The organism is Micromonospora sp. WMMA1996, assembly GCF_002573675.1.
Lineage (GTDB): Bacteria > Actinomycetota > Actinomycetes > Mycobacteriales > Micromonosporaceae > Micromonospora > Micromonospora sediminicola.
Window position 1 is genome coordinate 224,713 of the sequence record NZ_PDHU01000005.1, and the last position, 57,126, is coordinate 281,838.

Annotated in this window: 52 protein-coding genes (1 of these 52 only partly in view); 32 read left to right on the top strand and 20 right to left on the bottom strand. The window is 74.4% G+C overall.

Annotated features, from left to right (window positions below):
* Positions 1-379: 379 nt before the first annotated feature.
* Both COO58_RS26605 and COO58_RS26610 read right to left on the bottom strand, forming a co-directional pair.
* Entirely contained in the window at positions 380-1,168 is a 789-nt protein-coding gene (locus COO58_RS26605) for an SAM-dependent methyltransferase (RefSeq protein ID WP_091569265.1), read from the bottom strand.
* Between the two features lie 2 nt (positions 1,169-1,170).
* Complete coding sequence (locus COO58_RS26610; protein WP_098747728.1) at positions 1,171-1,935, bottom strand: SDR family NAD(P)-dependent oxidoreductase; 765 nt, start codon at positions 1,933-1,935, stop codon at positions 1,171-1,173.
* Between the two features lie 171 nt (positions 1,936-2,106).
* Here COO58_RS26610 and mshA point away from each other — a divergent pair, with 171 nt between their 5' ends.
* From mshA to COO58_RS26625, 3 genes are all read left to right on the top strand, one after another.
* On the top strand, positions 2,107-3,468 hold the full coding sequence (gene mshA, locus COO58_RS26615; protein ID WP_091569275.1) for a D-inositol-3-phosphate glycosyltransferase: 1,362 nt from the start codon (positions 2,107-2,109) through the stop codon (positions 3,466-3,468).
* Between the two features lie 48 nt (positions 3,469-3,516).
* Entirely contained in the window at positions 3,517-4,050 is a 534-nt protein-coding gene (locus tag COO58_RS26620; protein ID WP_098747729.1) for a YbjN domain-containing protein, read from the top strand.
* Positions 4,051-4,242: 192 nt separating this feature from the next.
* Complete coding sequence (locus COO58_RS26625) at positions 4,243-5,106, top strand: hypothetical protein (RefSeq protein ID WP_255292791.1); 864 nt, start codon at positions 4,243-4,245, stop codon at positions 5,104-5,106.
* A gap of 378 nt (positions 5,107-5,484) precedes the next feature.
* On the opposite strand, the gene COO58_RS26630 is transcribed toward COO58_RS26625, so the two are convergent.
* Positions 5,485-6,735 (bottom strand): MFS transporter, encoded by a 1,251-nt coding sequence (locus COO58_RS26630; protein WP_098747733.1) that lies wholly within the window; start codon positions 6,733-6,735, stop codon positions 5,485-5,487.
* Between the two features lie 80 nt (positions 6,736-6,815).
* Positions 6,816-8,141, bottom strand: a complete 1,326-nt coding sequence (locus tag COO58_RS26635) for an MFS transporter (protein WP_098747734.1) — start codon at positions 8,139-8,141, stop codon at positions 6,816-6,818.
* A 151-nt stretch (positions 8,142-8,292) separates the two neighbouring features.
* Between COO58_RS26635 and COO58_RS26640 the strand changes: the two genes are divergently transcribed.
* Complete coding sequence (locus COO58_RS26640; protein WP_091569294.1) at positions 8,293-9,060, top strand: phosphoglyceromutase; 768 nt, start codon at positions 8,293-8,295, stop codon at positions 9,058-9,060.
* Between the two features lie 102 nt (positions 9,061-9,162).
* Here the strand turns inward: COO58_RS26640 and phoU are convergent, their stop codons facing one another.
* The gene (gene phoU / locus COO58_RS26645; RefSeq protein WP_091569299.1) at positions 9,163-9,807 is read right to left on the bottom strand and encodes a phosphate signaling complex protein PhoU; all 645 of its coding nucleotides are present in this window, start codon (positions 9,805-9,807) and stop codon (positions 9,163-9,165) included.
* A gap of 201 nt (positions 9,808-10,008) precedes the next feature.
* Between phoU and COO58_RS26650 the strand changes: the two genes are divergently transcribed.
* The 3 genes from COO58_RS26650 (at position 10,009) to COO58_RS26660 (ending at position 13,492) form a co-directional block, all read left to right on the top strand.
* On the top strand, positions 10,009-11,301 hold the full coding sequence (locus COO58_RS26650) for a cell wall metabolism sensor histidine kinase WalK (protein ID WP_176558984.1): 1,293 nt from the start codon (positions 10,009-10,011) through the stop codon (positions 11,299-11,301).
* A gap of 21 nt (positions 11,302-11,322) precedes the next feature.
* Entirely contained in the window at positions 11,323-12,006 is a 684-nt protein-coding gene (locus COO58_RS26655; RefSeq protein ID WP_098747736.1) for a response regulator transcription factor, read from the top strand.
* Positions 12,007-12,940: 934 nt separating this feature from the next.
* Positions 12,941-13,492 (top strand): hypothetical protein, encoded by a 552-nt coding sequence (locus COO58_RS26660; protein WP_098747738.1) that lies wholly within the window; start codon positions 12,941-12,943, stop codon positions 13,490-13,492.
* A 49-nt stretch (positions 13,493-13,541) separates the two neighbouring features.
* Here COO58_RS26660 and COO58_RS26665 read toward each other — a convergent pair whose 3' ends face one another.
* Positions 13,542-14,195 (bottom strand): NADPH-dependent F420 reductase, encoded by a 654-nt coding sequence (locus tag COO58_RS26665; protein ID WP_098747739.1) that lies wholly within the window; start codon positions 14,193-14,195, stop codon positions 13,542-13,544.
* Between the two features lie 138 nt (positions 14,196-14,333).
* On the opposite strand from COO58_RS26665, the gene COO58_RS26670 reads away from it, so the two are divergent.
* On the top strand, positions 14,334-14,912 hold the full coding sequence (locus COO58_RS26670; RefSeq protein WP_098747741.1) for a TetR/AcrR family transcriptional regulator: 579 nt from the start codon (positions 14,334-14,336) through the stop codon (positions 14,910-14,912).
* Between the two features lie 45 nt (positions 14,913-14,957).
* Here COO58_RS26670 and COO58_RS26675 read toward each other — a convergent pair whose 3' ends face one another.
* Entirely contained in the window at positions 14,958-15,764 is an 807-nt protein-coding gene (locus tag COO58_RS26675) for a hypothetical protein (RefSeq protein ID WP_091576909.1), read from the bottom strand.
* A gap of 74 nt (positions 15,765-15,838) precedes the next feature.
* Between COO58_RS26675 and COO58_RS26680 the strand changes: the two genes are divergently transcribed.
* On the top strand, positions 15,839-16,783 hold the full coding sequence (locus tag COO58_RS26680; RefSeq protein ID WP_091569317.1) for a Ppx/GppA phosphatase family protein: 945 nt from the start codon (positions 15,839-15,841) through the stop codon (positions 16,781-16,783).
* Between the two features lie 75 nt (positions 16,784-16,858).
* Entirely contained in the window at positions 16,859-17,665 is an 807-nt protein-coding gene (locus COO58_RS26685; protein WP_172967911.1) for a sugar phosphate isomerase/epimerase, read from the top strand.
* Between the two features lie 118 nt (positions 17,666-17,783).
* Here COO58_RS26685 and COO58_RS26690 read toward each other — a convergent pair whose 3' ends face one another.
* The 3 genes from COO58_RS26690 to COO58_RS26700 are packed head-to-tail and all read right to left on the bottom strand — an operon-like array spanning position 17,784 to position 19,813.
* On the bottom strand, positions 17,784-18,350 hold the full coding sequence (locus COO58_RS26690) for a CGNR zinc finger domain-containing protein (protein ID WP_091569324.1): 567 nt from the start codon (positions 18,348-18,350) through the stop codon (positions 17,784-17,786).
* Between the two features lie 19 nt (positions 18,351-18,369).
* Entirely contained in the window at positions 18,370-19,536 is a 1,167-nt protein-coding gene (locus COO58_RS26695) for a glutathionylspermidine synthase family protein (RefSeq protein ID WP_098747742.1), read from the bottom strand.
* Position 19,537: 1 nt separating this feature from the next.
* Positions 19,538-19,813, bottom strand: a complete 276-nt coding sequence (locus COO58_RS26700) for a hypothetical protein (RefSeq protein ID WP_255292777.1) — start codon at positions 19,811-19,813, stop codon at positions 19,538-19,540.
* Between the two features lie 117 nt (positions 19,814-19,930).
* Here COO58_RS26700 and COO58_RS26705 point away from each other — a divergent pair, with 117 nt between their 5' ends.
* From COO58_RS26705 to COO58_RS26760, 12 genes are all read left to right on the top strand, one after another.
* Positions 19,931-20,851 (top strand): proline dehydrogenase family protein, encoded by a 921-nt coding sequence (locus COO58_RS26705; RefSeq protein ID WP_091569337.1) that lies wholly within the window; start codon positions 19,931-19,933, stop codon positions 20,849-20,851.
* Between the two features lie 33 nt (positions 20,852-20,884).
* Entirely contained in the window at positions 20,885-21,685 is an 801-nt protein-coding gene (locus tag COO58_RS26710) for an alpha/beta fold hydrolase (RefSeq protein ID WP_255292778.1), read from the top strand.
* Positions 21,678-22,247 carry a TetR/AcrR family transcriptional regulator gene (locus COO58_RS26715; protein WP_091569345.1) on the top strand — a complete coding sequence of 190 codons (570 nt, stop codon included), beginning with the start codon at positions 21,678-21,680 and terminating at the stop codon, positions 22,245-22,247. The genes COO58_RS26710 and COO58_RS26715 overlap by 8 nt, the downstream gene beginning before the upstream one ends.
* The gene (locus COO58_RS26720; protein ID WP_098747747.1) at positions 22,244-22,579 is read left to right on the top strand and encodes a YrdB family protein; all 336 of its coding nucleotides are present in this window, start codon (positions 22,244-22,246) and stop codon (positions 22,577-22,579) included. Before COO58_RS26715 ends, COO58_RS26720 begins: the two co-directional genes overlap by 4 nt.
* 1,458 nt (positions 22,580-24,037) lie before the next feature.
* Positions 24,038-25,288, top strand: a complete 1,251-nt coding sequence (locus COO58_RS26725) for a hypothetical protein (protein WP_255292779.1) — start codon at positions 24,038-24,040, stop codon at positions 25,286-25,288.
* A 29-nt stretch (positions 25,289-25,317) separates the two neighbouring features.
* Complete coding sequence (locus COO58_RS26730) at positions 25,318-26,715, top strand: efflux RND transporter periplasmic adaptor subunit (RefSeq protein ID WP_098747750.1); 1,398 nt, start codon at positions 25,318-25,320, stop codon at positions 26,713-26,715.
* Positions 26,712-27,569, top strand: coding sequence for an ABC transporter ATP-binding protein (locus COO58_RS26735; RefSeq protein ID WP_091569360.1), 858 nt, complete (start codon positions 26,712-26,714; stop codon positions 27,567-27,569). Before COO58_RS26730 ends, COO58_RS26735 begins: the two co-directional genes overlap by 4 nt.
* On the top strand, positions 27,566-28,750 hold the full coding sequence (locus COO58_RS26740; protein WP_091569365.1) for an ABC transporter permease: 1,185 nt from the start codon (positions 27,566-27,568) through the stop codon (positions 28,748-28,750). The genes COO58_RS26735 and COO58_RS26740 overlap by 4 nt, the downstream gene beginning before the upstream one ends.
* Positions 28,751-28,973: 223 nt before the next feature.
* Positions 28,974-29,183 (top strand): helix-turn-helix domain-containing protein, encoded by a 210-nt coding sequence (locus COO58_RS26745; protein WP_013288759.1) that lies wholly within the window; start codon positions 28,974-28,976, stop codon positions 29,181-29,183.
* A 220-nt stretch (positions 29,184-29,403) separates the two neighbouring features.
* Entirely contained in the window at positions 29,404-29,505 is a 102-nt protein-coding gene (locus COO58_RS26750; RefSeq protein ID WP_007465623.1) for a 30S ribosomal protein bS22, read from the top strand.
* Between the two features lie 120 nt (positions 29,506-29,625).
* Positions 29,626-30,699 carry an NAD-dependent epimerase/dehydratase family protein gene (locus COO58_RS26755; protein WP_091569368.1) on the top strand — a complete coding sequence of 358 codons (1,074 nt, stop codon included), beginning with the start codon at positions 29,626-29,628 and terminating at the stop codon, positions 30,697-30,699.
* A 389-nt stretch (positions 30,700-31,088) separates the two neighbouring features.
* A complete protein-coding gene (locus COO58_RS26760; RefSeq protein WP_091576911.1) occupies positions 31,089-31,946 on the top strand; it encodes a lysophospholipid acyltransferase family protein in 858 nt (285 codons plus the stop codon).
* A 21-nt stretch (positions 31,947-31,967) separates the two neighbouring features.
* Here the strand turns inward: COO58_RS26760 and COO58_RS26765 are convergent, their stop codons facing one another.
* From COO58_RS26765 to COO58_RS26775, 3 genes are all read right to left on the bottom strand, one after another.
* The gene (locus tag COO58_RS26765) at positions 31,968-32,843 is read right to left on the bottom strand and encodes an HAD family phosphatase (protein WP_098747752.1); all 876 of its coding nucleotides are present in this window, start codon (positions 32,841-32,843) and stop codon (positions 31,968-31,970) included.
* Between the two features lie 111 nt (positions 32,844-32,954).
* Positions 32,955-33,815: a DUF5667 domain-containing protein gene (locus COO58_RS26770; protein WP_091576914.1), complete on the bottom strand. Its 861-nt coding sequence runs from the start codon at positions 33,813-33,815 to the stop codon at positions 32,955-32,957.
* 291 nt (positions 33,816-34,106) lie between these two features.
* A complete protein-coding gene (locus COO58_RS26775; RefSeq protein ID WP_098747754.1) occupies positions 34,107-35,081 on the bottom strand; it encodes an ECF subfamily RNA polymerase sigma factor, BldN family in 975 nt (324 codons plus the stop codon).
* 560 nt (positions 35,082-35,641) lie between these two features.
* Between COO58_RS26775 and COO58_RS26780 the strand changes: the two genes are divergently transcribed.
* The 3 genes from COO58_RS26780 to COO58_RS26790 are packed head-to-tail and all read left to right on the top strand — an operon-like array spanning position 35,642 to position 38,179.
* Positions 35,642-37,270: an AMP-binding protein gene (locus tag COO58_RS26780; RefSeq protein WP_176558985.1), complete on the top strand. Its 1,629-nt coding sequence runs from the start codon at positions 35,642-35,644 to the stop codon at positions 37,268-37,270.
* The gene (locus COO58_RS26785; protein WP_091569385.1) at positions 37,260-37,514 is read left to right on the top strand and encodes a glutaredoxin family protein; all 255 of its coding nucleotides are present in this window, start codon (positions 37,260-37,262) and stop codon (positions 37,512-37,514) included. The genes COO58_RS26780 and COO58_RS26785 overlap by 11 nt, the downstream gene beginning before the upstream one ends.
* Before the next feature lie 14 nt (positions 37,515-37,528).
* Positions 37,529-38,179: an HAD family hydrolase gene (locus COO58_RS26790; RefSeq protein WP_091569390.1), complete on the top strand. Its 651-nt coding sequence runs from the start codon at positions 37,529-37,531 to the stop codon at positions 38,177-38,179.
* Between the two features lie 9 nt (positions 38,180-38,188).
* Here the strand turns inward: COO58_RS26790 and COO58_RS26795 are convergent, their stop codons facing one another.
* Both COO58_RS26795 and COO58_RS26800 read right to left on the bottom strand, forming a co-directional pair.
* Positions 38,189-38,845, bottom strand: coding sequence for a response regulator transcription factor (locus COO58_RS26795; protein ID WP_091576916.1), 657 nt, complete (start codon positions 38,843-38,845; stop codon positions 38,189-38,191).
* Between the two features lie 80 nt (positions 38,846-38,925).
* Complete coding sequence (locus COO58_RS26800; RefSeq protein WP_098747757.1) at positions 38,926-40,230, bottom strand: sensor histidine kinase; 1,305 nt, start codon at positions 40,228-40,230, stop codon at positions 38,926-38,928.
* 389 nt (positions 40,231-40,619) lie between these two features.
* Here COO58_RS26800 and COO58_RS26805 point away from each other — a divergent pair, with 389 nt between their 5' ends.
* Genes COO58_RS26805 through hemB form a run of 5 tightly spaced genes read left to right on the top strand, consistent with a single transcriptional unit; the run spans position 40,620 to position 46,300 of the window.
* Complete coding sequence (locus COO58_RS26805; protein ID WP_091569396.1) at positions 40,620-41,390, top strand: redox-sensing transcriptional repressor Rex; 771 nt, start codon at positions 40,620-40,622, stop codon at positions 41,388-41,390.
* Positions 41,387-42,760, top strand: coding sequence for a glutamyl-tRNA reductase (locus COO58_RS26810; protein ID WP_098747759.1), 1,374 nt, complete (start codon positions 41,387-41,389; stop codon positions 42,758-42,760). The genes COO58_RS26805 and COO58_RS26810 overlap by 4 nt, the downstream gene beginning before the upstream one ends.
* On the top strand, positions 42,757-43,725 hold the full coding sequence (gene hemC, locus COO58_RS26815) for a hydroxymethylbilane synthase (RefSeq protein WP_091569405.1): 969 nt from the start codon (positions 42,757-42,759) through the stop codon (positions 43,723-43,725). Before COO58_RS26810 ends, hemC begins: the two co-directional genes overlap by 4 nt.
* A complete protein-coding gene (locus COO58_RS26820; RefSeq protein WP_098747760.1) occupies positions 43,722-45,302 on the top strand; it encodes a uroporphyrinogen-III synthase in 1,581 nt (526 codons plus the stop codon). The genes hemC and COO58_RS26820 overlap by 4 nt, the downstream gene beginning before the upstream one ends.
* Before the next feature lie 14 nt (positions 45,303-45,316).
* On the top strand, positions 45,317-46,300 hold the full coding sequence (hemB, locus tag COO58_RS26825) for a porphobilinogen synthase (RefSeq protein WP_091569414.1): 984 nt from the start codon (positions 45,317-45,319) through the stop codon (positions 46,298-46,300).
* Between the two features lie 632 nt (positions 46,301-46,932).
* Here the strand turns inward: hemB and COO58_RS26830 are convergent.
* From COO58_RS26830 to COO58_RS26840, 3 genes are all read right to left on the bottom strand, one after another.
* Positions 46,933-50,205 carry a lamin tail domain-containing protein gene (locus tag COO58_RS26830; protein ID WP_098747762.1) on the bottom strand — a complete coding sequence of 1,091 codons (3,273 nt, stop codon included), beginning with the start codon at positions 50,203-50,205 and terminating at the stop codon, positions 46,933-46,935.
* A gap of 95 nt (positions 50,206-50,300) precedes the next feature.
* The gene (locus tag COO58_RS26835) at positions 50,301-51,317 is read right to left on the bottom strand and encodes a GNAT family N-acetyltransferase (RefSeq protein WP_091569421.1); all 1,017 of its coding nucleotides are present in this window, start codon (positions 51,315-51,317) and stop codon (positions 50,301-50,303) included.
* A 72-nt stretch (positions 51,318-51,389) separates the two neighbouring features.
* Positions 51,390-52,703, bottom strand: a complete 1,314-nt coding sequence (locus COO58_RS26840; protein ID WP_098747764.1) for a lytic transglycosylase domain-containing protein — start codon at positions 52,701-52,703, stop codon at positions 51,390-51,392.
* A 56-nt stretch (positions 52,704-52,759) separates the two neighbouring features.
* On the opposite strand from COO58_RS26840, the gene COO58_RS26845 reads away from it, so the two are divergent.
* On the top strand, positions 52,760-52,984 hold the full coding sequence (locus COO58_RS26845) for a zinc ribbon domain-containing protein (protein WP_098747765.1): 225 nt from the start codon (positions 52,760-52,762) through the stop codon (positions 52,982-52,984).
* Between the two features lie 158 nt (positions 52,985-53,142).
* The gene (locus COO58_RS26850; RefSeq protein WP_098747767.1) at positions 53,143-55,959 is read left to right on the top strand and encodes an adenylate/guanylate cyclase domain-containing protein; all 2,817 of its coding nucleotides are present in this window, start codon (positions 53,143-53,145) and stop codon (positions 55,957-55,959) included.
* A 39-nt stretch (positions 55,960-55,998) separates the two neighbouring features.
* On the opposite strand, the gene COO58_RS26855 is transcribed toward COO58_RS26850, so the two are convergent.
* Together COO58_RS26855 and COO58_RS26860 are read right to left on the bottom strand one after the other, a co-directional pair.
* Positions 55,999-56,541, bottom strand: a complete 543-nt coding sequence (locus COO58_RS26855) for a phospholipase (protein WP_091569438.1) — start codon at positions 56,539-56,541, stop codon at positions 55,999-56,001.
* 177 nt (positions 56,542-56,718) lie between these two features.
* Positions 56,719-57,126 carry the 3' end of a glycoside hydrolase family 10 protein gene (locus tag COO58_RS26860; protein WP_098747768.1) on the bottom strand. 1,254 nt of this gene lie beyond the right edge of the window, so 408 of the gene's 1,662 nt are visible here — the last part of the coding sequence; the start codon falls outside the window, past its right edge — the gene reads right to left on this strand; it ends in the stop codon at positions 56,719-56,721.

Below are 57,126 nucleotides of genomic sequence, written 5' to 3' on the forward strand. Positions count from 1 at the left end.
CGTGACCTGTTGACCTGTTGACCGGTGCCCCGGAGACCGGTGCCCCGGAGACCGGTGCCCCGGTGACCGGTGACCGGTGACCCGGATGGCGCGATCCCTGGAACCGTGCCCCCGTGACCGGGTGCCCCCGTGCCCCCGTGACCGGGTGCCCCCGTGCCCCCGTGACCGGGTGCCCCCGTGCCCCCGTGACCGGGTGCCCCCGTGCCTCCGTGACCGGGTGCCCCCGTGGTCCGTGCCCGTGAGCCGTGAGCCGGGAGCTGTGAGGCGGGAGCCGTGACGCATCACCCGTGAGCTGTAAGCCGTACGTCGGGGCCCGTGAATCAGTGCCGACCGGCTCGTTTCGAGGGGCGCAACCGCGAGATCGACGGGGGAGGGGCGGTCAGGACGGGGCGACGGTGGGCCAGGGGAGGGTGAGGTAGCCGTGGCGCCAGGATCGGGGGGTGTTCTGGACCGGCCAGCCCGACTCCTGCACCGTCGCGACGGCGCGCAGCCAGCGCTGCCGGGGGCCGAAGGGGGCATAGCCGGCGGCTGAGCGCCAGGCCTGCTCCAGCGCGTCGAGCAGGTCGTGCACGCGTTCACCGGGCACGTTGCGGTGGATGAGCGCCTTCGGCAGCCGCTCGGCCAGCGTCGCCGGGCTCTCCAGCGCGGTCAGCTTCGCGGCCAGCGTGAGCGTGCGCGGTCCGGCCGCGTCGAGCAGCACCCACGCGCCGAGCCGACCCAGTTCGTCGCAGGTCCCCTCGACCAGCAGCCCGCCCGGCGCCAGCCGTCCGGTGACCGTCCGCCAGGCGTCGGCCACTTCGCTCTCGTCGTACTGGCGCAGCACGTTGAAGGCCCGCACCAACGCCGGGCGCAACCCGGCCAGCTCGAAGCCGCCCCGGGCGAACGTGAGCCCGGGCGGGTCCGCGGCCGGCTCGGCGGCGGCCACGCGTACCGGATCGATCTCCAGCCCGACCACCCGCACGTCCGCGCGGACCCGGGCGGCGAGCCGGGCCCGCAGTTCGAGCGGGGTGACCGGGGTGGCGCCGTAGCCCAGGTCCACCACGAGCGGGTCGGCGGCGGCGCGCAGCGCGTCCCCGCAGGTCTCGACGATCCAGTTGTCCACCCGCCGGAGCCGGTTCGGACTCGTCGTGCCCCGGGTGACCACCCCGAGCGGCCGGCGCGGTTCCACGGTCAGGACGTCCGGTGCACCTTGTGCTGGGCGGCCTGGGCCAGCGGGCGCACCACGAGTTGGTCGATGTTGACGTGGTGCGGCCGGGTGGCGCACCAGGCGACGCAGTCGGCCACGTCGTCGGCGACCAGCGGTTCGGCGACGCCGGCGTAGACCGCCTCGGCGCGGTCCGTGTCCCCGCCGAACCGGACCAGGCCGAACTCCTCGGTCCGCACCATGCCCGGGTCGATCTCGACCACCCGGACCGGCCGGCCGCACAGCTCCAGCCGGAGCGTGCCGGCGACGGCGGTCTGCGCGTGCTTCGCGGCCGTGTAGCCGCCGCCGCCCTCGTAGACGACGTGGCCGGCGGTGGAGCTGACGATCACCACGGTGCCCGCGCCGGACCGTTCCAGCGCGGGCAGCAACGCCTTGGTGACCCGCAGCGTGCCGAGCACGTTGACGTCGTACATCCACTGCCAGTCGCGTACGTCGGCGGTCTCGACCGGGTCCAGGCCGCGCGCGCCGCCGGCGTTGTTGACCAGCAGGGTGACCGGCCCGGGCGCGGCGTCGGCGGCGGCGGCCAGGCCGGCGACGGACTCGTCCGAGGTCACGTCGCACGCCACCGCGGTGGCCGCGCCGCCGGCCGCCTCGATCTCGGCGACCAGCGCGGCCAGCCGGTCGGTACGCCGCGCGGCGGCGAGCACGTGGAAACCCTCGGCGGCCAGCCGGCGGGCGGTGGCCGCCCCGATCCCGCTGGACGCTCCGGTGACGATGGCGACTGAGGTCATCCGGACATTCTCTCCCGCCGCCCCGCTGCCCGCCGTGATGAGGTCCGTCACGCCGGGGAACCCGCCGCAGGCATTTCCGAACCCCGATGGGGAAGATGACATCCGGCGTACGGGTTGACCGAGAAGCGCCGGTCGTGCGGGACGGCATCAACCGTGACAGAGGGAGCGGACGTGGCGGAGTTGCACACCGGTGTCGGTCGTCAGCGCGGTGCCCTGCCGTGGCCTCGGCCGCGCCGCATCGCCACCCTCTCGGTGCACACCTCGCCGCTGCACCAGCCGGGCACGGGCGACGCGGGCGGGATGAACGTCTACATCCTGGAGGTCGCCCGACGCCTGGCCGAGGCCGACGTCGAGGTGGAGATCTTCACCCGGGCCACCTCCGGCGACCTGCCCCCGGTGGTGGAGATGGCGCCCGGGGTGACCGTCCGGCACGTCACCGCCGGGCCGCTGGAGGGGCTGACCAAGGAGGAGCTGCCCGGTCAGCTCTGCGCGTTCACCGCCGGTGTGCTGCGGGCCGAGGCGGCCCGACCGCCCGGCCACTACGACCTGATCCACTCGCACTACTGGCTCTCCGGCCAGGTCGGCTGGCTGGCCAAGGAGCGCTGGGGCGTACCGCTGGTGCACACCGCGCACACCCTGGCCAAGGTCAAGAACGCCCGGCTCGCCGTCGGGGACCGGCCCGAGCCGAAGGCCCGGGTGATCGGTGAGGAGCAGGTGGTCACCGAGGCCGACCGGCTGGTCGCCAACACCCGGGTGGAGGCCCGTGACCTGCTCGACCGGTACGCCGCCGAGCCCGGCCGGGTGGCCGTGGTGGAGCCGGGCGTGGACCTGGACCGGTTCCGTCCCGCCGCCGGTGACCGGGAGGCCGCGACCCGCGCCGCCCGCCGCCGCCTCGGTTTGCCGACCGACGGGCACGTGGTGGCGTTCGTCGGCCGGATCCAGCCGCTCAAGGCGCCGGACGTGCTGGTCCGCGCGGTGGCCGCGCTGCGCGAGCGGGAGCCCGCGCTGGCCGACGAGGTGACCGTGGTGATCTGCGGCGGCCCGAGCGGCAGCGGCCTGGACCGGCCGACCGCCCTGATGGAGCTGGCCCACTCGTTGGGCGTCGCCGACCGGGTGCGCTTCCTCCCGCCGCAGACCGGCGACCGCCTGCCCGATCTCTACCGCGCCGCCGACCTGGTCGCCGTGCCGTCGCACAACGAGTCCTTCGGGCTGGTCGCGCTGGAGGCACAGGCGTGCGGCACGCCGGTGCTGGCCGCCGCCGTGGGCGGGCTGGTCACCGCCGTACGCGACGGGGTCAGCGGGATGCTCATCGACGGGCACGACCCGGTCGACTGGGCGCGGGCGCTGGCCCGGCTGCTGCCCGACCGGCTGCGCCGCGCCTCGCTGGCCCGGGGCGCCGAGCGGCACGCGCGCGCCTTCTCCTGGCAGCGGACCGTCTCCGGGCTGCTCGCGGTCTACGGGGAGGCGATCACCGAGCACCGGGCCCGGCTGGCCGGCCGGCTCGGTGACCCGGCCCTCACCTGTTCCTGGTGACCCGTCGCCGTCGGGCGGGGCGGGGCGGGCGACCGTAGAGTGGGTGCGATGAGCCGCAGGAGTGAGGTCGCCGCGCTGATCGAGGCCGTCTGTGCCGAACGGGAGCTGGAGTGGGAAGCCACCGGCGAGGCGTCGTACGCGGTGACCCTGCCCGGCACGCACAAGCTCAAGACGATCTGCAACCTGATCGTCGGTGAGCAGGCGCTGCGGATCGAGGCGTTCGTGATGCGCCAGCCCGACGAGCGGCGCGAGGAGCTGTGGGCCTGGCTGTTGCAGCGCAACGCGCGGATGTACGGCGTCTCGTTCTCCATCGACACGGTCGGCGACGTCTACCTGACCGGCCGGGTCAACCTGGCCGGGCTCGACGCCGACGAGCTGGACCGGCTCTTCGGCTCGGTGCTGACCTACGCCGACGAGTCGTTCGACAGCATGCTGGAGATCGGGTTCGGCACCGCCATCCGGCGGGAGTGGGAGTGGCGGGTCAAGCGGGGCGAGTCGACCGCCAACCTGGCCGCGTTCGCCCACCTCTTCGAGCCCTCGACGCCGGCCGGCTCGGCCGCCGGAGGTTCGGAGTCCTCCTGACGGGTATGCCGCACCGCGCGGTGCGGAGTGTGTGTGGGGACCCACCGCGAGCCGAGGACGGACTGTCGAGGAGCGTGTCCCATGGCTCAGCGCAACAGCTCAGGTCGCGGCACGACCGCGACCCGGACCAAGCGGCAACCCGGTAACCAGACGCCGAACACCCCGAGGGTGTCGGAGTCCGACATCTCCCGGATGAAGGTGGACGACATCCGGAGTCAGCTCCGCCGGCGTGGGGTCTCCGGGACCTCCGCGCTGCGCAAGCCGGAGCTGGTGAAGACCCTGGCCCGGACCATGCGGTCGGAGGGCCGTGGCGGCGCGGCCCGGCGGAGCACCGGCCCGGCCGGTCGCCCGGCGGCGAAGAAGACCGCCGCCGCGAAGAAGACGACGGCGGCCCGCCGGAAGGCCACGTCTCCGGCAAAGTCCGCGCCGGCCGCCCGCGCCACCGGCGCCCGGGCCAAGGCGACGGGTACGCGCAGGGCGGCCCCGGCGCGCGCGAAGGCGACCGCCTCGCGGGCGAAGGCGGCCCCGGCGCGAAAGGCGTCGTCGGCCCGCGCGACGACCTCGCCCTCCCGGGCGAAGGCGGCTCCGTCGCGGGCCAAGGCGGCTCCTTCCCGGGCGAAGGCTGCGCCGTCGCGGGCCAAGGCGGCCCCGGCGCGGAAGGCCGCATCCGCGCGGGCGCAGGCCGCGCCGACGCTCGGGCCGGCGTCCAGTCGGTCGATCGGGTCGTCGCAGCTCATCACCTCGCTCGCGGACCGTCCGGAGCGTCCCGGCCGGAGCCTGGTCACCCGCAACCACGAGGTGATCCAGCGGTGGGCGCGGGCCCGGGGCGCGAAACCGGCGACCATCGCCGGGACCGAGCGTGGCGACCGGCCCGGCGTGCTGACGTTCAACATCCCCGGCTACCGGGAGAGCAGCCGGATCCGGGAGGTCACCTGGGACGACTGGTTCCGGACGTTCGACTCACGGCGGCTGAACCTGATCTACCAGGAGCAGATGCGGGACGGTCGGCAGAGCAACTTCTTCCGTACCGAGAACCCGAATCGTGAGGACGGCTGAGGTTTGCGGGAATGGTCGCCGGGAACCCCGTGTTGGCCATCCCAGAGACCGGAGCACTGACAGCCGGATAGCCGACACGCGTGCTGTGACGGGCGAGACAGCGATCTGGGTTGAATCCGGAATCCGGTCGAACTAACTTTATTGCACCGCGTCACGCTTGTTTTCGTTCGGGGGAGCGGCGGATCGATCAGATCCGCGCAGGCGAGACGCGAAGATCGGGTGGAGCACACCGTTGGGGGACGGTGCCGCCCGTGGAACCGGCGGCGCGAGCGGGCGACGCTTACGGGGGTGAGTGTCGCCCGCCGCCGCCGGGCGTACGGTACGAGCGCCCATCTCGACGGGGGTCGGGGTGGGCGCTCGGCCGTTCCTGAGCCCGGTTCAGCGCGCGGCGCGGACCGGGTGCCGGGTCGCCGCCCGCAGCGCCGCGACCCGGCGCTCCCGAGGCGGCCCGGCGAGCAGGTGCCCGGCCGCGGCGACCAGGCCCAACCCGCCCACCACCAGCCAGTGCCGCTCGCCGAGGTGCTCCAGGCTCAGTCCGCCGAGCGCCGGCGCCACGAACGACGCCGCCGGGAACGTCAGGTAGAACACCGACTGGTAACGGGCCCGTAGCTCGGGCGGGGCCAGGTCCGCGTTGATCTGCGCGTTCGGCGGCGCGGCGAGCATCTGCCCGACCGTCCAGACCACTGCCGCGCCGAGATAGAGCGGCAGCCCGTCGGCGACGGTCAGCGCGCCGAACCCGAGCGCCATCAGGCCGGTGGACACGGCCAGCACCGTCGACCTGCGGTACGGCTCGATCAGCCGTGGGACGAAGAGCTGCCCGGCCACGATCAGCGCCCCGCCCAGCGCCACCACCAGCCCGTACGCCGACGGGCGGAGCCCGTCCGCGCGCATCGCCAGCGGCATGATGGTCGACGTCTGCATGGTCAGCACGGCCAGCAGGAAGGTCAGCCCGACGAAGGTGAGGAAGGTGCGGTCGGTCAGCGCGGTGTGCAGCCCGGGACGCCGCCCCACCACCGCGCGCGGAGTGACCGCCGGCCGGCGGGTGAGTGTCTCCGGCACCTTCAGCGCGATCACCACGGCCGCCGCCAGGGTGGCTCCGGCGTCGACCAGGAACAGCGCCAGGAAACTCGCCTCGGCGAGCACCCCGGCCAGCAGCGACGCCACCGCCATGCCCAGGTTGAACGCCCAGAACTGGAGGTTGAAGGCGCGGGACCGGCGGGCCTCCGGCACCACGTCCACGATGGCCGCGACGAACGCCGGGCTGGGCATCGAGTGCGCCACCCCGACCAGGGCGGCGAGCACGGCGATCACCGCGAGGTGCCGGCTGAACGCCAGCGCCGCCATCAATCCGGCCGCCGTGAGGTGCGCGGCGAGCAGCGTGGCCCGCCGGCCCCACCGGTCCGCCAACACCCCGCCGAGCAGCGTGCCGGCCGCGCCCCCGATGCCGTACGCGCCGACCACCAGCCCGGCCAGCGACGGCGAGGCGCCCCGCGCGGCGGTCAGGTAGAGCGAGAGGAACAGCAGCGCGAACGCGCCGGACCGGTTGATCAGCAGGCCGGACCAGAGGTACCAGAAGGTGGCGGGCAGGCCGCCGGCCGTGTCGTCCCACCAGCGCCGCAGGCCGCGCACCCGTCCTCCAGGAAGGTTTCCTTACCGATGCCCCCGCGTACCGTATCCGCCGGTCCGGCGGCCGGCACGCGGGGGCGTACTCAGGAGCCGATCCGGACCGGCTCGGCGGGCGAGGTGGCCGCGGCCTCGGCCGCCTCCGGCGCCGGGGTGCGGGTGGCGGTGACCGGCGTGACCGTCGTGCCGACGGCGCGCAGCCGGGCCGCGCGCCGCTCCCGGGCCGGGCCGGAGACCAGGTGGGCGACCGCCGCCACGACGCCGATGCCGGCGCAGCCGAGCCAGAGCGCGCTGTTGCCGGCGTGCTCGCGCACCAGGCCGCCGAGGATCGGCGCGGCGGCGCCGGCGAGCTGCCAGGAGAGGGAGAAGACGCCCTGGTAGCGGCCGCGCAGCGCGGCCGGTGACAGCTCCGCGATGAGCGTGGCGTTGGACGGCGAGTTGAGCATTTCGCCGAGCGTCCAGATCAGCACGGTCAGGCCGTAGAGCCAGACCGTGTCGGCGAACGCGGTGAGCCCGAACCCGACGCCCATCACCAGCGCCGCGAGCGCCAGCACGTGCGAGCGGCTCCGGCCCCTGATGAGCCGGGGCACGAAGAGTTGGCCGACCACGATGAGCACGCCGTTGAGCGCGATCACCGAGCCGTAGGTGGCGGGGCTGAGCCCGGAGTCGCCCATCGCGATCGGCAGCATCGAGATGTGCTGGAGGAACACCAGCGCGGCGAGCAGGTTGAGCGCCACGAAGCCGAGGAAGACCCGGTCGGCGAGGATGGTCCGCAGCGCGCCGGCGGGCGCGGGGGCGCCCTTGACGACGGGGCCGGTCGGCGTGGTCCGGGTCTCCCGCACCCGGGTGAAGATGATCAGCGCGGTGACCACCGTGGTGGTCGCGTCCACCAGGAAGAGCAGCAGGTAGCCGGCCTGGGCGGCGAAGCCGGCGAGGACGGCGGCGCAGGCGAAGCCGAGGTTGATCGCCCAGTAGTTCAGCGAGAAGGCCCGCAGCCGGTCCTTCTCCGGCACCACGTCGACCATCATGGCGCCGAAGGCCGGGCGGGCCGCCTCGGCGAACGTGCCGAGCAGCAACGCGCCCACGGCCACCGCCCAGAGCGGCCGGGCCAGGCCCAGCGCGACCATCATGGTGGCCGCGCCGAGGTGCGCGGTCAGCAGCGTGGGCCGGCGGCCCCAGCGGTCGGTCAGCGTGCCGCCGACGGTGGTGCCGACCGCGCCGCCGACGCCCCAGAGCCCGATCACCAGACCCGCCTGCGAGGCGGAGAAGTCGCGCTCCTGGGTCAGGTAGATGGCGAGGAAGACCAGGATGAACGAGCCGAGCCGGTTGATCAGGGTGCCGGTCCAGAGGTACCAGAACGTCCGTGGCAGGCCGCCCGCCGTCTCCTGGAACCAGCCCCGCACCGTCCGCATGCCGACGCCCCCCGCTCGGTAATGACCGACCTCTGCCGGATGCCTTACAACCTAGTCCCGCCCCGGAACGCCGGTCATCCGCATTTCCACGTGGTGGTCGTCACCACCGGTCCCCGCGTGTCCGCCGGGCCGGTACGGCAGGATGATCGGCATGACTGCGAGCGAAGGGCCCACCATCGGGACGCTGGTCCTGCTGCGGCACGGCGAGAGCGACTGGAACGCCAAGAACCTCTTCACCGGCTGGGTCGACGTCGACCTGACCGCCAAGGGCGAGACCGAGGCGCGGCGCGGCGGCGAGCTGCTCCGCGAGCACGACCTGCTGCCGGACGTGGTGCACACCAGCCTGCTGCGCCGGGCGATCCGCACCGCCGAGCTGGCGCTGAACGCCGCCGACCGGCACTGGATCGCGGTGCGCCGGTCGTGGCGGCTCAACGAGCGCCACTACGGTGCGCTTCAGGGCAAGAACAAGAAGCAGACCCTGGACGAGTACGGCGAGGAGCAGTTCATGCTCTGGCGCCGGTCGTACGACACGCCGCCGCCCCCGATCGACGACAACGACGAGTGGTCGCAGGTCGGCGACCCCCGGTACGCGTTGCTGCCGACCGAGCTGATGCCCCGGACGGAGTGCCTCAAGGACGTCGTCGACCGGATGCTGCCCTACTGGTACGACTCGATCGTGCCGGACATCCTGGCCGGCCGGACCGTGCTGGTGGCGGCGCACGGCAACTCGCTGCGGGCGCTGGTCAAGCACCTCGACCAGATCTCCGACGACGCGATCGCCAAGCTGAACATCCCCACCGGCATCCCGCTGCGCTACGACCTGGACGCGGACCTGCGCCCGCAGGTGCTCGGCGGGACGTACCTCGACCCGGAGGCCGCGAAGGACGCCGCCGCCGCAGTCGCCAACCAGGGCCGCTGAGGGTGTAAGGAAGGGCCCCTTATTAACGTCTGCGGTATAGGAGGGGCCCCTTTTTAACGCTGGGCTGTTAAGAAGGGGCCCCTCCTTGCACGCGGGCCCGGGTCAGCTGGACGGCGAACCGGTGATCAGGTAGACCACGTGCTCGCCGGCGTTCACCGCGTGGTCGGCGAAACGCTCGTAGAAGCGGCCCAGCAGGGTCGCGTCGATGGCGGTCTCCACGCCGTACGGCCAGTCGTCGCCGAGCAGCACGCCGAACAGGCTCTTGTGCAGGTCGTCCATCGCGTCGTCGTCCCGGTCCAGCTCCGCCGCCACGTCGGCGTCGGGCTTTGCCAGGACCGCGCCGATCTTCTCGGCCATCCGGTCGGCGATGCCGGCCATGTCGGTGAAGACCGGCCGCAGCTCGGCCGGGACCGCCGGCGAGGGGTGCCGGCGCAGCGCGGTCTTGGCCACGTGGTCGGCCAGGTCGCCCATCCGCTCCAGGTCGGCGGCCACGTGCAGGGCGGTGATCATCGCGCGCAGGTCGGAGGCGACCGGCGCCTGACGGGCGAGCAGGTCGCAGACCCGCTCCTCCACGTGCCGGTAGAGGTCGTCGATCTCGGCGTCCCGCGCGATCACCGTCTCGGCCGCGGCGCGGTCGGCGGTGAGCAGCCCCCTGGTGGCCTGCCGCATGGCCGCGCGCACCGCCTCGGCCATGTCCACCAGCAGTTGGCTGACAATCTGCAGGTCGGCCCGGAACTCGTCGCGCATCGTCACTTCCTGGGGTCGGTTGCCGTCGCCGGGAGCGGCTACGGCGTGAGCAGGTGCGCGCCCCACGGTAGGCCGCACGGCCGGCACCAGGGTGAACGCGGATGAACGACGCGGGACCCGCAGGTGAACTTTCCCGGAAGCGAGAGTGGTTCGTCCCTTTGTGCCCGATCCCCGGGTTAACAATGACCCTACGATCGCCGGGTGGAATGGGCGGTGGCCATCGCGGTGGCCGTGGCGCTGGTGACCGGGCTGGTCGCCGGGTCGCTGCTGTCCGAGCCCGTCGGGGAATGGCGACGCCGCCGGGCGTCGCGGGGCGGCGGGACCTCCCGCCGTGACGCAGGGAGGCCGACGATTCCGGACGACCAGCAGGGGGGCCTCTCCGGGCTCGGCCGCAAGACGATCGACTCGTTGCGCGCCGGCGTGGTGGTGCTCGACCCGGACGACGTGCCGGTGCTCGTGAACCCGGCCGCCCGCGCGATGGGGCTGCTGCGCACCGGGGCGACACCCGGCTCGATCGCGGCGCACCCGCTGATCCGTACCCTCGCCGGGCAGGTCCGCCGCACGGGCGTGCGCCGCGAGATCGAGCTGGACCTGCCCCGGGGCCGCGACAGCTCCGGGGTCAACCCGCTCGGCGTGCACCTGCGGGCCATGGGACTGGGCGCCGGCTACATCTCGATCGAGGCGGTCGACGTCACCGAGTCGCACCGCCTGGCCCGGGTACGCCGGGACTTCGTGGCCAACGTCAGCCACGAACTGAAGACCCCGATCGGCGCCCTCCAACTGCTCGCCGAGGCGTTGGTGGACGCCACCGAACCGGCCGGCGACGGCGCGCCCGACCTCTCCGAGGATCTGGTCGCCGCGCGGCGGTTCGCCGAGCGGATCCAGCACGAGTCCACCCGGCTCGGCCGGCTGGTGCAGGAGCTGCTGGAGCTGACCCGGCTCCAGGGCGCCGAGCCGCAGCCCGCCCCCGAACCGGTCTCGCTGGACTGGGTGCTCGCCGAGGTGATCGACCGGACCCGCACCGCGGCCACCGCCCGCCGGGTGGAGATCGTCGTGGACGGGCAGCGGGGCCTGACCGCGTACGGCAGCGACAGCCAACTCGCGACCGCGGTGGCGAACCTGGTGGAGAACGCGATCACCTACTCGGCCGAGGACACCACGGTCCGGGTCACCGTGCGGGGCACCGACGAGTACGTCGAGGTCGCCGTCGCGGACCAGGGCATCGGCATCGCCCCGAACGAGGTCGACCGGATCTTCGAACGCTTCTACCGGGCCGACCAGGCCCGCTCCCGGGCGACCGGCGGCACCGGCCTGGGGCTGGCCATCGTCAAACACATCGCCAGCAACCATGGCGGTCGGGTGGATGTGTCGAGCACCCTTGGTGGGGGGTCGACGTTCACCCTCCGGCTGCCTGCCCGCCCCCCGGACGACCTGGAGGCGACACTCGCCTCCGCTGGGATCGAGGCCGGCCCGGCCGAGCTCCGGCAGGCCTGACCACAGGAAAGGAAACACCCGTTGAGCCGCGTACTGGTGGTCGAGGACGAGGAATCGTTCTCCGACGCCCTGTCCTACATGCTCCGCAAGGAGGGGTTCGAGGTCTCCGTCGCCGCGACGGGTCCCTCCGCCCTCACCGAGTTCGACCGGACCGGCGCCGACATCGTGCTGCTCGACCTGATGCTGCCGGAGATGTCCGGCACCGAGGTCTGCCGTCAGCTCCGCCAGCGGTCGCACGTCCCGATCATCATGGTCACCGCCCGGGACAGCGAGATCGACAAGGTGGTCGGCCTGGAGATCGGCGCCGACGACTACGTGACCAAGCCGTACTCGCCCCGTGAGCTGGTCGCGCGGATCCGCGCGGTGCTGCGCCGGCAGAGCACCGAGACCAACGAGACGGGCGCGCCGACCCTGGCCGCCGGCCCGGTACGGATGGACATCGAGCGGCACGTGGTGACCGTCGACGGCGCCTCGGTGCAGCTCCCGCTCAAGGAGTTCGAGCTGCTGGAGCTGCTCCTGCGCAACGCCGGCCGGGTGCTCACCCGTGGCCAGCTCATCGACCGGGTCTGGGGCGCCGACTACGTGGGCGACACCAAGACGCTGGACGTGCACGTGAAGCGGCTGCGCTCCAAGATCGAGCCGGAGCCGTCCGCGCCGCGCTACATCGTCACCGTCCGGGGCCTGGGCTACAAGTTCGAGCCGTGACCGTCGCGGCTCCTCACCCCGCCACCTGACCGACTCCGGCCACGGCGGGCCGGGCCGCGCTGCCCGTGGTCTCCCGCCTCGTCGGCCCCCGCGTCGCACTGCTCCGTGTCCGCGTCGCGCCTGCTCACCCGTTTCGTGCCCGCACCTCCTCGCCGTCCGCCTCGCTCTCGGAGAGCTTCGAAGCGGTCTTCGGGCAGTCGTTGTTCGCCGCGAACGAACCTGTCGGCGATCGTCGCGGGCTGCTAGGGGCCTGCTCGGGCGGGCGCGGGCCTCCGGTGTGCGGGGTGGTCTGAGGTTGGGCGGGCGTATCGCTCGTTGGCGGGCGGTGGGTGGAACGGGGTGGGCGTCTGCTGGGGCCGGATGCACCCACGGTGTTCCGCTGACGGGCTTTGGCATGCGCTGGGTGGAGCGTCATGGGTGTCTCGGCGGCCGGGATGCACCTATGGTGTTCCACTGGCCGGGTTGGCGGCCGCTGGGTGGAACGTCATGGGTCTCCGCGGCCGGGATGCACCCATGGCGTTTCCACTGACGAGGTGTCGCCCGCTGGGTGGAACGTCACGGGTGTCCGGATGCGCTCGCGGACGTCACCCGTCTGCGTGGGAGTGCGGGTGGTTGTCCGGTTCGGTGGTGGTGGGCGGCACCCTGGACGCGGAATCGCCGTGGGCGGGGCGGCGTTGTAGACGGGTGAACGACCGAGCAGGCGAACACCCCCGAGCCGCCCCCCGCCCCCGGCGGAATGACGGCAGGCCGCCGGTCGTTACACATCATCCGGCGCCGCGTGCAGGCCCCCCGCCCCGCGAGCCAGCCGGACATCCCCGGCCCCGTGAGCTGGCCCCCCGGCTCCACGAGCGTGCCGGATCCCCTTCAAGACTTTTCGAGCGCCTGACGGTGTCCACACCCCCCGGTGTGTTGACCCCCGAATGGAGCCCCCGTCATGAACACGATCCTGCGTAAGAGCATCCTCGGTATCGCTGGTCTGGCCTTCACCGGTGGCGTGTTCGCCGGTCCGGTCGCCGCCCACACCGACACCCCCGCCCACGCCGCCGCCAAGCCCGTCGCGGTCGCCACCGTGCAGGGCGAGCAGTCCCGCATCGACCTGAACGACGAGCAGCTGGCCAACGCGAAGGCGATCATCGCCGCGACGAAGAAGGCCGGTCTGCCCGAGCGGGCCGCGGTCATCTCGATCGCCACCGCCCTGCAGGAGTCGAAGCTGGAGAACCTCGGGCACCTCGGCGACAAGAATGACCATGACTCGCTGGGTCTGTTCCAGCAGCGCCCCTCCTCGGGTTGGGGCACGCCGGAGCAGATCACCGACCCCGAGTACTCCACCCTGGCCTTCCTCAAGGGCCTGAAGCAGGTCGACGGCTGGGAGAAGATGCCCCTGACCGACGCCGCCCAGACCGTCCAGGTCTCCGCCTACCCCGACGCCTACGCCCAGTGGGAGAAGCAGGCCACCGACATCGTGGCCCAGCACTGGACCAAGTAAGACGTGAAGGCCGGCACCCCCAACCCGGGGTGCCGGCCTTCACGCGTATTCAGCGCACGACCTTGACGTTGAACAGGGGAGTGCCCAGCCGGCCGTAGAGGCGCAGCCAGATCGGCAGCAGCATCTCGGTGCCCCGTGCCGTGGTGATGTCGCCCAGGTCGATCACGTCGGTGTGGCCGAAGCTGGTGAGCAGGTCGACGACCACCTTCTTGGCCTCGGCGTCGTCGCCGGAGACGAAGACGCTGTGGTCACCGTCGGCGAGCTGCCGGGGGTGCGTCATCAGGTCGGCCGTGAGCGTGTTCAGCGCCTTGACCACCCGGGTGCGGGGGAACGCCCGCTGGATCCGCTCGGCGAGCGAGTCGTCGTTGACCACCGACAGGGTGGGCGGAAAACCCTTGCTGAAGTCGAGCGGGTTGGCGATGTCGAGCAGGACCTTGCCGGCCAGGTTCTCCGCGCCCGCCGCGTTCAACGCGGGCAGGGAGCCGTCGCCGCTGGTCGCGTTCACCACCAGATCAGCCTCGGCCGTGGCGGCGGCGTGGCCGGCCAGGGTGACGCCGGAATGTCCGGCGGCCCACTCGCCCCAGTCTCCGGCCTGTGTGGCGGCGACGTCCCGGGTGCCGACGACGACCTCGTGCCCCAGCTCGGCCGCGCGAGCGGCGATGGCCCGCCCCACCATGCCGGTGCCCAGTACTGCGATGCGCATGTCGAATCCGTCCTCCGATTGCGGCGCGACGACGACTGCCACGCCCGATGCGACCGAGACTAACAGACAGGTCTGTCTACTAGAAGGATGAGGAGACGTACCGGTCTGTAGACTTCGCCGAACGACGGAGGAGGAACCATGGCCCGCACGCCCGCCGGCACCGCCCGGGACCGCATCCTGGAGACCGCGTTCCGGCTGTTCTACGCGTACGGGCCCCGTGGCGTCGGGGTGGACACGGTGATCGCCGAGTCGGGCGTCGCCAAGGCCACGCTCTACAAGCACTTCCCACGCAAGGACGACCTGGTCCTGGCGTACCTGGACAAGGTCGACCTGGCCTGGTCAGGCGCGTTGCGGGACGCGGCCCGGGAGGCCGGTGACGATCCCCGGGCGCAACTCGTCGGCATGTTCGACGCGCTCGGCGGCGCCTGCCGCCGCGAGGGCTACCACGGCTGCGCGTTCATCAACACCGCGGCCGAGTCGCCCGCCGGGAGCGCCGTGCACGCCCGTACCGTCGCGCACAAGAACGCCGTGCGGGCCTGGGTGACCGACCTGGCCCGGCAGGCCGGGGCGGCCGAGCCGGAGTTGCTGGCCCGTCAGCTGACCCTGCTGCTCGACGGCGGGCTGGCCGGCGGAGTGCTCGACGGCGACCCGGCGGTCGCCGACGCGGCGAAGCGGAGCGCACACGCCCTGATCGACGCGGCGCTCCCGAAGCGTTAAGAGGGGGCCCCTCCTCTACCGGAGGCGTTAATAAGGGGCCCTTCCTTACTCGCTGGCCGGGTGGGGGGCGACCTGGCCCTGGCGGAAGCGGGCGGCGCAGAGTTCGGCCAGCTTCGCATACGCGGGCTCGCCGACCAGCGCGGTCAGCTCCGGCCCGTAGGAGAGGTACATCGGCTCGGCGCCGACGTGCGCGTCCGTGGACGAGGTGCACCACCAGTCCAGGTCGTGCCCGCCCGCGCCCCAGCCGCGCCGGTCGAACTCGGCGAGCGTGGAGATCAGCACCTTGGTGTTGTCCGGCCGGGTGTGCCACTCCTGGTCGCGGCGCACCGGCAGCTGCCAGCAGACGTCGGGCTTGTATTCCAGCGGGTGCACGCCGTCGCGCAGCGCCTGGGCGTGCAGGGCGCAGCCGCCGCCACCGGCGAAGTCGGCGTCGTTGAGGAACACGCACGGCGCGTCGACGTCGCGGGTGGCGGTGCGCCGGGCCGGGGTCTTGCCGTCGACCGTGTCGTTCTCGGTCCAGTTCTTGAAGCCGCGGCGGAAGTGCTGCCAGGTCTCCGGCGTCAGCCGCTTGACCGCCGCCCGCACCCGCTTCTCGTCGTCGGAGTCGGTGAAGAACGCGCCGTGCGAGCAGCACCCGTCGGCGGCCCGCCCGGCGATGATGCCGTGGCAGCCCCGGCCGAAGACGCACGTCCAGCGGGACAGCAGCCAGGTCAGGTCGGCGCGGACGACGTGCTTCGGGTCGGCCGGGTCGACGAACTCGATCCACTCCCGCGGGAAGTCCAGCCCGACCTCGCGGCTGCGCGGGTCGTCGGGGTCGTCCACCAGCACGTGAAGCTCGATCTGCCCTGTCACCCGGACCAGCGTACGCGCGGTCACCCCGCCCGGCCGGCGAGCCGACGAAACGTGTTGCCCCTAGGGTTCTTCCCATGCGACTGGGTGTCCTCGACGTCGGTTCCAACACGGTGCACCTGCTGGTGGTCGACGCCCATCACGGCGCCCACCCCTGGCCGGCCCACTCCGAGAAGGTGGTGCTGCGGCTGGCCGAGCAGATCGGTCCGGACGGCGCGCTGACCGACACCGGCGCGGACGGGCTGGTCAAGGCCGTCGGCATGGCCCGGGCGGCGGCCGACGGGCTGGGCGCCGAGGACCTGCTGGCGTTCGCCACCAGCGCGGTCCGCGACGCCACCAACGCCGGCGAGGTGCTGGCCCGGGTCCGCGACGAGACCGGCGTACGCCTGGAGGTGCTCTCCGGCGCGGACGAGGCGCGGATGACGTTCCTCGCGGTGCGGCGGTGGTTCGGCTGGTCCGCCGGGCGGCTGCTGGCGATGGACATCGGCGGCGGCTCGCTGGAACTGGCCGCCGGCATCGACGAGCACCCGGACGTCGCGGTGTCGCTGCCGCTCGGGGCGGGCCGGCTCAGCCGGGAGCGGCTGGCGGTCGACCCGGCCGGCCTGCTGCCGCCGCCGGCCGAGGCCGTGGAGGAACTGCGGGCGTACGTGGACGCGCAGCTCGACCCGGTGGTGAAGCAGTTGACCGAGGTGGGCTGGGAGCGTCCGGTCGCGACCTCGAAGACGTTCCGCACGCTGGCCCGGCTGGCCGGGGCCGCGCCGTCCGGCGCCGGTCTCTGGGCCCGGCGCAGCCTGACCCGCACCGGGCTGCGCCAGGTGCTCGGGTTCGTTCGGCACATCCCGCCGGCCCAGTTGCCGGAGTTGGAGGGGGTCAGCGCGCAACGGGCCCATCAGCTCCTGGCCGGCGCGGTGGTGGCCGAGGCGGTCATGCGCCGGCTCGACGTCGACAGTCTGGACATCTGCCCCTGGGCGCTGCGCGAGGGAGTCATCCTGCGCCGGTTGGATCAGCTCGCGCCGATGTGATCCGTGCGGCCGCTCTGGGCGCTTTGCGGCTGCTCGTCCCGATGCCTCCTGGCGGGGGCGGCTACCCTCAGAGGCGTGACTTCCCGCGTCCCGGTGCTCCTGTCCACGTCCTCGGTCTTCCCCGAACGGACCGCGGCGGCGTTCCAGCTCGCCGCGGCGCTCGGGTACGACGGCATCGAGGTGATGGTCTGGACGGACCCGGTCAGCCAGGATCCGGGCGCGCTGCGAGGCCTGTCCGAGCACTACGGCGTCCCGGTGCTCTCCGTGCACGCCCCCTGCCTGCTGGTCACCCAGCGGGTGTGGAGCGCCGACCCGTGGGAGCGGCTGCGGCGGGCCGCCGAGCTGGCCGAGACGCTCGAGGCGCCGACCGTGGTGGTGCACCCGCCGTTCACCTGGCAGCGCGACTACGCGCGCACGTTCGCCGACGGGCTCGACACCATCGCCGGGCGCTTCGGCGGGCTGCGCTTCGCGGTGGAGAACATGTTCCCGGTGCGGATGGCCGGCCGGCAGTTCGTGCCGTACGTGCCGGGCTGGGATCCGACCGACACCGGCTACGCCTCCTACACGCTCGACCTCTCGCACTGCGCGGCCTCGCACACGGACGCGCTGGCCATGGCCGACCGGATGGGCTCCGGCCTGGCGCACGTGCACCTGGGCGACGGCACCGGCGAGGGGCGGGACGAGCACCTGGTGCCCGGCCGGGGCGGCCAGCCCTGCGCGGAGCTGCTCCGCTCGCTGGCCGGGCGCGGCTTCACCGGCTCGGTGGCGGTGGAGGTCACCACCCGGGGCGCGAAGAGCCGCGCGGTCCGCGAGGCGGATCTGCGGGAGTCGCTGGAGTTCGCCCGGGCCAACCTGACCGCGCCCTCACCGGTCGACGCCTGAGCCGCCCCCGCGCCGGTCGACGGCCCGCGCCGGTCGACGCCCTGAGCCGGTCGACGCCCTGAGCCGGCCGACGCCCTGAGCCGGCCGACGCCCTGAGCCGGCTCGCGCCGGCCGAGGGTCAGATGACCGGGGAGAGCGGCTGGGCCGGCACCGCCTGCTCGCCGACCGCGGCCCGCTTGCGGGCCCGGTGCGCGGCCACGTGCGAGCGGGTGGCGCAGCGCTCGGAGCAGAACCGCCGGCAGCAGTTGGACGAGGTGTCCAGGTAGACGTTGCCGCAGCGCTCGTCCGCGCAGACGCCGAACCGGGCGCTGCCGTACTCGCAGAGCCAGACCGACAGCCCCCAGACCGCGCCGGCCAGGTATTCGGAGGAGACCGAGGCGCCCCGGCTGGTCACGTGCATGTGCCAGTCGGAGGAGTCGTGGCCGGAGATGCGCGGCTGCACCGGGAACGCCTCCAGCAGCGCGTTCAGCTCCGCCACCGCCTCCCCGTCCCGCCCCGAGGTGCCGTACGCGAAGACGTCCCGGAGGCGCTTCTGCGCCCGCCGGAAGATCGCCAGGTCCCGTTCCGCGACCTCGTCGCGCATCCAGGCGTTCTCGTCCGGGAAGAGGGCCCGCAGGCCGTCGAGGTCGTCCAGCCGGGCGTTGACGAGCTCGACCCCGGTCCGGGCGTACGCGTCGAAGTTCACGACACCAACGGTAGACGACTCAGGGCAGACGCGGCGCGTCGATGTAGTGGGGCAGGAACCGCGCGTAACCGTCAGTGATGAGGCTCTCGCTCTCCCGTACCCCGGCACCGGCCGACCCGCCGTCCACGATCCAGCTGCCGAGCACCGTCCGGTAGCCGGCGAACTCGGGCAACGCGCGGAACTCCTGGTAGCAGAAGCCCTCGTCGCCGTAGATCCCCGGGTTGGTGATCTCGGTGCCGCCGGTCACGATGCGTACCGAACCGCCCTCCCGGCCGAGCAGCGGCTTGGCCACGTACTCGGTCATTCCGCGCGGCGAGTCGAGGTATGCCGGCAGCAGCAGCTCGTGGCCCGGGTACAGCTCCCAGAGCACGGCCAGCAGCGCCTTGTTCGACAGCAGCAGCTTCCAGGCCGGCTCGATCCAGGTGGTCGGGGTGCCAGGGTCCAGCGCCGGCCGCCCGTACGGCTCGGCGAGCATCCATTCCCAGGGGTAGAGCTTGAAGCAGGTGGTGATCGGCCGGTCGTCGGCGTCGACGAAGCGCCGCCCGTCCCAGCCGACGTGCTGGATCGGCATGAGCGTCACGTCCAACCCGGCCTGGCGGGCGGTCTCGGCCAGGTAGCCGGCGGTGATCTGGTCCTCGCCCGACTCCTCCTCGTTCGACCAGAGCACGTGCACCCGGGGGTCGTGCAGCCCGGTGCCGATCTTGGCCCACGAGGCGGTCAGCCGCTCGTGCAGGCTGTTCCACTGGTCCGCGTCCGGGCGGGTGTCCTCCAGCCAGTACCACTGCACGATGCTCGCCTCGACCAGCGCGGTCGGGGTGTCGGCGTTGTACTCCAGCATCTTCGGCGGCCAGGTGCCGTCGTACCAGAGGTCGAACCGGCCGTAGAGCGTCGGCGGTGCCTCCCGCAGCGAGCGGGCGACCGCCTCGGCGGCCCACTCCGGGATGCCGAACTCGGCGTAGCGGCGGCGGGCCACCACGTGCTCGGCGGCGGCGACGGACATCCGGTGCAGCTCCTCGGTCGCCTCCTCCAGCCGGAGCACCTCGTCCAGGGTGAAGGAGTAGGCCGCGGTCTCGTCCCAGTACGACATGATCTCGCCGTCGGGCAGCTCGGTGTCCACGTACACCAGCCCCTGGGTCCGGATGGTGTCGTCCCAGTCGCGGCGCGGGGTGCTCGCCTCGCGGCGCACGTCAGCCCCCGCAGGAGGCGAGGTGGGTGCCGAAGCCGCCCCGGTCGGGCAGCGCGGCGGCCGGGGCCGTGTCCCCGCGTGCGGCGGTGGCCGGGGCGGGGACGCGCAGGGCCACGGCGACGGTGTCGCCGCCCCCGCCGGCCGGGCCGAGCGCGCAGTCGTCATCGTCGTCGTCGTAGCCGTTGTTGCAACCGGTGAGCGCGAGGGCCAGCACGGTCAGCGCGCCGAGCTGCACGGTGGCCGAGCGGAGCCGGCGCCGGGGGTGTCGTCGATCCACGTGAACGTTGTAGCCGATGGCCGCCAGCGCCGGTGCCCCGCGTCCCGGGTTCGCGTGCCGAGTGAGGTTGGCCGCCGCGCCCGGCGAGGGCCCCGGGCCGGGCGTTACGCTCGGCTCATGCTCCGTTCCGTCATCCTCGCCGCCTCCCGGTCAACCCAGGTGGAGCGGCTCGTCGCGACGGCCCCGTTCACCCGGGACGTCGTCCGCCGGTTCGTCGCCGGCGCCGCCACCGACGACGCGCTGCGCGCGACCCGCGCACTCGTCGCCGACGGCCAAGCGGTCACCCTCGACTACCTGGGCGAGGACACCACCACCCCGGAGCAGGCGAACGCCACCCGGGACGAGTACCTCACGCTGCTGCGCCTGCTCGGGGCCGCCGGCCTCACCCCGGCCGCCGAGGTCAGCGTGAAGCTGTCCGCGCTCGGCCAGGCGTTCGACGAGCAGTTCGCGTACGACAACGCGCGGCAGATCTGCGCGGCGGCCGACGCGGCCGGCACCACGGTCACCCTGGACATGGAGGACCACACCACCACCGACTCGACCCTGGACATCCTGGCCAAGCTGCGCAAGGACCACCCGTCGACCGGCGCGGTGCTCCAGGCGTACCTGCGGCGGACCGAGTCGGACTGCCGCGAGCTGTCCGCGGCCGGCTCCCGGGTGCGGCTGTGCAAGGGCGCGTACAAGGAGCCCGAGTCGGTGGCGTACCAGTCCGCCCGCGAGGTGGACAAGTCCTACGTGCGCTGCATGAACGTGCTGATGGCCGGCGACGGCTACCCGATGCTGGCCACCCACGACCCGCGCCTGATCGCGATCGGCGAGGACCGGGCCCGCTGGTTCGACCGCGACCCGGGGCGGTTCGAGTTCCAGATGCTCTACGGCATCCGCCCGGAGGAGCAGAAGCGTCTGGTCGGCGAGGGCTACACGGTCCGCACCTACGTCCCCTACGGCGACCAGTGGTACGGCTACCTGATGCGCCGGCTCGCCGAGCGCCCGGCCAACCTGATGTTCTTCGGCCGCGCGGTGGTCTCGAAGAAGTGAGCCTTGACCGGCAAAGCTAACAGCATTAGCTTTATGGCTATGACGGTTAGCCAGGTGGTGCGGGACGGCGGGACGATCGCGTACGAGACGCACGGCTCGGGGCCTCTCGTGGTGCTCGCGCACGGCATGGGGGAGAACCGGGCGGCCTTCCGGCACCTGACCCCCCGACTGGTGGCGGCCGGCTACCGGGTCGCCTCGATCGACGTACGCGGCCACGGCGACTCCAGCCCGCACTGGCCCACGTACGCCCCGGCCGCGGTCGGCGGCGACCTGCTCGCCGTGGTCCGGGCGCTCGGCGGTGGGCCGGCCACGCTGGTCGGCAGCTCGTCCAGCGGGGCCGGCGTCGTCTTCGCCGCCGCCGACGCGCCCGACCTGGTCAGCGGCATCGTGCAGATCAGCCCGTTCGTCGGCGCCCCGAAGCCGAACCTGGCGATGCGGGCCGCCCAGGCGGCCGTGCTCCGCAGCCCCCGGCTGTTCGGGCTGTTCCACAACACGCTCTTCCCGTGCGGCCGACCGGCCGACGACGCCGCGTACCGCAGGGAGATGGTCGCCAGGCTGCGCGGCCGGATGGACGCGGTGCGCGGGGTGATCGCGCCGGTCGACCCGCACTGGACCGCGCGGGCGCCCGAGGTGCGGCAACCGGTGCTGGTGCTGATGGGCACGAAGGACCCGGACTTCCCCGACCCGGGCGCCGAGGCCCGCGCCGCCCGTCGGCAGTTCGCCGTCGCCGAGGCGCGCATGATCGCCGACTCCGGCCACTACCCGCACGCTGACCAGCCCGACGCCACCGCCGCCGACCTGGCCGAGTTCCTGACGGCGACCGCGCGTGCCTAGGGCCGGCCTGACCCCCGCGACGGTGGTCCGGGAGGCCGCCGTGCTCGCCGACGAGGTCGGCTACGACCGGCTGACCCTGGCCGCGCTCGCCGGCCGGCTCGGCGTCGCGCTCCCCAGCCTCTACAAGCACGTGCGGGGCGTGGACGCGCTGCACCAGAAGCTCGCCGTGCTCGCCGCCGCCGAGATGGCGGACGTGCTGACCGCCGCCGCCGCGGGTCGGGCCGGCGACGACGCGTTGCGCGCCGTCGCCGCCGCCTACCGGGCGTACGCCCACCGGCACCCCGGCCGCTACCCGGCCGCCCAGCGCGCGCCCGACCCGGCCGACCCCGAGCACCTGGCCGCCGCCGAACGCGCGGTCGGCGCGATCTTCGCGATCCTGCGCGGGTACGGCCTCGACGGCGACGCGGCCGTCGACGCCACCCGGATGTTCCGGGCCACCGTGCACGGCTTCGTCTCCCTGGAGGCGGCGGGCGGGTTCGGGCTGCCCCGCGACGTCGACCGCTCGTTCGACCAGATGGTCGACGGGCTGGACCTCGCCTATCGCGGCTGGCGGTCCCGATGAAGGCGCTGCTGCTGGGCCTGATCTTCCTGCTGGAGCTGGCCATGCTCGCGGCGGCCGGACTCTGGGGCTTCACGCTCGACGCCGGCTGGCCGGTGCGGCTGCTCGCCGGCCTCGGCGCGCCGCTGGTGATCGCCGTCGTCTGGGGAGTGTTCTGCTCGCCCCGGGCGACCGTGGCGCTGCCCGCCCCGGCCAAGCTGGGCGTGCAGGCGGCCTGCTTCCTCGGCGGCGGCGTCCTGCTGGCCCTGGCCGGTCACCCACTTCCCGGCGCGGCCCTGGTGCTGCTCTGGGCCGTCGACAAGGCCCTCCTCGTCCGCTCCGGCAACCCGATCTGACCCGCCCTCCGAGCGAGGCGCGCGGCCGATCTTGGTACCGATCCGCCCTCGGAGGGGCGGATCGGCACCAAGATCTCGACACACGGCTGGATCTTGGAAGTTTGAGGCCCCTATGGGGGCCGTTTCCTTCCAAGATCTGGCTCGCGGTCCGACGCCCTGGCCCGGGTCCCCGTCGATCTTGGGGTTGTGGCACCTCGGATAACGGGTCAATCGGACATGCTGGGCGCCACAACTCCAAGATCGACGCACGGTGCGGGTGCGGCGCGGTGCCGGGTGGGGGAGGCAGGATTACGGGGAGGACTCTTTCCCGGAACGCCCGATTGGTCGTACCCTTCGCCGGTGACCGACGGCGACGAGGAGCCTCCCGGCCGGGCAGCCGACGGCGACGAGCCACGCGCCGGGAGCGACGGCGAGGGGCCACGCCCGCGCGTCGACGCGTCACCCGATCCGACCCCGGTCGGGAGTCCGGACCCGGCGAGCCGTGAGCCGTCGGCGCAGGTCACACCCCGCCCGGTCGCGACGGTCCCCGCCTCCGGACCGGCCGCCTCCGGACCCGCCTCCGGACCGTCCGCCTCCGGACCGTCCGCCTCCGGACCGACCGCCTCCGGACCGACCGCCTCCGGACCGACCGCCTCCGGACCGACCGCCCCCGGACCGACAGCACCCGCACCCCGCGCGACCGCCCCTAGACCCGACCTGGCCTCGTCCGGGTCGAGCGTGGCCTCGTCCGGGTCGAGCGCCACCGCGCCCGCTCCTGCACTGGCCGCACCCGATTCGAGCGCATTCGTTCCCGTCCCGATCCCGGCTGCACCCGAGCCGGACGCGGGCCTTCCCGCCCCGAGGCCGGCCGCCCCCGAGCCGGGTGTCGTCGCCCTCGAGCCGAGTGCCGTCGTCCCCGGGCCAGGTGCGGTCGCCCCCGCCCGGAGGCCGGCCACCCCTGATCCCGGTGCCGCCGCCTCCGAGCACGGTGCGGTCGTCCCCGCCCCGAGGCCGGCCGCCTCCGAGTCGGGTGCCGTCGTCCCCGAGTCGGGGGCGGTCGTCCCCGAGTCGAGTGCCGTCGTCCCCGAGTCGGGCACGGGCGCCTCCGAGTCGGGCGCGGTCACCTCCGAGTCGGGCGAGGTCGCATCCGCCCCGGAATCGAGCCCGGCCAACCCGACGCCGAGTGCGGTCGCGTCCGCGCAGGTGCCGGCCGCCCCGTCCGCGAGGCCGACAGTGCCCGAGCCGATCACGCCCGCATCCCCTCCGGCAGCGGCCGCGCCCGAGGAAGGCGCCGACGCGCCCCGCCAGGCGCCGCCGCCTTCGACGACGCCGCCCACGGCGCCGCCGCCTTCGACGACGCCGCCCACGGCGACGCCGCCCACGGCGACGCCGCCCACGGCGCCGCCGCCCACGGCGACGACGCCGCCCTCGATGCCACCGCAGGTGGCCGTACCCCATGCGCCTGCCCCGATCGGGAGGGTGGCGAAGAAACGACGCTGGCCGCTCTGGACCGCCCTCGGCCTGGCCCTCGGGCTGACGGCGGGCGCGGTGCCCGGCGTACTCCTGCGGCAGTTGGCGCCCGACGCGGCCGGGCGGCCGGCCGCGGGCCGGGAGGACCGGGGTACGCCGGAGCAGCGGCGGCTCGCCGAGCGGATGGTCGCGCAGCTCGACCGGCAGGCCGGCGCGCTGCTCGGCGGCGACCGGGCCGGCTTCCTCGCGGTGGCCGAGCCGGCGGCCCGGCCGGCGCTCACCAAGCGGTACGCGGCGTTGCGCGCGCTGCGGACCAGCGTGTGGCGACCCGCCGCCGTCGGTGTGCCGGTGGCCGTCGACGGGCGGCCCGGGGAGTGGCGGCTGACGGTGACCGTGGGCTACTGCTTCGTGGTGCCGGGCTGCGGGCCGAGCACGGCGACGATGGGCACCCGGTGGCGGGTGGTGGGGGAGGAGCCGCGACTGGCCGCCCTGGAGCCGTCCCGGACGGATCCGACCGGCGTACGCCCGTGGGAGGTCAGCGACCTGGCCGTCGCGGTGGGCAAGCGGGCGGTGGTGGCCACCACGCCGGTCCAGCGGGCCAAGCTGCCGGGGTTGCTGGCGCAGGCGGAGTCGGCCGCCCGGGCCGCGGACCGGTACGCGGTCGACGGCACGCCTCCGGACCGCTACCTGGTCTTCTACGCCGGGCGGACGGAGTGGCAGCGGTGGTACGGCGGTGGCCGACCGAAGTGGACCGCCGGGTACGCGGTGGGCGTCGGTGGGGGGCGGCACGACGTCGTGCTCAACGCGCAGAGCCTCTCCCCGGCCGGAGTGGACGACCTGCTGCGGCACGAGCTGACCCACGCCGCCTCGCTGCCGGAGCAGGGTTACGCGGATCGGGCGAGCTGGTGGCTGGTGGAGGGGCTGGCCGAGTACGCCGGCACCGACGGCCAGCCGGTCGACCGCTACGAGGGCCTGGCCGAGGTGCGCAAGCTGCTCCGGGGCGGGTGGTCCGGCCGGCTGGACGCGGTGGCTCCGGCCGACGACGCGAGCGACGACCGGGTCGGCGGCGCCTACGGCGTCGGGTACCTGGCCGTGCGGCACCTGGTCGACCGCTACGGCGAGCAGCGGGTGCTGGACTTCTTCCGGGCCGTGGTGCACCAGCGCCGGTCCCCGGCCGAGGCCGCCGACGAGGTGTTCGGTGACCCGTGGTCGGCGTTGCAGGACGACTGCGTCGCCTACGTGCGAACCGCCGCCGGCTGACCCGTCGACGCCGGTCGACGGGTCGTAGCATGGGCCGGGTGGCCCGCACTCCCTCGCCGCGGCTGCCCGCGGCCCGCCGCCCCCGTCTCGTCACCGCCCTGCTCGCCGTCGTCGCCCTGACCGGCACCACCGCCGCCTCCTGCGGTGACGACACCTCCGCCGTCGCCGTCGCCCCGGTCGGCCGCGCGCCGGTGAGCGAGGTGATCGACGCGCCGGCCACGGTGACCGCCCGGGCCGCGGCCACCCTCACCGCCCCCGCCGACGGCACGCTGGCGAGCCTGCGGGTCCAACCAGGACAGCGGGTGTCCCGCGGGCAGGTGCTCGCGGTGATCGACTCGCCGGCCGCCCGGGACCGGCTGGCGCAGGCGCGGGAGGCGTTGCGCGCGGCGAAGCGCGCCGGCCGGGGCGTCGGCGTCGGCGACCTGGGCGGTAGCCGGCGCGGCACCGACAAGGCCGCGGACGAGGCGTTCGCCGCCGCCCGCGCCGCCGCGGGCAAGGTCGGCGACCCGCAGTTGCGCGCCGCGCTGCTGCTCCAGGTCCGGTCGGCGCAGCAGCAGTACGAGTCGGCCGCCCGCGCCGCCGACCGCGCGGTCACCGCCGTGCAGCGCGGCGTGGCGGGCCTGAACAGCGCCGTCGGCGCGCTGTCGGCCGCGCAGCGCCTCCAGGCCCAGCAGGCGTACGACCTGGCGAAGGCGACCGTCGACGCGTTGACGCTGCGCGCCCCGATCGGCGGTGTGGTGCAGCCGGGTGGCACCCGGACGGCCGCACCGAGCGACCTCGCCGGGCTGCTCGGCGCGGCCGGGGGCGGGGCGGTGCCCGGTCTGGACCCGTCGGCGCTGGGCGGGGCCGGTCAGGGCGGCCCGCCGGCCGGGGTCGACGACGCGGTGCCGGCCGGTGGCCGGGTCACCGCCGGCACCCCGGTGCTCACGGTGGTGGACACCGGGCGGCTGGGCCTGCTCGCCGAGGTCGACGAGACCGACGTGCTGCTGGTCCGGGCCGGGGTGCCCGCCTCGGTCGAGTTGGACGCGGTGACCGGCGCGACCTACGAGGCCACGGTGCGGTCCGTCGACGTGTTGCCCACCAGCTCGGCCCGGGGCGGGGTCACCTACCGGGTCCGGCTCGACCTGGGGGCCGGTCGGCTCGGTGAGGCGGAGGCCGCGCCCGCGCCCCGCCCCGGGATGAACGCGGTGGTCCGGCTCCGGGTGCGGGAGGCCGCCGACGCGGTGGCCGTACCGGCCTCGGCGGTGTTCTCCGCGGACGGGCGGGACGCGGTCTGGGTGCTGCGCGACGGACGCGCGGACCGGGTCCCGGTGACGGTCGGCGTGCAGGGTCAGGACCTGGTGCAGATCGTGGACGGGGTGCGGGCCGGCGACCGGGTGGTGGTGCGCGGCGCCGACCAGGTCCGCGACGGCCAGGAACTCCCGTGACCGTCGCCGCGGTCGAGGCGGTCGACGTCTCGCGCACGTACGAGCTGGACGGGGTGTCGGTGTCCGCGCTGCGCGGCGTCTCGCTCACCATCGACCAGGGCGAGTACGTGGCGGTGATCGGCCCGTCCGGTTCCGGCAAGTCCACGCTGATGCACCTGCTCGGCGGGCTGGACCGGCCCACCGGGGGCCGGCTGGTGATCGGGGGTCGGGACGTGGCCACGCTGACCGCCCCGGAGCTGGCGACGCTGCGCAACGAGACCATCGGCTTCGTCTTCCAGGCGTTCCACCTGCTGGCCCGGACGTCCGCGGTGGACAACGTGGCGCTGCCGCTGGTCTACCGGGGCGTCGGCGCGCGGCAGCGCCGGGAACGGGCGGCGGCGATGCTCGGCCGGGTCGGGCTCTCCCACCGGTTGCACCACCGGCCCAACCAGCTCTCCGGCGGCGAGCAGCAGCGGGTGGCGATCGCCCGGGCGTTGGTCACCGAGCCGGCGGTGCTGCTCGCCGACGAGCCCACCGGCAACCTGGACAGCGCCACCGGCGAGGCGGTGCTGGAGCTGCTGGAGCGGTTGAACGCCGAGTCCGGGGTGGCCCTGGTGATGGTCACGCACGACCAGGAGGTGGCCGCCCGGGCGCGCCGCCGGATCGCCGTCCGGGACGGGCTGATCCGCTCCGACACCCGTCATGATCGACCGGGGTCGGGCGGTTCCGGCGCACCTGCGACACTGGACCCCGCTCCCAGCGCGGAGCCCCGGTCCGCGTCCGGAAGCGGCCCGGGGCACCCGCCCGGTGGCTCCGGTGGCGCCACCGGAGCCACCGGGCGCCTTCCGCGCGCGGGCGCCGGGGGTGCCGGATGAGGGTGGCCGAGGCCTGGCGGGTGGCGCTGGACGCGCTGCGGGCCAACCGGATGCGCAGCCTGCTGACCATGCTCGGCGTGATCATCGGGGTCGCCTCGGTGGTGATCCTGGTGGCCATCGGCACCGGCACCAAGCAGCAGGTGGAGCAGCAGGTCGAAGGGCTCGGCTCGAACCTGCTCCTGGTGGTGCCCGGAAAGATCGAGGTGGGCACCGCCCCGGTGGTGTCGCCGTTGGACCTCAAGGACGTCGACGCCGTCTCCCGGGTGGTCGGCGACCCCGGCCGGGTGGCCGTGACGGTCGCCTCCGGCGCGACCGCCCGCGCCGGCAACCGGTCGGACTTCACCACCGTGCAGGGCGTGCTGGAGACCACCCCGTCGGTGTTCACCCGGTCGCTGTCCCGGGGTCGCTACCTGACCGGCGCCGACGTCGACACCAGCCGTCGGGTGGCGGTGCTCGGCTCGTCGGTGGCCCGGTCGCTCTTCCCCGAGCGGGACCCGCTCGGCCAGCAGGTCACCCTCGCCGGCGTGCGGTTCCGGGTGATCGGCGTCTTCGCGCCGCTGGGGCAGAGCCTCGGCGTGGACCGGGACGACGAGGTGCACGTACCGGTGACCGCCGCGCAGCGGCTGTGGGGCACCCAGCGGATCGACGGAATCGCGGTCAAGGCGCCGGACCGGGAGCGGATCGACCAGCTCGGCGAGCGGATCGTGGCGGAGCTGTCCCGTCGGCACCCGGACACCGAGTTCAGCGCCGTCACCCAGCAGCAGATCCTGGGTGTGCTCGGCGACATCCTGGGTGTGCTCACCGGCGTCCTGGCCGCCATCGCCGGCATCTCGCTGCTGGTCGGCGGCGTCGGCGTCTCGAACATCATGCTGGTCTCGGTACGCGAACGCACCCGCGAGATCGGCCTGCGCAAGGCGGTCGGCGCGCGCCCCCGGGACATCGGCGTGCAGTTCCTGCTGGAGGCGGTGCTGCTCACCTCGATCGGCGGCCTGACCGGGATGGCGCTCGGCGTCGGCACCGCGCTGCTGGTCGACGCGTTCTCGCCGATCCCGGCGGCGATCACCTGGTGGTCGCTGGCGCTCGCCTTCGGCGTCTCGGCGGCGGTGGGCATCGTGTTCGGCGTGGTGCCGGCGCAGCGGGCCGGCCGGCTCGACCCGGTGGTGGCGCTGCGCGCCGAGTAGCCAGCCACCGGTCCCACGAACGGGAACGGGACGAGCCACCCGTCCGGGCGAAAAAGCCCTGGTGGACACCGGGTGAACGGCCGTCCCGCCATGATCAAACGAGAGAAGGGATCGCGCTGGTCACAGCCGTCCCGCTACCGTACTGGTTACACGCGCGTCGCTCGTCGAGGCGGGAGCACCTGCCCGGTGACACGCGCCGGGCACGGGAATGGGTCGGTGAGCCATGGCCGGGTCGCAGTCCGACGCACGGCTGTCGGATGTCAGGTTCCTGACCGTCGCCGAGGTGGCGACGGTCATGCGGGTCTCCAAGATGACGGTCTACCGTCTCGTGCACAGCGGTGAGCTGACCGCGGTGCGCGTCGGCCGGTCGTTCCGGGTGCCCGAGCACGCCGTGCACGAATACCTCCGGGGCGCGTTCCAGGAGTCCGCCTGACCCCTCGGCGGCCGGTCCGCCGAGTGCGACGAAAAGGGGCATCGACGGGGGCGCGTTGGTCCTGCTGACGCACTCCGGCTACCCTGGACCACGACCGTGACCGCACCCTGGTGTGCCCTGCCCACCTCGCTGGTCCGGTCCGTTGTCCGCAAGCGGGCACGGTGCCACCGACGGTGGCGCCTCCCGGTCCGCCCCGCACGTTGCATCGAAAGGCTGTCGTATGGGCTCGGTGGTCAAGAAGCGCCGCAAGCGCATGGCTAAGAAGAAGCACCGCAAGCTGCTGCGCAAGACCCGCGTCCAGCGTCGCCGTCTCGGCAAGTGACCGGGGCCGGGCTCTGGCCCGGCACCCGGCACCACTTGCCAACTGTCGACCCTCGGAGGCTCAGGTGATCAGGCCGCGGACGTCCCGGCTCGATCCCGCCTGCCGCGCAAGGCGCACGACATGACCCCCGGTGGCACCTCCGGTGCTCCGGGGGTCGTCGTCGTCACCGGGGTCGGCCGCTACCTCGGCGCGAACGTCGCCGCCCGGCTCGCCGCCGACCCGCGCATCGAGCGCGTCATCGGCGTCGACCCGGCTCCGCCCAACCCCGAGCTGACCGACCTGCTCTCGGACGTCGAGCGGGTCCGCATCGACCTCGACTCGCTCGGCGGTCTCCTGGCCGACCTCGACGTCGACGCCGTGGTGCACCTGGCGTTGGTCTCCGCCCCCGATCCGCAGCTCGGCGGCCGGACGGGGATGAAGGAGCAGAACGTCATCGGCACGATGCAGCTGCTCGCCGCCTGTCAGCGGGCGCCCCGGCTGCGCAAGCTCGTGGTCCGCTCGTCGACCGCCGCGTACGGGGTGTCGTTCCGCGACCCGGCCGTCTTCACCGAGGAGACCGAGCCGCGCGAGGTGCCGCGCGGCGGTTTCGGCCGCGACATCCTCGACATCGAGGGATACGTGCGGGGGTTCCGCCGCCGCCGGCCCGACGTCACCGCCACCGTGCTGCGCTTCGCCCCGTTCATCGGGTACGCGGCCGACACCACGCTCACCCGCTACTTCTCCCAGCCGGTGGTGCCCACCGTCTTCGGCCGCGACCCGCGCCTGCAGTTCGTCCACTTCGACGACGCCCTGGAGGTGCTGCACCGGTCGGTCGCCGAGGAGCACCCGGGGACCTACAACGTCGCCGGGCCGGGCGTGCTGTCGCTGTCCCAGGCGATCCGCCGGGCCGGTCGGGTGGCGCTGCCGGTGCTGGAGCCGGGCCTGGCCGGGGTGGCCGCGGTCGCCCGCACCATGGGTTTCGGGCGCTACGGCCTGGACCAGGTCGACCTCTTCGTGCACGGCCGGGTGGTCGACACCAGCCGGCTGGAGCGCGAGTACGGCTTCACCCCCCGTTCCACCGCCGCCGCCTTCGAGGACTTCATCCGCGCCCACCACGGCGGCGTGGTGGTGACCCGGGACCAGCTCGCCGCCGCGGAGCAGCTGGTGCTGGAGAGCATCCGGCAGGTCCGCTCGACCGTCCAGGAGCGTTCGTGAGCAGCCCGGAGGAGCGGCGTGACGCGCGCTACGACGTACCGCTGACCGTGCCCGAGCCGGGTGCGGAGCCGGCGCGGCGCAACGGGCACCGCCGGGTCACCGCGCCGGCCGCCCGCCCGGCCGCGTCGGCCGACGAGCCGGACACCTCCACCGACGAGCCCGCCGGCGCCGCGGCCGTGCCCGGCGCGGAGGCCGCCCGTCCCACCGACGATCCGGGCGTCCCCGCCGCCCGGCCACCGGCCCGGAAGGCGGTGGCGAAGAAGGCCGTGGCCAAGAAGGCGGTGGCGAAGAAGGCCGTCGACCGGAAGGCGGTGGCGGACGGGACCGACGCCGGTACGGCCGGCCCCGGAACCGGGGCGGCCCGGCCGGCGACGCCCTCCGGCCCGGCCGTGGCCGACCGGCCGGGGGACCACTGGGACCGCAGGGTCGCCCAGGGGCTCGCGTTCCTGCGTCGCCGGCTCTCCGGCGACTACGAGGTGGACGAGTTCGGCTTCGACCCCGACCTCACCGACGCGGTCTTCCATCCGCTGGTCCGGCTGCTCTACCGGGACTGGTTCCGCACCGAGGTCGGCGGCGTGGAGCACGTGCCGGCCGACGGCGCCGGCCTGGTGGTCGGCAACCACTCCGGCACCGTGGCGCTGGACGCGCTGGTGCTCTCCGCCGCGCTGCACGACCGGCACCCGCAGCGCCGCTACCTGCGGCTGCTCGGCGCCGACCTGGTCTTCCGGATGCCGGTGGTCTCCGAGCTCGCCCGCAAGACCGGCGGCACGGTGGCCTGCAACCCGGACGCGGAACGGCTGCTCGGCAACGGCGAGCTGGTCGGCGTGTTCCCGGAGGGCTTCAAGGGGGTCGGCAAGCTCTACGCCGACCGCTACAAGCTCCAGCGGTTCGGCCGGGGCGGCTTCGTCTCCGCCGCGCTGCGCACCGGCACGCCGATCGTGCCGGTCGCGATCGTCGGCGGCGAGGAGATCTATCCGATGCTCGCCGACATCAAGCCGCTCGCCCGGCTGCTCAAGTTGCCCTACTTCCCGGTGACACCGACCTTCCCCTGGCTGGGGCCGCTGGGCATGGTGCCGCTGCCGAGCAAGTGGCTGATCGAGTTCTGCCCGCCGATCCCGACCGCGCACCTGCGCGACTCGGCGGACGACCCGCTGGTCGTGTTCAACCTCGCCGACCAGGTGCGGGAGACCATCCAGCAGACGCTGCACAAGCTGCTCGAACGCCGCCCCGACCCGTTCGGCCCCTGACCGGGGGTCGGGCCCGCCGCGTCAGGCGCGCTGGCGGCGGCGGTGCAGCGCCAGCCCGGCGCTGACCGCGCCGGCGAGCAGCCCGGCGGCGGCGGTCGACGGCACGGCGATGCGTGCGGCCCGGCGGCCGGTGCGGAAGTCGCGGACGTCCCAGCCCCGTTCACGGGCCTGGCGCAGCAGCGCGGCGTCCGGGTTGACCGCCACCGCGCGGCCCACGGCCGAGAGCATCGGCAGGTCGTTCGACGAGTCGCTGTAGGCGGCACAGCGGGCCAGATCGAGCCCTTCGACGGCGGCCAGCTGGGCGACCGCCTCCGCCTTCGCCGGGCCGTGCATCAGGTCGCCGACCAGGCGGCCGGTGTACGCGCCGTCGACCACCTCGGCCACCGTGCCGATCGCACCGGTCAGGCCGAGCCGGGCGGCGATGACCCGGCCGATCTCCACCGGGGCGGCGCTGACCAGCCAGACCCGCTCACCGGCGTCGAGGTGCCGCTGGGCCAGCCGGTGCGTGCCGGCCCAGATGCGCGGCGCCATCAGCTCGTCGAAGATCTCCTCGGTGAGGCGTTCCACGTCGTCGACCCGCCAGCCCTGCACGAAGGCGAGAGCCGCCTCCTTGGCCTGGGTCATGTCGCCGGCGTGCTCGGTGGCGAGCAGCCGGAACCGGGCCTGCTGCCAGGCGAACCGGGCCAGGTCGCCGGCGGTGAAGTAGTTGCGGGCGGCCAGCCCGCGGGCGAACCAGTAGATCGAGGCGCCCCGCATCATCGTGTTGTCGACGTCGAAGAAGGCGGCGGCCGTCGGATCGGGGGTGACCGTGGTCGCGGGCGCCGCCGGGGTCTCCGACCAGCCGGCGGTGTGCCCGTGGGCGTCGGTGCTGACCGTCACCTTGCCGGTCCCGGTCACGGCGACCTCCCTGCCTCGACGACCACGTACGCGCTCCGCGTCGAGCGTATCCGGCACGTCGTGACGGTCGGGTGTCCGTCGGGAGAAGTGTGGCGTGGTCGGCGTCCGCGCTCAGCGGTCGCCGGGGCAGGCGGCCGGGGCCGGTCCGAGCGCGTCGCTGGCCGCCGGCGCGGGCAACCCGCAGGCGATGGCCTCGCGCAGCGCGTCGGCGCGCTTGCCGGCCGCGTCGAGCAGGGCGAGCGAACGGCGGGTGCGGTCCCGGTCGGCGTGGTCGGGTCGGTCCAGCAGGCCGCTGACCACCCGGCGCTGGCCGGCGAGGAAGGTGTCCACCGCGTCCAGCGCGGTCGGGTCGGACCGCTGCGCGGCGACCGTGGTGAGCAGGCGTACGCCCTGGCGGGTGTCGGTGTCCATGTCGTCCAGGACGGCGCTGAAGCCGAGCCGGTCGTCGCGCACCGAGGCGGCCTCGTCGAGCCGGGTCCGGGCGAAGTCGAGGAAGAGCTGCCCCCGGCTGATGTCCGAGCTGGCCAGCGCGAGCTGGGCGCGCTCGGTGGAGCGCTTCATGCCGTACAGGGCGTCGCCGGGCAGCGCGTTCTCGCTGGCCGCGGAGATGCCGGAGAGGGCGACCGCGCCGGCGGCCACGCCGACCAGGATCGCGCCCCGGGCCCGGGCCCGGCGGCCGGTGATCGCCGGCAGCAGCGCGCCGCGCAGGCCGCCGGCCGCGCCCGCTCGGGCCGGAGCCGTCACGCCCTCGCGCTCGGCGGTGGCCACCAGCATCGCGCGCAGGCCGGTGCGGAACTCGGGATCCACCTCCACGGTGGGCCGTTCGGCGGTGACCCGCCGGCTCACCTCGACGAGCGCGGTGAGTTCACCGTCGGCCCGGGACCGGACGTGGTGCCGGCGTCCGCCGTTGGCCTCGTCGAGAAGTTGCGCGAAGCGCTCGGCTCGCCGACGGGAGAAGAGGTCGCTGTCCACCGCGGGCACCCCCTCTCGCTGGTCACGGCCGGACGGCCGTCGTCGTCACCAGCGACCGGTGGCAGCGTGCGGCCGAGGGCCGACCGGACGGCCGACCTGACCCGCCGGACCGGGTGGCCCGGGGGACGCCGGGACAACCACTGGTCGCACCCGGAGAAACGGTTCGCGCGGGTCGCCGGTTACGGCCCGATCGGGGGCGAAATCACCGGGTGTGATCGCTGCCGGGGGACCGGTCGGGCACGCGACACCGCCCGGCGCCTGCGCCGGTGGGGTGGACGGGCTCGGAGCGGGTCAGCCCTGGAAACCGTCGGGCAGCAGCCGGGCCAGCGCCCGGACCGCCCGGTACTGCAGGGCCTTGATGGCCCCCTCGTTCTTGCCCATGGCGCGGGCCGTCTCGGCCACCGAGAAGCCCTGGAGGAACCGCAGCACGATGCACTCCTGCTGCTCCGGGTTGAGCTGCTTGACGGCGGTGAGCAGGGCGACGTTGGTGATGTGCTCGACCACCGCCGCCTCCGGGCTGCCCTCCGGCCCGCGGTCCTCCCGGTCGGCGTCGAGGACGTCACCGGTGGTCACCTCCAGCCGGTAGCGCCCGGACTTGAAGTGGTCGGCGACCAGGTTGCGGGCGATGGTGACCAGCCAGGCGCCCAGGTCGCGGCCCTGCCAGGTGAAGCTGCCGATCCGCTTGAGCGCCCGCAGGAACGTGTCGGAGGTGAGGTCCTCGGCGAGCTGGCGGTTGCCGACCCGGAAGTAGACGAACCGGAAGACGGTGTCGACGTACCGGTCGTAGATCAGGCCGAACGCCTCGGACTCGCCGGCCTGGGCCCGTTCGACGAGCGTCCAGACCTCGGTGGCCGGGTCGGACGGGTCGGGGCGGCTCGGGAAGCCGGTGGCCGTCGTGGCGGCCGGGACCGCGGGCAGCACCGCGGTGTCACCGGCGGCCACCGCGGGCAGCACGGCGGTCTCGGCGGCGGACGGTTCGCCGGTGGTGGCCGCCTCGCCGCGCCGGGCCTGGGCCGGCGGCATGGCGGGTCGGGCCGGCGCGTTCAGCCGGCCGGCGGCCGGCTTGGCGTTGCCGCCGGGCAGCGCGGGTCTCGGCGGCGCCTCGTTGGCGTGGTGGGCGCGGCTGCGGACCCGCCGCGCCTCGCTCCGCACCGCGAGCAGGCCGTCGGCGCCGCGCGTGGCGGGCTCGGCGCGCTCGTTGAGCGGGTTCCGCTGGGTGGGGCCGGTCACCCCGGCGGGCCGGTCCGCGTAACCGAAGGTGGTCACCGCGCCTCCCCGGTCCGGGTGGACAGCGACCGCGCGGGACGCCACGGGGGCGCCGCGGGACCGGGTACGCCCCGGTCGGGCGCGGTCGGTCCGGGACGTGCCGGCGGGCGGCAGATCCCCTTGAGGTGCTGGTCCAATGCGCTCACGGGCACGGGGGCCTCCTCGGGCTGAGGGGTGTCGACTCACGGCAAATGGGGTGAGCCGACCCGAGTGATGATAGGGCCAACGTCACCCACGCGTGGCAAGTCCGTTACACAGAGCGGAAGTATTTCCCGCCGGGTCGCACTCCTGGCGGACCGGTTGTCCGTCGTGTGTGGTTGACTTTCGCGCCGGGAGCTGGTCCGGAGTGGAAAGTCCTGGTCGGAGCCGATTTTCTTTTCACTCGGCGTGTCGCGGGAGCGGCTCGGACGGGTCGCTTCCGGCTGCCCGCGCCGCACCGGTGGAGATCCTCATCCCGCACATGGGATTCCCGCCAGGCCGCATGTGCGGTCCCGTGCAACGGACCCGGGCGAGCGTCCGGGCATGGCCCGGCGGTCCCGGCTGTGCCAGACTCAGCCACCGTGCAGGACGCCGCCGACAGCTCCGCGCCGAACCTCGCCGACCGGCTCCGCCGGGCCGCCACCGACCGGGGCGACCGGGTCGCGCTGCACTGGCGCGACCGGACGGTGACCTGGTCCGAGCTGGACCGCGCGGTCACCGCCACCGCCCACGCGCTGCGCGCCGGCACGGCCCCACCCACCGGGGAGTCGCACCCGCCCCGGGTCGCGGTCGCGTTCGGCAACACGCCCGACTTCGTGGTCACCTACCTGGCCGTGCTCCGCGCCGGCCTGGTCGCCGTGCCGGTCAACCCCACGCTGACCGCGCGCGAGCTACGGCACGTGCTCGTCGACTCCGGCGCCGCCGTGCTGGTCGGCGCCGCCGAGGTGACCGCCCGGGTGGACGCCGCCGAGCTGCCCGCGCTGCGCGCGGTGCACACCGCCCCGCCGGTCGGCGACCACGACGCCGCCACGCCGTTCCCGCGCCGCGGCGGCGACGACCTCGCCGTCCTGCTCTACACCTCGGGCACCGAGGGGCGACCCAAGGGCGCGATGCTGTCGCACCGGGCGCTGGCCGCCAACCACGCCCAGGTCGACCGGATCGAGCCGCCCGTGGTGGGGCCCGACGACACCGTGCTGCTCGCCCTGCCGCTGTTCCACGCGTACGGGCTGAACTCCGGGCTCGGGGCCGTGGTGCACCACGGCGCGACCGGGGTGCTGGTCGACGAACCCGGCCCGGACGGCGCGCGGGACGAGATCGCCCGGCACCGGGTCAGCGTGCTGGTCGGCGTACCGTCGATGTTCCTGACCTGGGCCGACGCGCCGGGTGACGCGGCCGAGGCGCTGGCCTCGGTGCGCGTCGCGGTGTGCGGCGCGGCGCCGCTGCCGCCGGCGGTCGGCGCGCGCTTCACCGAGCTGACCGGGCACCCGGTGCACGTCGGCTACGGCCTCACCGAGACCGCCCCGGTGCTCACCTCGACGCTGGTCGGCGGCGAGCCGAAGCCCGGCTCGATCGGCCGGCCGCTGCCCGGCGTCGAGCTGCGCCTGGTCGGCTCCGACGGCACCGAGCTGTGGCGCGACGGGGTGCCCGCGGCCGAGGCCGACGACGACGGGATGGACCTCACCGACGACCCGACCGGCACCGACCCCGGGCAGATCGTGGTGCGCGGCGCGAACCTGTTCGCCGGCTACTGGCCGGACGGGCGGGGCGGACCGGACCCGGACGGCTGGTGGGCCACCGGCGACGTGGCCTACGCCGACGGCGACGGCGACCTGTTCCTGGTCGACCGGCTCGGCGAGCTGATCCTGGTCAACGGCTTCAACGTCTACCCGCACGAGGTCGAGCTGGTGCTCCAGGCGCACCCCGGGGTGGCCGAGTCGGCCGTCCTGGGGGTGCCGCACCCACGGACCGGCGAGACTGTCCGGGCGTACGTGGTGCGGGCGGCCGGCCCGGCCGTCGCGGCCGAGGAGCTGCTCGCCCACTGCGCGCGTAACCTGGCCCGGTTCAAGTGCCCGACCGCCGTCGAGTTCGTCGACAGCCTGCCGTACTCGGCGATCGGGAAGGTGCGCAAGACCGAGCTGCGCCCGGCGCCCACGGTGCCGGCACCGGCGCGACCGCCCGAGACCCGCACGGAGGTACCCGATGTCCAGTGACGCGAGGCTCATCCTGATCACCCGGCCGGGCTGCCACCTCTGTGACGACGCGAAGGCGGCGCTGGACCGGGTGGTGGCCGTCACCGGCGACCGGTGGGTGGAGAAGGACGTGACCGGCGACGTCGAGCTGGAACGCGACTACGGCGACCGGCTCCCGGTGGTGCTGCTCGACGGCAAGGAGCACGGCTACTGGCGGGTCGAGGAGGACCGGCTCCTGCGGGACCTGACCACCCCGCAGCTCTGATCTATCGTGCTCGGGTGACGGGAACACGACGCCACCTGGTGTGGGACTGGAACGGCACGCTCCTCGACGACCTCGACCTGGTGGTGCGCGCCACCAACGTGGCGTTCGCCAGCGCCGGGGGCCCGGCGGTCAGCGCGCGGGAGCACCGGGTCCGGTTCCGCCGGCCGATCGTCGACTACTACGCCGAGATGCTCGGCCGGGCGGTGGACGCCGAGGCGTTCGGCGCGCTCGACCGGATCTTCCACGACGCGTACCGGGCGGGGCTGACCAGCTGCGCGCTGGCCGCCGACGCCACCGCCGCGATCGCCGCCTGGCCGGGCAGCCAGTCGCTGCTGTCCATGTGGTTCCACGACGAGCTGGTGCCGACCGTGCACACGTACGGGCTGACCCCGCACTTCGACCGGGTGGACGGGCTGCGCGCGGCGGTCGGCGGCGGCCCGAAGGCGGAGTGGCTGGAGAAGCACCTGGCCGAGCTGGGGCTGGCCGGTCACGAGGTGGTGCTGATCGGCGACTCGCTGGACGACGCCGACGCGGCCGTCTCGGTCGGCGGCGCCGCGGTCCTCTACACCGGTGGCCTCTCCGACCCGGCGGTGCTGCGGGCCAGCGGCCACCCCACCGCCGACACCCTCACCGAGGCGGTCAACCGGGCCCGCACCCTCCCCTGAGCAGGGAGGTCAGGCCCGCAGGTGGGTCAGGACGGCCAGCACCCGCCGGTGGTGGGTGGTGGCGTCCGGCGGCAGGTCGAGCTTGGTGAAGATGTTGCGTACGTGCTTCTCGACCGCGCCGTCGCTGACCACCAGGACGCGGGCGATCGCGGTGTTCGAGCGCCCCTCGGCCATCAGCGCCAGCACCTCCCGCTCGCGCGGGGTCAGCGCGGCCAGCGGGTCGTCGCGCCGCCGCCGCACCAGGAGCTGGCTGATCACCTCCGGGTCGAGCACCGTGCCGCCGGTCGCCACCCGGGCCAGCGCGTCCAGGAACTCGTCGATCGCGGCCACCCGGTCCTTGAGCAGGTAGCCGATCCCGCCGCCGGCGCCGCCCGCGGTGTCCAGCAGGTCGTCGGCGTACGACACCTCGACGTACTGGGAGAGCACCAGGATCGGCGTGCCCGGCACCCGGCGGCGGGCCTCCACGGCCGCGCGCAGCCCCTCGTCGGTGTGCGACGGCGGCATCCGCACGTCCACCACCGAGATGTCCGGACGGTGCGTGACCACCGCCTCGACCAGGGCGTCCCCGTCGCCGACGGCGGCCACCACCTCGTGTCCGCACTCGGTCAGCAGCCGGATGAGCCCCTCCCGGAGCAGTACGGCGTCGTCCGCGATCACCACCCGCATGGGTCCGGTGTCTATCACGTCCGGGTCCCACGGCGTGGCCTCCGGCCGCTCGGCAGCGCCGTCCACCGGCCCGGCGGACGTCACCGCGGCAGCTCCGCGTGGACCCGCGTCGGCCCGCCGTTCGGGCTGGCCACCTCCAGCGAGCCGCCGGCCGCCCGGACCCGGTCGGCGATGCCGCTGAGCCCGTGGCCCTTGGCCAGGTGGGCGCCGCCGATCCCGTCGTCGGTGACGGTGATCTCCAGCCGGCCCACCTCCCGGGCCACCTCCACCCGGCACGCGTCGGCCCGGCTGTGCTTGGCGACGTTGGTCAACGCCTCGGCCACCACGAAGTAGGCGGCGCTCTCCAGCCCGGGGTCCAGCCGGCCGGCGGCGGCGCCCAGGTCGTCGTCGACCAGCAGTTCGGTCGGCACCAGCGCCCGGGCGGCGAGCGCGGCGAGCGCGCTGGGCAGCCCCCGGTCGACCAGGATCGGCGGCGCGATGCCCCGGGAGAGGGCGCGCAGCTCGTCGAGCGTCTCCCGGGTCTGGGCGACCGCCTCGTCCAGGGTGCGGCGGGCCGCCTCGGGGTCGGCGGCCAGTTGGTGGCGGGCCCGGCCCAGGTCCATGGCGAGCCGGACCAGGCGCTGCTGCGGCCCGTCGTGGATGTCGCGCTCCAGCCGGCGCAGCGCGGACGCCTCGGCCGAGGCGGCGGCCCGCTTCTGCTCCTCCAGCGTGACGATCCGCTGGCGCATCTCGGCCACGCCGGCGAGCAGCGAGTACGCCAGGCCGCCCTGGATCCGGGCGCAGGCCCGGGCCACGAGCGGAAGGGTGAACAGCGCGAACAGGCCGATCGCGGTGTTCAGGGCGATCCGCGCGTCGGCGCCGTCCCCCATTCCGAGGAGCTGGCTGAGGTCCTGGTCGCCGGGCCCGCGCGGGATGGCCCAGTCGTACGCGCCGTAGAGCGAGCCGGTCAGCGCCAGCGCCCACCACACCACCAGCACCACGAACGTGGGCAGGGTCACCACCAGCCGCAGGAACGCGTGCAGCAGGTCGAGCCAGGACTGCGGGTCCCGCATCGGGGTGAACACCCGACGCCAGAACCGGGCGCCGCGCGGGGGCGTCACGTAGGCCGGCCGGACCCGGGGCCGGCCGAGCACGCCGGGGAGCCGGAGCCGTTCCAGGTCGGCCAGCCCGCGCGCCGCGTAGAGCACGCCGGCGAGGACGGGCAGGCCCAGCGTGGTGACCAGCAGGCCGGCGCTGAGTGAGATCCCCGCCACGGCGAGCACGAAGCCGACCAGCGCCAGCGGGAGGCTGAAGAGCACGTAGCCGGAGTCGCGCGCGAGCCGGTGGAACAGGCCCCGGACGGGCGACGAGGGGGCGGGCGCGGTGGCCAACGGTGCGGCGGTCATGGTCCGAGGCTATGGGCGCGGAGCCGGCCGACCCATCCCGTGCGCCGCCCTTTCCGGGGTGGGGTTCTCCCTACCCGGACGTGAGCCGCGCCTCGCCACGCCGGTCACGGAGCGCTACCGGGCGCGTGCGATTGGTCAGAGAAGTCTGTATTGAGCAATAATCGCCACGCGCCGCCCATGCAGCGCGATTGATCGATCTTGTGGGAATGGAGGAGCAGGTGAAGGCGCGTCGCGAGTCAGCAAGATCGCGATTTGTGCACCTCTTCACAAGCGCCTACTCTGTAGTTCCGACGCGCCCTGCTAGCACAGCCGGCAATCTCGGTCGCCAGCGGGAGTCCCGAAACGACCGGCCCCCGTCGCTGGTCGAGGATCGCACCGCACGGAGTCTCATGAGCCAGCACCGTCAACCAGGCGCGCCCGGTCGCACCGGTGCCGTACCGGCGCTTCCGGACCTGCCCGAGGCGACCGTGTCCCGGCTCCCGGAATACCTGCGCGCGCTGCACGCGCTCGCCGACGCCGGCCACGAGACGGTGTCCAGCGAGGGCCTGGCCAGCGCCGCCGGCGTCAACTCCGCCAAGCTCCGCAAGGACCTGTCCCACCTCGGCTCCTACGGCACCCGCGGCGTCGGCTACGACGTGGCGCTGCTGATCGACCAGATCGAGTCCGTCCTCGGGCTCACCCAGTGCCGCGCGGTGGCGCTGGTCGGCGTGGGTAATCTCGGTCACGCCCTGGCCGGCTACGACGGCTTCGCCAACCGCGGCTTCCGCATCGCCGCGCTCCTCGACGCCGACGCCTCCCGGGTCGGCGAGCAGATCAACGGCCTGGTCGTCCGGCACGTCGACGAGCTGTCCCGGGTCGTGGCCGAGGAGTCGATCTCGATCGGCGTCATCGCCACTCCGGCGCCGGCCGCCCAGGCCGTCGCCGACGAGCTGGTCGCCGTCGGCGTGACGAGCATCCTCAACTTCGCGCCGTGCGTACTCTCGGTCCCGGACGGGGTCGACGTGCGCAAGGTCGACCTCGCGATCGAGCTGCAGATCCTGTCCTTTCACGAGCACCGCAAGGCGTCGCTGACCGCGCTGCCCGCCACCGGCGGGCCCGGCCTGGCCGCCCTGCCGGGCGGGCTCGCGGCCACCGACACCCAGGAGGCGATCGGCACGTGAAACTGCTCGTCGTCGGCGCGTCCTACCGCACCGCCCCGGTCGCCACCCTGGAACAGCTGGCCGTCCCGCCCGCGGACCTCACCCGCACGCTGGACCGGCTGGTCGCCCAGCCGTACGTGGCCGAGGCCGCCCTGGTCTCCACCTGCAACCGGGTCGAGGTCTACGCCGCCGTCTCCGGCTTCCACGGCGGCCTCGGCGACATCTGCGCGGTCCTGGCCGAGCAGGCCGGTTGCCCGCCGGCGGCGCTCGCCCCCCACCTCTACGTGCACTACGACGCCGCCGCCGTGGACCACGTGTTCCGGGTCGCCGCCGGGCTGGACTCGATGGTGGTCGGCGAGGCGCAGATCCTCGGCCAGCTCCGTGACGCCTACCACTCGGCCACCGGCGCGGACACCGCCGGCCGCCTGCTGCACGAGCTGATGCAGCAGGCGCTGCGGGTCGGCAAGCGCGCGCACGCCGAGACCAACATCGACCGGGCCGGGCAGAGCGTGGTCACCGCCGCCCTCGACCTCGCCGCCGACCTGCTCGACGGCGACCTGACCGGGCGACCCGCCATGGTGGTCGGCGCCGGGGCGATGGGCTCGCTGGGCGTGGCCACCCTCTCCCGGCAGGGCGCCGGCCCGCTCACCGTCACCAACCGCGGCGCCGCCCGCGCGGTCCGGCTCGCCGAGTCGTACGGCGCGACCGCCGTGCCGATGGCCGAGCTGGTCGAGGCGCTCGCCACGGTGGACGTCGTGGTCGCCGCCACCGCCGCCACCGAGCCGGTGCTCACCCGGGACGTGGTGACCCGGGCGCTGTCCCGCCGGGACGCCGACCGGGGCCCGCTGGTCCTGCTCGACCTGGCCGTCCCGCGTGACGTCGAGGCCGGCGTCGCCGAGCTGCCCGGCGTCGAGGTGATCGACATCGACCGGATGGCGGCGATCCTCGCCGACGGGCCGGCCGCCGCCGACGCCGCCGAGGTGACCCGGATCGTCACCGGCGAGGTCGAGGCGTTCCTGAGCTGGCTGCGCGGCGCCGACGTGGCCCCGACCGTGGCCGCCCTGCGCGGCCGGGCCGACGACGTGGTCACCACCGAGCTGCGCCGGCTCGGCCAGCGCCGCCCCGACCTCAGCGACGACCAGCGCGCCGAGGTGGCCCGCACCGTGCACCGGGTCGTGCAGCGGCTGCTGCACCAGCCGACCGTACGGGTCCGCCAGCTCGCCGCCGAGCCCGGCGGCGACCAGTACGCGGCCCTGCTGCGCGAGCTGTTCGACCTGGAAGTTCCGCAGACGTCCCCGGTCGACACCGTCCCCGACGTGGTCGCCACCGACCTCGACGGCCGCTCGTCGTTCGACGCGGCCGACGTTCCGCCCACCGGAGGTGCGCGATGACCGCCCCCCTGCGCCTCGGCACCCGGGGCAGCACCCTGGCGATGGCCCAGTCCGGCCACGTGGCCGAGGCCCTCACCGCGGCCACCGGCCGCCCGGTCGAGCTGGTCGAGGTGGTGACCGCCGGCGACCGCTCCTCCGCCCCGGTGCACCGGCTCGGTGTCGGCGTCTTCGTCTCCGCGCTGCGCGACGCGCTGACCGCCCGGGAGATCGACTTCGCGGTCCACTCGTACAAGGACCTGCCCACCGCGGCGGCGCCCGGCCTGCACATCGCTGCGGTGCCGCCGCGGCAGGACCCGCGCGACGCGCTCGTCGCCACGGACGGCCGTACGCTCGCCGAGCTGCCGCCCGGCGCGCGGATCGGCACCGGCGCGCTGCGCCGGATCGCCCAGTTGCACGCGCTGGGCATGCAGTTCGAGGTCACCCCGATCCGGGGCAACATCGACACCCGGCTCGGCCGGGTGCTCGGCCCGGACGCCGACCTCGACGCCGTCGTGCTGGCCCGGGCCGGGCTCACCCGGATCGGGCGCGCCGACGTCATCACCGAGACGCTCGACCCGATGCTGATGCTGCCCGCGCCCGCCCAGGGCGCGCTGGCGGTGGAGTGCCGGGCCGACGACCAGGACCTGGTCGAGCTGCTCGCGCTGCTCGACCACGCGCCGTCCCGCGCCGCGATCACCGCGGAGCGGGCGCTGCTGGCCACCCTGGAGGCCGGGTGCAGCGCACCGGTGGCCGCCTACGGCGAACTCGCCGAGGGTGAGACCGGTGAGGAGATCTACCTGCGCGGTGCGGTGATCAGCCCGGACGGTACCCGTGACCTCCGACTGTCCCGCACCGGAACGCCCGCCGACGCGGCGGAGATCGGCAAGGCACTCGCCGCCGAACTCCTCGAACTCGGCGCCGACTCGATCCTCGGCCAAGAAGGACACACCGGCCCGGGGACCCAGCAACTTGGGAGCACAGAATGACCCGCACCCGTAAGCCCGTAGGCCGGATCGCTTTCGTCGGGGCCGGCCCCGGCGACCCGGGCCTGCTGACCCGCCGGGCGCTCGACGCCCTGGTCGAGGCCGACCACGTGGTGTACGACCGGGGAGTCCCCGAGTCGCTGCTGACCCACGTCCGCGCCCAGGCCAGGTCCGACGCCGAGTTCAGCCCCGCCGAGGGCGTGCCCGGGGACGTGGCGAAGGTGCTGATCTCCGCGGCCCGGTCCGGGCAGAACGCCGTGCACCTGGTGGCCGGTGACCCGTTCGGCCACGACTCGGTGGTCAAGGAGGTGCAGGCGGTGGCGCGCACCGCCGCGCACTTCGAGGTGGTGCCGGGCGTCGGCCAGGCCGAGGGCGTCGCCACCTACGCGGGCGTCCCGCTGCCGGGCGTACGCACCGCCGCCGACGTCGAGGACGTCACCACGCTGGACTTCGACGCGCTCGCCGCGGCCGTGGGCCGGGGCTCGCTGGCGCTCGCCGTGGACGCCGGTGACCTCGCCGCCGTCCGGGACGGGCTGCTGGCGGCCGGCATCGACGGCACCACCGCGGTCGGCGTGACCGGGGACGGCACCGGCGAGACCCAGTACACCACCACGTCGAGCGTCGACTCCTTCGTCGCGGCGGCGCTCGGCTTCACCGGCCGGGTGGTGCTCACCGTCGGCGCGGGCGTCACCGACCGCGACAAGCTGAGCTGGTGGGAGAACCGGCCGCTGTACGGCTGGAAGGTGCTGGTGCCCCGCACCAAGGAGCAGGCCGGCGCGATGAGCGCGCGGCTGCGCGCGTACGGGGCGATCCCGTGCGAGGTGCCGACCATCGCGGTCGAGCCGCCGCGCACCCCGGCCCAGATGGAGCGGGCGGTCAAGGGCCTGGTCGACGGCCGCTACGCCTGGGTGATCTTCACCTCGGTGAACGCGGTGCGGGCGGTCTGGGAGAAGTTCGGCGAGCACGGCCTGGACGCCCGGCACTTCGGCGGCGTCAAGATCGCCTGCATCGGTGAGGCGACCGCCGACGCGGTCCGCGCGTTCGGCATCCAGCCGGAGCTGGTCCCCGCCGGGGAGCAGTCCTCCGAGGGCCTGCTGGCCGAGTTCTCGCCGCACGACGAGATCCTCGACCCGGTCGGCCGGGTGCTGCTCCCGCGCGCCGACATCGCCACCGAGACCCTCGCGGCCGGCCTCACCGAGCGCGGCTGGGAGGTCGACGACGTGACCGCGTACCGGACCGTGCGGGCGGCGCCGCCGCCGGCCGAGATCCGCGACGCGATCAAGTCGGGTGGGTTCGACGCGGTGCTCTTCACCTCGTCCTCCACGGTGCGGAACCTGGTCGGCATCGCCGGGAAGCCGCACGCGCGTACCGTTGTTGCCGTGATCGGGCCCAAGACGGCGGAGACCGCGACGGAGTTCGGCCTGCGGGTCGACGTCCAGCCGCCGCACGCCTCGGTCCCCGACCTGGTGGAGGCGCTCGCCGCCTACGCCGTCGAGCTGCGCGAGAAGCTCGCCGCCATGCCGGCGAAGCAGCGCCGCGGCTCGAAGGTGCAGGGCCCGACCGCCCTGAGGTTCCGCTGACAGGAGGCATCCCCATGCCGTACCCCGAGATCCGGCCCCGCCGGCTGCGTCGCAACGCGGCCGTGCGGCGGCTGGTCTCCGAGACCCGCGTCGACCCGGCCGAACTGGTCGTGCCGATGTTCGTCAAGGAGGGGCTGACCGAGCCGAGGGCCGTCGCGTCGCTCCCGGGGGTGCTCCAGCACTCCCGGGACTCGCTGCGCAAGGCGGCCGTCGAGGCGGTCCAGGCCGGGGTCGGCGGGATCATGCTGTTCGGGGTGCCGTCGACGCGGGACGAGACCGGCTCCGGCGGCCTCGACCCGGACGGCATCCTCAACGTGGCCATCCGGGACGTGATCTCCGAGGTCGGCGACGCCACAGTGGTGATGAGCGACCTGTGCCTGGACGAGTTCACCTCGCACGGGCACTGCGGCCTGCTCACCCCCGACGGCGGCGTGGACAACGACGCCACGCTCGCCGCGTACGCGGAGATGGCGGTCGCCCAGGCCGACGCCGGGGTCCACGTGGTCGGGCCGTCCGGGATGATGGACGGCCAGGTCGGCGTGGTCCGCAGGGCCCTGGACGCCGCCGGGCACCAGGACGTCGCGGTGCTCGCGTACGCGGTCAAGTACGCCTCCGCCTTCTTCGGCCCGTTCCGGGACGCGGTGGAGTCGGCGCTGGAGGGCGACCGGCGTGGCTACCAGCAGGACCCGGCGAACCTGCGGGAGTCGCTGCGTGAGGTCGCGCTGGACGTCGCCGAGGGTGCCGACATGGTGATGGTCAAGCCGGCCCTGCCCTACCTCGACGTGGTGTCGGCGGTCCGGGCCGCGGTGGACGTCCCGGTCGCCGCCTACCAGGTCTCCGGCGAGTACGCGATGGTCGAGGCCGCCGCCGCGAACGGCTGGATCGACCGGGAGCGGGTCATGCTGGAGACGCTCACCTCGATCCGCCGGGCCGGCGCGCAGATCATCCTCACCTACTGGGCGGTCGAGGCGGCCCAGCTGCTCCGCGAGCGCTACTGACCGTACGGCCGGCGTGTCCGACGAACCAGCGCCGGCGAGGCGGAGCGGCGGATCGCCGAGCTGCACGTCGCGCTCGACGGCATCCGCTCCGGTTGCCGCCTCTGCGACCTGTGACCCACCCGTCGGCTGATCGCTCCGCCCGCCGGCCCCGCTCGGCCGGACCGGACCTCTTCTCGACGCCTTTCGAGCTGATATCAGAAACGACTCAGTGCACGCGCTACCTGACCGGGGCCGGCTACCGCCGCCGGGTCGGCCACCAGACAGGGCGCTACCTCGGCGAAGTGGCGATGTCCGGGCGGGCCGGACGGTGCCATCTCGGCGAAGTGGCGTCGATCATGGGGACGGAGGTGGCTCGGCCAGGCCGGAGGTGGCCGTGCGATATCACGAACGACTCAGCTCGAAAGGCGTGCCTCGGGGATCAACCAACTCCTGCGCGGCGGGGATTGGCCGACTCGGCCGGTGGGTGGCATTCCTGCCTGCCTCCGGCGGCACCTCCTGGCAACTTCGCTCACCGGCCGAGGACGCGCCGGTAATGATCCGGACGACTCCGTGGGTGGCCGACTCCGCCGGAACCGCGGCGGCCCGCCGATCCGGCCATGAGCCGGACGACGGGCCGCCGTGAGGGGTGGCGCTCAGTCGTCGTTCAGGATCGTCCCGACGCCGGACGGGTCGGCCAGCCGGAGCCCCGGCACGCCGGCCACGTAGAGCGTGAGCCGCTCGTCCGCCTCGCGCTTGCGGTCACCGCGCACGGTGACCGGGAAGTCCAGCGACGTCCGACCCGCGGGCAGCACCCGGCAACCCACGTACGGGTCGTAGTCCGTCCCGGTCTGCGCGGTCGTGCCGTAGGTGGCGGCACAGAGCAGGGCGGGCTCGGAGAGCGGGCGGGACACGGTGACGGTGAACGTCATCGTGCGGGTGCCCTTGTCGCCCTCGGTGACGGAGGCGTCGGCCACCCGCAGCGCGGCGCGGGAGCGGAACCGGGCCACCGTCGGGTCGTGGTCGCTGGCACCCCGGTCACCCAGCTGCCCGGCGTCGGTGGGGTAGTCGGCGTTGATGTGCGCCGTCCGCACCTGCACCAGGTCGTCGTGCATCGGGTCGTTGACGAACATGCTGTCCAGCGTCTGGGCCTGCCCGCTGAAGGTGTACGAGTAGGCCGCCGCCGGCGCGTCCGCCACCAGATCGTCCCAGAGGTTGTGCAGGCCGGCCTGGTAGAGCGGGGCGAGCTGGTCCGACGGGGTGGGGTTCTGCCCGGTCGCGATCGGGTCGTCGGGGCGGGGGAAGACGTTCAGGTCGCCGCCGTAGACCACCCGGGCGGACGGGTCGGACGCCTCGACCGCCCGCACCATCGCCGCGCCGTACGCGGCCTGCTCCCGGCGCTGCCCGACCCGGCTGTCCGGGCCGGACGAGAAGTGGTTGGCCACCGCCCAGAGCGTGAAGTTCTCGGTCGAGCCGGGCGCCGCCCGGACCGTGAAGCGGGCCAGCTGCGCCGCGCGGGTGTAGACGTTGCCGCCGTCCACCCCGGTGGACCGGTCCACATCCTCGGGAAGCACCGCGTTGAACGCCTTCGGGTTCTGCACGTCCGCGTTCGACGGCAGCGCGGCCGAGCGGTACGTGACCGTCGGGGCGGAGCCCAGCAGCGGGTCGGCGGCGGTGGCCTGGGCCAACGTCAGCCGGTCGGTGCGGTAGAGGAACGCCGAGGCGATGCCCCGGGCGTCCGCGCCGGTGCGGTCGTACGCGGCGGCGTAGGCGGGACCGCCGTTCGCCGCCACGGCCAACGCCAACTCCTGCACCGTGTCCGGCGCGCCGTCGGCGTTGTTGGTGTCCCCGCAGGTGAGGTTGCCGTCGACCACCGAGCAGATGTCCTGGTCCTCGGCCTCCTGCACGAGGATCAGGTCCGGGCTGTGCAGCGAGGTGACGATCTGCCGCGCCTGCACGCCCAGCTTGGCGGTGTAGGCCTCCGGGCTGGCCGGCACGTAGTCGAACGGCGGGCTGACGCCGGGGCAGCCGCTGTTGCCGGCGAAGTCGCAGCCGTCGAACGGGTCGTCCCGGTAGTCGTACAGGTTCTCCACGTTGTAGGTGGCGACCGCGACCTCGCTGGGCCGGTCCGCCGGGCGCGGCGGGTTGTTCTCCGCCGGGTCCGCGCCGCCGGTCAGGGTGAGCTGCTCGGGCTGCACGCTGTACTTGCTGAACGCGTACGAGACGGAGCCGTAGGCGTCCTCGGTGAGCGTGTCGAACGTGCGCGCCTCGGGCAGCAGCGCGGTCGAGTCGCCGGCGGTCGCCTTCACGCCACCGGCACCCAGCAGGATCCGCTGATTGTTGCCGTTGTCGAAGAGCGTGCCCGGGATGTCGTCCAGCGGGTGCGCGTCCCGGAACACCCGGCGGGCGTACGGGTCGGACCGCTTCATCACCGGGTCCTCCCGGTCCAGCACGTAGATCTCGGAGTCGGCGGTGGAGGAGTAGATGTGCCGGGGCGCGGAGACACCGCTGCCGGCCCGGACCCGCATCCGCTCGCCCTCGTGCCGCTCCCAGAACAGGTCGGCGGCGTCCGCCTCGGCCGGCGGGACCGCGTCGGCCACCCGGACCGCGGTGTCCACGTCGAGCCCGGAGTCGAGCTTGCGCACCAGCGAGGCACCGGAGAGCTGGGTCTGGTTGAAGTATTCCGAGACCCGCCCGCGCAGCACGACCTCGTCCCCGACGGTCGGGGCGTAGCCGCCGATCAGCGTGGTGAACGAGCCCATGAAGACGAACAGACCGTCCGAGGTGAGCGGGTCGCCGTCCTCGCTGCCGAGCCGGCTCTGCAGGTAGAAGCCCCACTGGTCGGCCCCGGCCGACGTGTGGGTCAGCGACTTGCCGGTGATCACGCCCCGGACGTCGTACAGCAGGGTGCTGGTGCCGTTGCCGCTGGCCGGCGCGAGCGGCGACCGGTCGGTGCGGCCGCTCTCGTCGTCGGCGGTGCGGCCCTGCACCTCGCCCACCGACAGCACGCTGGTGGCCTGCACGGTGAGCGTGCAGGTGGCGGTGCCGCCCTCGGCGTCCGTCGAGGTCACGGTGACCGCGTAGCTGCCGGCCGGCAGGCCCGTCGCGGTCAGCGTCGCGGTGGCGGTGCCGCCGGCCGCCGTCGCCGGGGTGAACGCGGTACGGCTGATCGAGCCGCTCGCGGGCGCCGGCGCGACCGAGGTGACCGCGAGGTCGGTGACCGTGTCGTCGGCGTCGGTCGCGGTCACCGCCCGGGTGGCCGTGGCGCCCGCCTCCAGCGTCAGCGCGCCGCCACAGGTCAGCGTCGGCGGCTGGTCGACCGGGCCGCCGCCGTCGACGCTGTGGCTGCCCAGCCCGTCGAACGTGTCGGTGGCGAACCCGGCCCACTGGGCGGCCGGGTCGAACGGGTCCGACGGGTCGGTGTCGCCGGCGGTCACCGAGGGCAGCCGGCGCAGCGTGTTGTCGGCCGTGCTGGTGAGCCCGCCGCCCCACTCGGTGCCCGGGTCGACGCCGACCTGGCCGAGGGAGTCGACGACGGTCTCGCCCCGGCGCAGCACGATCGCGTCGTCGCCGTTGAACAGCGAGCCGGCGTACGTCTGGTCGGCCTGGGCGAGGATCGCCGGCCCGGCCGACGCGGCGGCGAAGACGAACACGTCCCCGGCGGCGACGGTGCCGGTCAGCGCCACGTTGGTGGAGGTGGTCGCGCCGTTGAAGTGGAACTGGAGCTGGTAGCCGGCGGCGGCCAGGTCGACCGGGGCGCCGGTGCCGTTGTACAGCTCGACGGCCTTGTTGTTGGACGACCCCTCGACGTATTCGGAGATGAACAGGTCGGTGGGCGCGGCGCTGGCCGCGGGGGGCGCGACACCGATGGCCGTGACGGTGACGGCGGCGGTGGTCGCGAGCGCGGCGATTGTGCGGCGCGGGCGCATGGAGCCTCCACGATGGGTGGGCGGGGAACTAACGCACGTTAAGGGGCGTGGCCGTCCGACGTCCATCCCCCGGGCAGCCGTTTGGTGAACAGGTGTCAGCGGTGACTGTCCAGCCGGTGCACCAGCTCGGCGACGTCCACACCGTATTCACACCAGTCGCGGTCGGTGCGGTAGCCCAACTCGGCGTTGACCTTGAGCATCGACTCGTTGGCCTGCGCGTTCCAGGTCTGCACCTCGGCCACCTCGGGCTCGGCCGAGCGCAACTCCAGCAGCATCCGGGCCTTGATGGCCCGGTCGATGCCGTAGCCCCGGTGGTCCCGGACCACGATGGTGTCGTACTGGTCGGCGCGGGTGGGGTGCTGTGCCGGCACCACCACCTCGGTCAGGCCGGCCACCTCGCCGGTCTGCTCGTGCAACGCCAGCACGATGTACGGCTTCATGCCCCGCCGGTGCAGCGTGTCGAGGCTGTCCCGCAGCCGCTCGGGATCGTAGGAGCTGGGCCGCAGCTCGCCGTCGTCCACGTCGCGCACCTCGGCCTTCGCCCGCGCGTACGCCTCGATCAGCGTGTCCGGCGGGCCGCCCGGCCAGAACTCGACGTGGTAGCCCGCGCCGACCTCGGTGGCCATCTCCGCGAGCGCCGGCCAGTCCACCGTGCTCAGGTCGAGCACGCTGCGGGTCTCCACGTATTCCCGGGTGAAGCCCAGCGCCTCGTAGAACGCGACGGCCGGGGTGTCGCCCACCACCTCGACGCCGATCGACTGGAAGCCCTCGTCCCAGACCCGGCGGGCGGCCACCCGCACCAGCTCGCGGCCGAGCCCGGTGCGCCGGACCGCCGGGTGCACCAGCACCTCCAGCACACCGATCCCGCCGAGCAGGAGCACGTGGACGTGCCCGACGATGTCACCGGGGGTGCCGTCCGGGGCCGGGTCGTCCTGGGCGATCCAGGAGATCCGTCGTTCGCCGGGCATCACCTCGGACAGGTATTCCCGCATGGAGCTCTCCCGCCAGGGCGGATCCTGCGGCAGATCAGCCGCCAGGACCGCGTTCAGCGTGTCCAGCAGCGACGCGATCTCGGCGGACGACGCGGTCCGAGGGTCCCACTCGCGCACCATCACCCGTCTAGCTTGCCGTCAACCGCTGCCCGGGGGAAGGGTTGAGTCCGCGAATGTACGCGAGCCGTCACGTCACGTGCCGCTGCGCCGCCCGTACTCGTCGGCCTTGGTGAAGACGTCCTGGGCGTAGCGCCGCACATCGTTGTAGGACAGGATCGCGCCCCACCAGTCACCCGGGATGGTCATGTTCCGGCCGCCCTTGCACAGGTATTCGCCGGCGGCCAGCGCGGCGTCGTCGATGTCGTGCGGGTTCTTCACGCCGTCGTTGTCGGCGTCCGCGCCGATCTCCTGCCAGGTGCCCGGGATGAACTGCATCGGGCCGATCGCCCGGTCGTAGACCCGGTCGCCGTCGAGCTGCCCCTGGTCGGTGTCGAGGATCCGGGACCGGCCGCCCTGCCCGTCGAGCGCGTCGCCCCGGATCTCCTTGGAGGTCAGGCCGCTGGGCAGCAGCGTGACCCCGCCGGTGGTGCCGTGCCGGGACTCCACATAGCCGATCGCGGCGAGCGTGGTCCAGCTCAACTGGCAGCTGCGGTGGGTCTGGGCGAGCACCAGCTCGGCGTAGCCGTAGGCCTGCAACGCCACCGCCGGGACGTCGGTGGTGCCGCTGACCCGCTGGGCCCAACCCGCCAGCGCGTCGGCCGGGCGGCCGGTCGGCAGCGCCGGGGCGGTGGTCACGCCACCGGGCAGCGGTGTGCCGGACGGCCCGAGGCTGCCCGGCGGGCCGGTCGGCCCGGGGAGCACGGGCGCGCCGGTCAGCCCCGGCGCCGGGGCGGTCTGCGGCACGCCGAAGACCGGTGCGGCCGAGGTGGCCTCCACGGCGACCGGCTCCGGCTTGCGGACGGCGGCCGGCACCAGCACCGCGCCGGCCGCGGTGGCGGCCCCGACCAGGGCGAGCAGGAACATGGCCGGCAGGGTGGTGCGCCCGCTCGGCCGGCGGGACCAGTCCCGGGTGGCCCGGGCGGCGCCCACGGCGAGCTGCCGGGGTCGCACCGGGCCCGCGTGGGCGAAGGGCATCCGCCGCCGCCGGCCACCGACGCCGGGCTGCCCGGCACCGGCCGACTCGCCCGCCGACGCCGGCTCGGCCGTGGACGACGCCGGCTCGCTCGTGGATGCCGGCTCGGCCGTGGACGACGCCGCCTTGGTCGTGGACGCCTGCTCCGTCGCGGATGTCGACGTGGTCGTGGACGCCGACTTTTCGCTGGACGCCGGCCTGGAAGCGGACATCGACTTGCCCGCGGGAGTGGACTCCGCTGTGGAGGGAGTCTTCTCGGGAACGGAGGAGCCGGACGAGGCACGGCGGGGGCGAGGGACCGGCCCGGCGCCGCCGTCTGGCGGCGCGGCGGGTCGCAGGGGCCGGGCCGTGTTCCGCCGTTCGCCGTCCACCACCCGTCGAGTATCACCCATCGGTGCGACGACGTCAGGCCCGGCCGTACGCTGGCCGCATGCCCCGGTACGAGTTCCGCTGCCGCGCCTGCGGCGACACCTTCGAGGTCAACCGTCCGATGGCCGAGGCCGGCCGGCCCGCCACCTGCCCCCAGGGCCACACGGACACCGTGAAGCTGCTGTCCACCGTCGCCTTCACCGGTCGCGGCGGGTCGGGCCCGGTGGGCGGGGCCCCCGCGCCCGGCGGCGGTGGTGGCTGCTGCGGCGGCGCCTGCGGTTGCTGACGCGACCCCCTCAGCCGGCCCGCCGGTCGATCCGGGGCTTGCCGCCCGTGTGATCCTTTGGCACCTTGAGTCGGAATCGGCCCGACCGTTCTCACGATGCGTGACGACGCGATCATAGGGCAGCATGAACCCGACGTCAGCGGGCGGAGGTTCGACGTATGTCGCCACGGATCCACCTCCCCAGCGGGTGGGTGACCTTCGTGTTCACCGACATCGAGGGCTCGACCCGGATGGCCCGGATGCTCGGGCCGGTCTACCGCCCCGTGCTGCGTGAGCACCGCCGGTTGTTGCGGGACACGCTGGCCGGCACCGACGGGGCGGAGCTGCTGACCGAGGGCGACTCGTTCTTCCTCGCCTTCCCGGACGCGGCCGCCGCGGTGCACGCCTGCATGACCGCGCAGCGCGCGCTCGTCGGGCACAACTGGCCCAACCCCGACGCCACGCCCCGGGTGCGGATGGGCCTGCACACCGGCTACGCCGAGCCGCGCGACGGCGAGTACGCCAGCCCCGAGGTGCACCGGGCGGCGCGGGTGGCCGCCGCGGCGCACGGCGGGCAGGTGCTCTGCTCGGCGGCCACCGCCCGGCTCGCCGACCCGCTGCCGGACGGCGCGTCCCTGCTCGACCTCGGTCTGCACCGGCTGCGCGGCTTCGACGACCGGGAGCGGCTGTTCCAGCTCGTCGCGCCCGGTCTGGAACGGCGGTTCCCGCGACCGCGTACGGCCGACGCGGCGGCGCACAACCTGCCCACCCCGGCCACCTCGTTCGTCGGCCGGCACTTCGAGCGCGCCGAGCTGGGTCGGCTGGTCGAGGCGTACCGGCTGGTGACCGTGCTCGGCGCGGGCGGCGCCGGCAAGACGCGGCTGGCGGTGGAGCTGGCCTCCGGGATCGTCGAGGACTATCCGGACGGCGTGTGGTTCGTCGACATCGCCGCGGTGACCGATCCCGGGCTGGTGGCGTTCGAGATCGCCGCCGTGCTCGGCCTGCGCCCGGAGCCGGGCCGGCCGATGGTCGACACCCTGGTCGAGTACGCGGCGCCGCGCCGGATGCTGGTGGTGCTGGACACGTGCGACGCCCAGCCGGGCGCGTCCGCCGAGGTGATCTCCCGGCTGCTGGCCGGCGGCCGGGGCGTGCGGGTGCTGGCGACCAGCCGGGAGTCGTTCGGCGTACCCGGTGAGGTGGTGTGGCGGATCCCGCCGCTGTCGGTGGACGAGGAGCCGGGCGGGGGCGCCAGCGACGCGGTGGCCCTGCTGCTGGACCGGACGGCGGCGGCCCGGGGTGGCCGGGCGCCGGATCCGGCGGAGCAGGCCGACCTGCGCCGGGTGGTCCGGCGGCTGGACGGGTTGCCGCTCGCCATCGAGCTGGCCGCGGCGCGGCTGCGGGTGCTGTCGGCGGGTCAGCTGGCCGAGCGGCTCGACGACATGCTGGGCACGCTGGACGCCGGCCGGGAGGCGGCGGAGCCGCCGCCGGTGGAGGCCGGCTGGAGCGGCAACCAGCAGGACACCGTCGACCTGGTGGCCGCCGCGACCGGCGCCGCCCCGCCGAGCCCGGCGAGCCGGGCGGTGCAGCGCTCCGCCAGCGAACGACACCTGACCATCCAGGCCACGGTGACGTGGTCCTACCGCACGCTGGGGGCGCGCTCGGCGCGGCTGCTGCGCTGGCTGGCGGTCTTCGCCGGCCCGGTGGACCTGCCGACCGTGCAGTGGCTGCTGGACGAGGATCCGCTGGACCCGCTGTCGGTGCTGGTGGACAAGTCGATGGTGCTGGCCGAGCCGCACGCGTCGGGCAGCACCTACCGGATGTTGGACCCGATCCGGGCGTACGCGGCGCGTCGCCTGATCGAGACGGGTGAGGAGCAGAGCGCCCGGGACCGGCACGTCGCCTGGTCCCGGCACGCGTTGGACCGGGCGCACCTGGGCCCGGACGGTCGCCCGGTGACGCTCTCCCTCTACGCGCTCGACCCGCTGGCCGGGGAGTTGCGGGCCGCCCTGCGCTGGTGCGCCACCGGCGGCAGCGCCCGGTCGGGCCTGCACCTGGCCGGTGGTCTGGACCAGTGGTGGCGGGAGCGCGGGCTGGCCCGCGAGGGGCGGCTCTGGCTGTTCCGGCTCTACGGGCGGATCGCCGAGACCGGGGAGGCGATCCCGGAGGCGGAGCTGGCCGCGGCCTACCACATGCACTCGCTGCACGCCGGGGCGGACGGGGAGTTCGCCGAGGAGCTGCGCTACTCGCAGCGGGCCGAGGCGGCCGCCCGGCAGGCCGGCGACCGGGGGCTGCTGGCCCGGGTGCTGGCCGGTCGCGCCGCGCCGCTGGTCGACATGGGACAGTTCGCCGAGGCGGAGCGGGTCTGCCGCGAGGTGATCGACTGGGCGTACGCGCAGGACGTGGTCGGGGACGCGCTGCTCGCCGTCTACAACCTGGCCGAGCTGCTCTGGCGCCGGGGCGCGTTGGACGAGGCGGCCGAGCTGCTCGGCGCGGCCCGCCCGGTGGAGGCGGCCCGGCCGGTCGAGCGGGGCCGCCGCTCGGTGGACATGCTGCTCGGCATGGTGGCGCTGTCCCGGGGTGACCTGGTGGCCGCGCACGAGCACCTGTTGGTGGCGTTGCGGTCCCGGATGAGCCACGGCTACCTGGGCCGGGCCTGCGACACGATCAACGCGATCGCGGTGCGCTGCGCGCTGGCCGGGGACGCGGTGTCCGCCGCCCGGCTCTTCGGCGCGGCCCAGGCCACCCGGGCCAACCTGCGGGCCACCCCGGGCATCCACGGGCCGTACTGGCTGGGCCGGCAGGCGGAGCTGCGCCGGGCGCTGGGCGACGAGGCGTTCGACGCGGCCTACGCCGCCGGGGCCGGCCTGCGGTTGGACGAGGCGGCGGCGTTGGCCCTGCACGTCGAGCACCCCGACCTGGCGGCGGACTCGCCCCGGTTCGGGACGCCCACCGCCGGCTCCCGGCCGGCCGCCGAGCCGCGCAGCACGACGGGCTGACCGGCCGGGCGGCCCGGGTGCGGGCCGCCCGGCGGCGGGTCAGCCGCGGACGGCGGCGCGGCGCTCGGCGTCGGCCTTCATCCGGGCGGCGCGGTCGAGGTCGGCCTGCTGCACCGCGGCGACCGAGCCGAAGATGCTGACCGCCTGGTAGTAGGTCCAGGCCAGGCTGTAGCAGGCCGGTCGGACCACCGAGTTGTAGGTGGCGCAGACCCGCTTCAGGTCCGCGTAGAAGGCGCTGTCGAGGCGGGACTTGTTGGCCGGGAAGATGCCCATGGCCTTGTGGTTGCGGTAGCCGAAGTCGTGCCGGTAGCAGGACAGGTTGAAGGTGAAGCCGAGCGGGTTGTCCGGGCTGGACGAGCAGTAGTCGGTAGACCAGTCGAAGCCGTACTCGGCCCAGGGGGTCTTGTTCAGCCGGGCGCTGTTCCAGGCGTTGTAGCTGGAGGCGCTGGTCTGGGTCCAGGACGACAGCACCGAGAGTTTCTGCTGGGTGCTCACCGCGGCGGCGGCCGGTGTGGCCAGGCCGAGCAGGGTGAGCAGGGCGAGCGTTCCGGCGGCGAGGGCGGTGGCGAGGCGACGGGACACGGGGACCTCCGCGGGGTGGGCGTCGGGACGGGTGACAACCCGGGATCTCCGGATTTCGACAAGTGTCGATCAATTGGGTGACGGGGGGCGATGGCGCGGGAAACGGCTCGCTGACATCCGCCCAAACAGACGAATGCCCCCGGGCCGCCGTGGCGGTCCGGGGGCATCCGGTGGGGATCAGCGGACGAAGCGCGGCAGGCTCGCCGGGCTCTCGTTCGCCAGCCGGTCCAGCGCGGTCACGTAGTAGGTGTACCGGGTGCCGGCGGCCGCCGTGGTGTCCACCCAGGACTGGGTGGCGCCGTCGGTGGCCCGGACGGTGCCGACCAGGTGGGAGGCGTCGGCGAAGTCGCAGCGACCGGCCAGACCGAGGCCGTCGAACCGGTAGATCGCGTACGACGTGGCGGTGCCGAGCGGGCCCCTGCCGTCGGCCGGCTGTCGCCAGCTCAGCCGCACCCCGTCCGCCTCCCGCTGGGCCCTGGTGACCACCGGGAACAGCAGCGGCTTGTGCGGCAGGTGGGTCATCGTGGGCACCAGTGCCGGGCGGGAGTAGTGCTCGGCGGCGTAGATGTCGGTGGCGCCGAGCCG

Excerpts from the sequence above, each read along its gene's own strand:
- COO58_RS26610 (WP_098747728.1), bottom strand. The coding sequence starts at position 1,935 with ATGACCTCAGTCGCCATCGTCACCGGAGCGTCCAGCGGGATCGGGGCG.
- COO58_RS26620 (WP_098747729.1), top strand. The coding sequence starts at position 3,517 with ATGAGCCGCAGGAGTGAGGTCGCCGCGCTGATCGAGGCCGTCTGTGCC.
- COO58_RS26625 (WP_255292791.1), top strand. The coding sequence starts at position 4,243 with ATGAAGGTGGACGACATCCGGAGTCAGCTCCGCCGGCGTGGGGTCTCC.
- COO58_RS26635 (WP_098747734.1), bottom strand. The coding sequence starts at position 8,141 with ATGCGGACGGTGCGGGGCTGGTTCCAGGAGACGGCGGGCGGCCTGCCA.
- COO58_RS26640 (WP_091569294.1), top strand. The coding sequence starts at position 8,293 with ATGACTGCGAGCGAAGGGCCCACCATCGGGACGCTGGTCCTGCTGCGG.
- phoU (WP_091569299.1), bottom strand. The coding sequence starts at position 9,807 with ATGCGCGACGAGTTCCGGGCCGACCTGCAGATTGTCAGCCAACTGCTG.
- COO58_RS26660 (WP_098747738.1), top strand. The coding sequence starts at position 12,941 with ATGAACACGATCCTGCGTAAGAGCATCCTCGGTATCGCTGGTCTGGCC.
- COO58_RS26665 (WP_098747739.1), bottom strand. The coding sequence starts at position 14,195 with ATGCGCATCGCAGTACTGGGCACCGGCATGGTGGGGCGGGCCATCGCC.
- COO58_RS26670 (WP_098747741.1), top strand. The coding sequence starts at position 14,334 with ATGGCCCGCACGCCCGCCGGCACCGCCCGGGACCGCATCCTGGAGACC.
- COO58_RS26680 (WP_091569317.1), top strand. The coding sequence starts at position 15,839 with ATGCGACTGGGTGTCCTCGACGTCGGTTCCAACACGGTGCACCTGCTG.
- COO58_RS26705 (WP_091569337.1), top strand. The coding sequence starts at position 19,931 with ATGCTCCGTTCCGTCATCCTCGCCGCCTCCCGGTCAACCCAGGTGGAG.
- COO58_RS26710 (WP_255292778.1), top strand. The coding sequence starts at position 20,885 with ATGGCTATGACGGTTAGCCAGGTGGTGCGGGACGGCGGGACGATCGCG.
- COO58_RS26720 (WP_098747747.1), top strand. The coding sequence starts at position 22,244 with ATGAAGGCGCTGCTGCTGGGCCTGATCTTCCTGCTGGAGCTGGCCATG.
- COO58_RS26730 (WP_098747750.1), top strand. The coding sequence starts at position 25,318 with ATGGGCCGGGTGGCCCGCACTCCCTCGCCGCGGCTGCCCGCGGCCCGC.
- COO58_RS26740 (WP_091569365.1), top strand. The coding sequence starts at position 27,566 with ATGAGGGTGGCCGAGGCCTGGCGGGTGGCGCTGGACGCGCTGCGGGCC.
- COO58_RS26745 (WP_013288759.1), top strand. The coding sequence starts at position 28,974 with ATGGCCGGGTCGCAGTCCGACGCACGGCTGTCGGATGTCAGGTTCCTG.
- COO58_RS26750 (WP_007465623.1), top strand. The coding sequence starts at position 29,404 with ATGGGCTCGGTGGTCAAGAAGCGCCGCAAGCGCATGGCTAAGAAGAAG.
- COO58_RS26755 (WP_091569368.1), top strand. The coding sequence starts at position 29,626 with ATGACCCCCGGTGGCACCTCCGGTGCTCCGGGGGTCGTCGTCGTCACC.
- COO58_RS26785 (WP_091569385.1), top strand. The coding sequence starts at position 37,260 with ATGTCCAGTGACGCGAGGCTCATCCTGATCACCCGGCCGGGCTGCCAC.
- COO58_RS26795 (WP_091576916.1), bottom strand. The coding sequence starts at position 38,845 with ATGCGGGTGGTGATCGCGGACGACGCCGTACTGCTCCGGGAGGGGCTC.
- COO58_RS26800 (WP_098747757.1), bottom strand. The coding sequence starts at position 40,230 with ATGACCGCCGCACCGTTGGCCACCGCGCCCGCCCCCTCGTCGCCCGTC.
- COO58_RS26805 (WP_091569396.1), top strand. The coding sequence starts at position 40,620 with ATGAGCCAGCACCGTCAACCAGGCGCGCCCGGTCGCACCGGTGCCGTA.
- hemC (WP_091569405.1), top strand. The coding sequence starts at position 42,757 with ATGACCGCCCCCCTGCGCCTCGGCACCCGGGGCAGCACCCTGGCGATG.
- COO58_RS26820 (WP_098747760.1), top strand. The coding sequence starts at position 43,722 with ATGACCCGCACCCGTAAGCCCGTAGGCCGGATCGCTTTCGTCGGGGCC.
- hemB (WP_091569414.1), top strand. The coding sequence starts at position 45,317 with ATGCCGTACCCCGAGATCCGGCCCCGCCGGCTGCGTCGCAACGCGGCC.
- COO58_RS26830 (WP_098747762.1), bottom strand. The coding sequence starts at position 50,205 with ATGCGCCCGCGCCGCACAATCGCCGCGCTCGCGACCACCGCCGCCGTC.
- COO58_RS26835 (WP_091569421.1), bottom strand. The coding sequence starts at position 51,317 with ATGGTGCGCGAGTGGGACCCTCGGACCGCGTCGTCCGCCGAGATCGCG.
- COO58_RS26845 (WP_098747765.1), top strand. The coding sequence starts at position 52,760 with ATGCCCCGGTACGAGTTCCGCTGCCGCGCCTGCGGCGACACCTTCGAG.
- COO58_RS26850 (WP_098747767.1), top strand. The coding sequence starts at position 53,143 with ATGTCGCCACGGATCCACCTCCCCAGCGGGTGGGTGACCTTCGTGTTC.